The organism is Micromonospora sp. NPDC049203 (assembly GCF_043197215.1).
GTDB lineage: Bacteria > Actinomycetota > Actinomycetes > Mycobacteriales > Micromonosporaceae > Micromonospora.
Genome location: NZ_JBICSV010000004.1, coordinates 451,270 through 505,705 on the forward strand (window position 1 = coordinate 451,270; position 54,436 = coordinate 505,705).

Consider the following 54,436-nt stretch of genomic DNA (forward strand, 5'->3'; position numbering starts at 1 on the left):
GCCCTCGCGTACCCGGGTGTCCAGCGGGATCTGCCCCAGCACCGGCACCTGCGCGCCGATCGTACGGGTCAGCGACTCGGCCACCGCCGCGCCGCCGCCGGCCCCGAAGACCTCCATCCGGGAGCCGTCCGGCATCTCCAGCCAGGACATGTTCTCGATCACGCCGACCACCCGCTGGTGGGTCTGCAACGCGATCGCGCCGGCCCGCTCGGCCACCTCGGCGGCGGCCGCCTGCGGCGTGGTGACGACCAGGATCTCCGCGTTCGGCAGCAACTGGGCCACCGAGATCGCGATGTCGCCGGTGCCCGGCGGCAGGTCGAGCAGGAGGACGTCCAGGTCACCCCAGTAGACGTCGGCGAGGAACTGCTGGAGCGCCCGGTGCAGCATCGGCCCGCGCCAGACCACAGCGGCGTTGCCGGGGGTGAACATGCCGATCGAGATGACCTTCACGCCGTGCGACTGCGGCGGCATGATCATGTCCTCGACGCGGGTCGGCGCACCGTCGGCGCCGAGCATCCGGGGCACCGAGTGACCGTAGATGTCCGCGTCCACCACGCCCACCGACAGGCCCCGGGCGGCCAGCGCGGCGGCCAGGTTGACGGTGACGCTGGACTTGCCGACGCCGCCCTTGCCGCTGGCGACCGCGTAGACCCGGGTCCGCGAGCCCGGCTGGGCGAACGGGATCACCGGCTCGGCGGTGGCGCCGCCACCGCGCAGCTTCGACTGCAGCTCCTGGCGCTGCTCCGGGCTCATCACCCCGAAGGTGATCTCGACACCGCTCACGCCGGGTACCGCGCCCACGGCGGCGGTGATGTCGCTGCGCAGCTTGTCCTTCAGCGGGCAGCCGGCCACGGTGAGCAGCAGCTCCACCCGGACCACGCCGTCCTCGTCGCGCTCGGCGGACTTGACCATGCCGAGTTCGGTGATCGGCCGGCGGATCTCCGGGTCGTTGACGGTGGCCAGGGCGGCCTGGATCGCGTCGGAGACGGTGCTGACGGGTGCTGACATGCCCGCAATGCTACGTCGCGGGTCATCCGCCACCGCCGCTGGCGGGGGCGGTGTGAGCGATTCGATGACCGGTCAGCGGTCGCGCGCGTAGTCGCTGTCCAGCTCGTCCCGGGGCTCGTCCAGCGGCTCGCCGCCGCCCGCCCGCCGGCCCTCACGCTCCTGCTGCCGCCGCTCCAGCTTGCGCCGCCGCTCGGCCGCCTCGTCCAGCTCCTCACCCAGCCGGGTCAGCTCCGAGCGCAGGAAGTCCCGGGTCGCCACGTCACCCATCGCTATCCGCAGCGCGGCGATCTCCCGGGCCAGGTATTCCGTGTCGGCCTTCTGCAGCGTGGCCCGCCGCCGGTCCTCGTCCATCGCGATCCGGTCCCGGTCCGCCTGCCGGTTCTGCGCGAGCAGGATCAACGGCGCGGCGTACGACGCCTGGAGGGAGAGGATCAAGGTCAAGAACGTGAAGGTGTACGGGTCGAAGCGCAGATTCGCCGGCGCCAGCGTGTTCCACAGGAACCAGGCCACCAGGATCAGCGTCATGTAGACGAGGAAGTTCGCCGTACCCATGCCCCGGGCGATGCCCTCGGCCCAGCGGCCGAACGTCTCCGCGTCGACCCGCGGCAGGTGCAGGCTCCGCGGGGCGCGCGGCTGGTCGAGCCGGTCGCCGCGTCGCTGGTCACTCATCGTCGCCGTCCAGGGTGCCGTCGTCGGTGGCGGACGAGGTGGATGCCGCGTCCCGTTCCCGCCAGTCCCGCGGCAGGGAGTGGTCCAGCACGTCGTCCACTGTCACCGCGCCGACGAGCCGGTTGTTCCGGTCCACCACCGGCATGCCGACCATGTCGTACGTGGCCATCCGGCGGGTGATCTCGGGCAGCGGGGTCGACGTGCGCAGCGGGTCGATGTCGTTCACCACGATGCCGCCGAGCAGGTCGGCCGGCGGTTCGCGGAGCAACCGCTGGAAGTGCACCATACCCAGGTAGCGGCCGGTCGGTGTGGTGAGCGGGGCACGGGCTACGAAGACCTGGGCCGCCACGGCGGGGGACAGTTGCACCTCCCGGATCCGGGCCAGCGCCTCGGCCACCGTGGCGTCCGGCGGCAGGATCACCGGCTCCGAGGTCATCACGCTGCCGGCCGTTCCGGAGGCGTAGCGCAGCAGCTGGCGTACCGGGTCGGCCTCGTCCGGCTCCATCAGGTCCAGCAGCACGTCCTGCTCCGGCGGGGGCAGCTCGTTCAGCAGGTCGGCCGCGTCGTCCGGTTCCATCTCCTCCAGGACGTCGGCGGCGCGCTGGCGGTCCAGCGCGGCCAGGATCTCCACCTGGTCGCGCTCGGGCAGCTCGCTCAGCACGTCGGCCAGGCGTTCGTCGTCGAGCGCGGCGGCCACCTCGTTGCGCCGGGCGTCGGGCAGGTCCTGGAGGGCGTTCGCCAGGTCGGCCGGGCGCATGTCCTCCAGGACGGCGAGCAGGTTCGCCGTACCCCGGTTGTCGCCGACCGTGCCCAGGCCGCGGACCCGGTCCCAGTCGACCTGGTGGAGGTGGCCGCGGCGGGTGAGCCGGCCGGTGTGCTCGCGGACGGCGACCCGGCCTAGCGCCCACTCGCCGCCGCGGCTGCACTCCATGGCCACGTCCACCACGGAGCCGGCCCGGCCGCCCTCGACCTGGACCCGGCGGTCGAGCAGTTCCTGGAGCACCAGCAGCTCGTTCGGGCGCTTCTCGAAGCGGCGCAGGTTGAGCGTGCCGCTGCCGAGCACCACCCCGTCGGGATCGATGGAGGTGATCCGGTTGATGGACAGGAAGATGCGTCGTCGCATCGGCATCTCCGCGACCAGGCCGACCACCTCCGGCGGTCGCTGGGTCGCGCGCATCCGCGCCACCGCGTCCCGGACGCGGCCGACCTGATCGCCGTTCGGGTCGAAAACGGCGACTCCGGCGAGTCGAGCGAGGTAGACCCGGTTCGGCGTGCTCACGGGCACCAGCCTAAGGGCCTACTCTCTAACAGCATGTCGACCTTGGGCTACGAGATCGTGGACGTCTTCACCGACCGCCCCTTCGCCGGCAACCCGCTGGCCGTGGTGTTCGGCGCGGAAGGGCTGGCCACCGAGCAGATGCAGGCGCTCGCGCTGGAGTTCAACCTGTCCGAGACGGTCTTCGTGCTCCCGCCGACACAGGTCGGTGCCACCTACCGGGCGCGGATCTTCACCCCCGCCGACGAACTGCCCTTCGCCGGGCACCCGAGCGTCGGCGCCGCGGTGACCGCGAGCCGGCGTGGCGTCTTCGGCGCGGGCCGGGTCACCCAGGAGTGCGGCGCCGGCGTCCTGCCGATCGAGGTGACTGCCACCGGCGCGACGCTCACCGGCGGCACGCCCACGCTCGGCCCGGAACTCGACCCGGAACCGCTGCTGGAGATGGTCGGCCTCACCGGCCCCGACCACGTCGGCCCGCCGCCGCGCGTCGCCGGGTGCGGCCTGGAGTTCCCCTACCTTCCGGTACGCCCGGACGCGGTGGCCCGGGCACTGTTGAACACGGCGGCGGCGGAGCGGTACGGCGTTGAGCACGTCAGCCTCTTCTCCTGGGACGCCGATTCGCAAACCGCGCACGCCCGGGTCTTCGTGCCGGGGCTCGGCGTGCCCGAGGACCCGGCGACCGGCTCGGCCGCCCTGGGACTGGGCGTGTGGCTGGTCGCCAGCGGCCTGCTTCCCGGCGACGGCCGCGCGGAGTACACCGTCCGGCAGGGCATCGAGATCAACCGCCCGTCCACGCTCCACTGCACGGTGACCGCCTCCGGCGGGCTGGCGATGGGCGCGACGGTCTCCGGCCAGGTGATGCCGGTGGCCCGAGGCGAGATCACCGTCCCCCCCTTCATCGGCTGAGCCCACCCACCCCCCACCCCGGCCCTCCCTCCTCCGCCCCCCGGCCGGCCGCTCCGGTGATCAAGGAGTTTGTGCCGGCGAACGGGCCGGGGAAGGACACAAACTCCTTGATCACCGCGGGCGGGGGTGGGGGCGGCGGGGGCGGGCGGGGTGGCGGGGTGGGGCGAGTTGGGGTGGGGATGGGGGAGGATGGCGGGGTGAGCGACGAGGTGGACGAGCGGGTGACGCCGCCGCTCGTGGACGAGGCGGTGAAGAAGGCCGCGGTCTGCTGGGTGAGCACCGGCGGCGGCCCGGCGTACGCGCTGTGGTGCCTGCCGGTGGAGGGCACGCTGCTCGTGGTCACCGGCCCCGGCGAGCAGGCCGCACCAGGGCTGGCCGGCAGCGACACCGCCGACGTGACGCTGCGCGGCGATCACGGCGGGCGGATCGTCACCTGGCCGGCGCGGGTGACCCGGCTGCGACCGGGCACCGAGGAGTGGGAAACCGTCGCGCCGCTGGTCGCGGCGAAGCGGCTCAACGCCTCCGGCTCCGCCACGGAGCTGGTCGAGCGGTGGGCGGCGCAGGGCTGCGCGCTCAACCGGCTCGCGCCCGCCGGCACCGCAGTGACCGGCGCCGACCTGCCGGACGGCTCGCTCAGTGAGCAGCCCCGCCCGGCGCCTGTGGTGCGGGCCGCCCGCAAGCCGTTCCGCCTGCACCGCGTCCGCCGCCGCTGACCGTGTGAAGCCGTTGACGAGCCGGTCAGGCGACAGGGACCGGGTCGAGCAGGCCGAGCACCTCCGTCAGCGAGGTCATCGACGGCCCGTGGAAGCCGTGGTCGGCGTTGAGCACCACGTGGTCGGCGAGGTCCGGCGCGGCCAACCGGACCGCGCTCAGCCCGGCCCGCTCCGCCCCGGTGAGTTCCTGACTGTCGCCGTCGCCGACGTAGAGGCAGTCGGCCGGCTCCTGGCCGAGCCGGTAACACGCGGCCAGGTAGAGCGCCGGATCGGGCTTGCAGCGTCCGACCCGTATCGAGAAGACCTGGGCGTCGAGCAGTGGCGCGACGGCGAGCTGCGGCAGGAACGCCGGCAGCTCGTGCGTGCAGTCGCTCACCAGCCCGGTGCGTACGCCCCGGTGGCGCAACGCGGCCAGCACCGGCACCGCTTCGGCGCGTAGCCGGGCGCCGGCCCGCACGGCCCGGTGGCGGGTGGCGACGGCGGCGCGTACCGCCGCGTCGGACGGGTGGACGCCGAGCCGGCCGCACACCCACCGCATCGTCGACTCGGCGTCGCCGAAGGATCCGCTGGCCCGTTCGTAGTAGCTGCTGTCCAGCACCTCCACCAGGGACTCGGTGGAGCAGCCGAGCGCCTCGGCGGTGGCGCGGTGGGCGGCTCCGCGCCGCGCGCCGTGGGTCAGGGTGCCGAAGAAGTCGAACAGCACCGCCTGGAACCTGGGCATGAGGGACGCCTCCGGACGTCTGTCAGGGATCGCCGGGACGTGCATGATCGTAACGGTTCGTTGACGGTGCGTGTCTGTCGGGTGTCCGGGTGAGGATTACCGACCGTTCCGCACCCGCCACTCGACGCGTCGGCTGGCCGGCGATCCTCGCCTGGGGCGGCTCCGGCCGGCCCGACGCCGCCGGGCGGCTGAGCCGGTCGGGGCGAAGTCGCGCCGTTCCGGCCACCGGGCGGTCCGGTTTGCACGAAAGTGCTCAGGGTGGGGGCGGACCGGGACGACGCGGCGGAGGCGGGCACCGTCGTCACGCCCTCGGCCGAGTTCCCGCCGCTCGGCGACGAGGACCGGGCGGCGCTCGGCCGGATCGGCGAACGCTGGCGCGGCCCTCGCGACGCCGACGACCTGCCGGTGGACCCGGCGCTCGGGCGGCACGACCGTCACCCGGCGCCGACCCGGTTCGGCCGGCTGGCGCCGATCGACATGTTCACCGTGGCGCAGCCGGGCGAGCTGGTCGCCACCGGGGCGGCCGACCTGCCCGGTGGCCGGGCCGGGCGGGCCGCCACCCGGGTCCGCCGGGCCCTGTTCGGTCCGCCGTTGTCCAGCGCTTCGGTGCTGTACGAGCGGATGCGCAAACTGGTCGCGCTGCCGGTGCTCTCCTCGGACCTGCTCAGTTCCGTGGCGTACGGGCCGGAGGCGATGCTCGTGGTGCTGGTGCTGGCCGGGAGCGCCGCGCTCGGCCTGGCGTTGCCGCTCGCCGCCGTGCTCGTGGTGCTGATGGTCGCGGTCGGCCTGTCCTACCGGCAGACCATCCCGGCCTACCCGCACGGCGCCGGCTCCTACATCGTCGCGGGGGACAACCTCGGGCGTACGCCGGGACTGGCCGCCGCCGCCGGGCTGATGCTCGACTACGTGCTGACCGTGTCGGTGTCGGTGGCGGCCGGGGTGCACGCGGTCACGTCGGCGCTACCCGGGCTCGGCCGGTGGACCGTGCCGCTCGGGGTGCTGGTGATCGCCGTGCTGCTCGCCGGCAACCTGCGCGGCGTACGGACCGCCGGGAACATCTTCGTGCTGCCCACGTACGCGTTCGTGGTGGTGCTGGTCGCGGTGCTGGCGGTCGGGTACGCGAAGGCCGCCTCGCGGGGTTTCGCGCCGCTGCCGCCGCCCTCGGTGCCCGCCGCCGAGGGCCTTGGCGTGCTGCTGGTGCTGCGCGCGTTCTCCTCCGGCGCGGTGTCGATGACCGGCATCGAGGCGGTCTCGAACGCGGTTCCCGCGTTCCGGCCGACCGAGTGGCGCAACGCCCGCACCACGCTCGGCTGGATGGTCGCCATGCTGGTCACGCTGTTCGCCGGCCTGGTCGGGCTGATCCACCTCGACGGCCTGGCGCCCCGGGCGGACGAGACGCTGCTGTCCCAGCTCGGCCGGGTGACGTTCCCGAGCGGGCCCGGGTACGCCATCCTCCAGGCCACCACCGCGCTGATCCTGCTGCTCGCCGCGAACACCGCGTTCAACGACTTCCCCCGGCTGCTGTTCTTCATGGCCCGGGACGGCCACGCGCCGCGCCGGTTCCTGCACATGGGCGACCGGCTGGCCTTCAGCAACGGGCTGGTGGCGCTGGCGCTGACGGCCGCGCTGGTGTTCGTCGCGTTCGGCGGGCACACCGAGCGGCTGATCCCGCTCTACGCGGTCGGTGTGTTCCTCGCCTTCACGCTGTCCCAGACCGGGATGGTGGTGCACTGGCGGCGCCACCGGGGGCCGGGATGGCGTCGCCGGCTCGCCCTGAACGCGGCGGGTGCGGCGCTGTCCGGGCTGGTGCTGCTCACCGCGGCGGTCGCCAAGTTCACCGAGGGCGCCTGGGTGGTGGTGCTCGCCGTGCCGCTGCTGGTGCTGCTGTTCCGCCGGATCCACAGGCACTACGACCGGCTGCACCGCGCGCTGGCGCTGCACCCGCCGCCGTCGGCGCCGCCCGCCGAGGGCGACGAGCTGCCCCAGCAGGTACGCCATCTGGTGGTCGTGCCGGTGGCCCGGCTGAACCGGGCGTCGCTGCGCGCACTGGCGTACGCCACGTCGCTCGGGCGGCCGACGCTCGCCGTGCACCTCGCGCCGGAGGAGGCCGAGGCGGACCGGTTCCGGGACCAGTGGCGGGCCTGGGGCGACCACCTGCGGCTGGAGACGATCGTGTCGCCGTACCGGTCGGTGATCGGGCCGCTCGCGCACTACCTGGAGGCGCTGCACGCCGCGCACCCGGAGCTGACGCTCACCGTGATCGTGCCGGAGGTGGTGCTGCGCCGACGGCGGTACCGGTTGTTGCACAGCCGCGCCGAGCAGCGGCTGCGGGCGGCGTTGCGGGCGCTGCCCGGCGTGGTGGTCACCAGCGTCCCGGTGCACGTGTCGCGGTGACGCTCAGAGGTACCCGGCGAAGTGGTCGGCGACCAGCGCGGCGACCGCCTCGGCGTCCCGGCCCAGGTCCACCTCGATCACGCGTACCCCGAGCGTCCGGGCGCCGGCGACCGCGTCGGCGGCGACCAGCTCGTCGCGCGCGATCCGATGACGCCACGCCCGCTCCGGGTCGCTCACGCCGGGATGCCGGGCCGTCGCCCGCGGCAGCCGTTCCACCTGGTACGCGCGGAACTCCGGCGTCGGCACCAGCACCACCATCTGCCCTGTCGACTCGACGACCGGGGCGACCAGTTCGGGCCGCAGCCCCCAGCCCTCGGCGACCACCCGGCGGCCGCTCACCAGCGCGCTCAGGTCGTCGAGCACCCACTCGAAGCGGCGCGGAAACCCGGCGAGGGTCTCGGCTGCCATCCGCTCCGGGTCCGTCGTCACCCAGGTCGCCTCCGCGTCCGGGCCGTCCGGCGGCTCACCCCGTCGGATCCGGTCGGCGATCCGCCGGTCGTCGTGCCCTCGCGCGTCGTGGCGGTCGTAGAGGTACGCGGTCAGCCCGTACCGCAGTGCCAACGTGACCGCGAGTGTCGTCTTGCCGGCCCACTGCGCGCCGCCGATCCAGAGTGCGCGGCGGGCGGTGGCCAGGGGATCGAAGTCCACGCCCCGACACTGCGCCTCGCCAGCCTCAAGATCAAGTCTTGTTCTCGGCGTCCCCGCGTGATGAAGTGAGGGAGAAGGCGCAGCTCAGACGTCGCGTACCTCCAGCACCCGGGTGGCGGGCGCCGCGTCGCCCAGCTCGGCGCGCAGCGCGACGCGGTCCGGGTCGACCAGGAACGCGTCGAGCCCGGCGCGGGCGGCGAACCGGATGACGTGCACCTCGGTCTCCCCGTCGCCGGTGCGCAGCCGCCGTTCCAACTCGCCGCCGTGCCGGCCGAGCAGCGCCAGCACCCCGTCCTCGTAGCGCCGCCCGGCGTCCATGTCGGCGCTCAGGTCGACGAGCGCGACCAGCAGGACCTCTTGCTCTGTGGTCATATGTCCCCTCGGTGTCGTCAGGCGTCGAGCCCAACCGCCTGCGCGCTGGCGGTCCAGAGCCGCGCGGCGAGCGCCGGATCGGCCGCCTTGGGCCGGGGCCGGTGCGGCTTGCGGTCGGCGTAGTAGCCGCCGTCCGTCAGCCGGGACGGGTCCTGGCAGGCCAGCCACACGAGCGTCTCCGCGCCCTTCTCCGGGCTGCGGAACGGCAGCAGCCGCATGCCGAGCGCCACGATCCGGCTCTCGTTGCCGAAGCGGGTGCGCACCACGCCGGGGTGGAACGCGTGCGCCGGCACCTCCGGCCAGCGCCGCGCGGCCTCGGCGGTGAACAGGATGTTCGCCTGCTTGCTGGTGCCGTACGCCCGGAACGGCCGGTACGAGCGCAGCGCGGAATTGAGGTCGTCCGGGTCGAGCACGCCGCTGCGGTGCGCGTCCGAGGCGGTGACCACCATCCGCCCGATCCGGTCGGCCAGCAGGTTGCTGAGCAGGAACGGGGCGAGGTGGTTGGCCTGAATGCTCAGCTCGAAACCGTCGACCGTCGTGATCGGTTCCAGCACGATCGCGCCCGCGTTGTTGGCGAGCACGTCGATCCGGTCGTACCGCTCGCGCAGCCGTTCGGCGAGCCCGCGTACGTCGTCGAGCACGGCGAAGTCGGCGCGGAACAGCTCCGGCTGCTCACCGCAGCACTCGCGGACCCGCTCGCCCGCGGCGCGCAGCCGGGCCGGGTCGCGGCCGACCAGCACGACCTGGTCACCACGGCGAGCCAGCTCCTCCGCGGCGGCCAGGCCGATGCCGGAGCTCGCCCCGGTCAGCACCACGATCCGACGGTCAGTGAGATCTTCCACAGGTCCATTCACCCCGGTCACGGCACGAGGTTACCGTGGCGTCACCACGCCCTTTGGGATCGTTAAGTTCTCGAAATCCACCGCTGCGCCGGCACCGCGCCGGACGCTGGAAGGAGCGCATCCATGACCGCTGTCGGTCGTCCCCGCCGATCCTGCCTGGCGGTACCCGGCTCCAGCGTCAAAATGCTCGGCAAGGCCCAGGGCCTCCCCGCCGACCAGGTCTTCCTCGACCTGGAGGACGCGGTCGCCCCGCTGGCCAAGCCGGACGCGCGCAAGAACATCGTGGCCGCGCTGAACGAGGGCGACTGGACGGGCAAGACCCGCGTGGTCCGGGTGAACGACCTGACCACGCCGTGGACCTACCGGGACGTCATCGAGGTGGTCGAGGGCGCCGGGGCGAACCTGGACTGCATCATGCTGCCGAAGGTGCAGAACGCCGAGCAGGTGCACTGGCTGGACCTGCTGCTCACCCAGATCGAGAAGACGCTCGGCCTGGAGGTGGGCCGGATCGGCATCGAGGCGCAGATCGAGAACGCGGCCGGGCTGGTGAACGTGGACGCCATCGCCGGGGCCTCGCCCCGGGTCGAGACGATCATCTTCGGCCCGGCCGACTTCATGGCCTCGATCAACATGAAGTCGCTGGTGGTCGGCGCGCTGATCCCGGACTACCCGGGTGACCCGTACCACTACATCCTGATGCGCATCCTGATGGCCGCGCGGATGCACGACAAGCAGGCCATCGACGGCCCGTTCCTGCAGATCCGGGACGTGGACGCGTTCCGTGAGGTGGCGAAGCGCTCGGCGGCGCTGGGCTTCGACGGCAAGTGGGTGCTGCACCCCGGCCAGATCGACGCCGCCAACGAGGTCTACTCCCCGGCGCAGGCCGACTACGACCACGCCGAGCTGATCCTCGACGCGTACGACTACTACACCTCGGAGGCGGGCGGGAAGCTCGGCGCGGTGATGCTCGGCGACGAGATGATCGACGAGGCGTCCCGCAAGATGGCGCTGGTGATCGCCGCGAAGGGCCGTGCCGCGGGCATGTCCCGTACCTCCTCGTTCACCCCGCCCTCGGAGTGACCGGCCCGGGCCGCCCCGAGTTCGCGGGGCGGCCCGCCGGGTTCAGTAGGTCGTGCCGCTGTAGCCGGACGACTCCTGGTTGGCCGCCCAGACAATCAAGATCACGATGGCGGCGGTGGCCAGCACGGCCAGCGCGGTGGCGATCCAGCCGACGATGATGCCCGCGGTGGCGAAGCCCTCGCCGCCCTCACCGCGTTCCCTGATCTGCTTACGGGACACGTGACCGAGGATCGCGCCCACCACGCCGATGTAGCCACCGAGGCCGTAACCGCAGAGGCCGAGCGCGCCGATGATCGAAACGATCATCGCGGCGATGGCCAGGCCGTTCTGCTTCGGTCCGGCGGGGTACCCGTATCCGGGGTAACCCCCCGGGGGCGGGTACGCGCCCGGCTGCGGATAGGCGCCCGGCGGGTAACCGGCCGCCGCGTACGGGTCGGCGGACTTCATGCCGGCGTACGAGTCGGCGGGCGCGTACGGGTCCGCCGGGCTGGGCTGGGCCGGGATGGGGTTGCCGGCCATCGGCAGCAGCGGGTCGGCCGGTGGGCTCGACTGCGGCCCGGCCGCCGAGGGGTCCTGCCAGCCACCGGACGGTGGGGGATAGGTCATCTGATCATCTCCAGGTACGTGGTCGCGCTCAGGGTAGCCACCCGGCGCGCGACACGGGCGTCCCCTTTCGGCCACCGCGTTGCCCGTTCGGTCGGCACCGGGCAGGATCTTCGGCATGGCACTTGACGCGCGTGGGGGTCGGTCGCGACGGGACATGAGCCGGCCGGGGTCGGTGCGACGCCCGCGTGGCGGCGAGCCGGTCGGCGCCGCCGACTCCGAGCGGCCCGCGCCGCTGCCGGAACCGGCCACCATGCGCCTGGACGGCCGGGTCGCGCTGGTGACCGGCGCGGGCAGCCCCGACGGCATCGGGTACGCGACCGCGCGCCGGCTGTCCGACCTGGGCGCCCGGGTGGCGATCGTGTCCACCACGAGGCGCATCCACGATCGCGCGGGCGAGCTGGGTGTCACCGGTTTCGTCGCCGACCTCACCGACGAGTCGGAGGTGGGCGCGCTCGCCGACGCGGTCGCCGAGCAGCTCGGCGACGTCGAGGTGCTGGTGAACAACGCGGGGCTGGCCAGCCGGGCCAGCCCGGAGGTGCTGCGTCCGGTGGCCCAGTTGACGTACGACGAGTGGCGCGGCGAGATCGACCGCAACCTGACCACCGCGTTCCTGAGCAGCCGTGCGTTCATCGGCGGCATGGCCGAGCGGGGCTGGGGCCGGATCGTCAATCTGGCGGCCACCGCCGGGCCGGTGAACGCGCTGCCCACCGAGGCGGCCTACGCGGCGGCCAAGGCCGGCGTGGTCGGGCTGACCCGGGCGCTGGCGATGGAGATGATCGCCGACGGCGTGACGGTGAACGCGGTGGCGCCGGGCATCATCCACACCGCGGCATCCACCATGGCGGAGATCAAGCAGGGGCTCGGTACGCCGGTCGGGCGCCCCGGCACCCCGGACGAGGTGGCCGCGGCGATCGCGTTCCTCTGCTCACCGGCCGCCTCGTACATCACCGGGCAGATGCTCGTGGTCGACGGCGGCAACAGCGTCCGGGAGGCGCAGTTCCGCTGACCGTCAGTGGGTGCTGTTGTCGGAGTTGGCCCAGAACGCCAGGCCGATCCAGCCGCAGCAGATCAGCACGCCGAGCGCGGTGAAGATGTAACTGAGGACCAGCCCCCAGGTGGCGAGCTGGTCGCCGTCCTCGCCGGTCTGCCGGATCTGCCGCTTGGCCAGGTGGCCGCAGACGATGCCGGCGGGCGCGAAGACGAACGCGAAGACGAGCGACAGGATGGCGAGCACGTTCGTGCCACGGGGTCCTGGTCCCTGGCCGGGCGGGCCGTACTGGCCGTAGGGCGGCTGCGGCGCGTACGGCGGCTGCTGGCCGTACTGCTGGTGCTGCTGGCCGTACTGCGGCTGCCCGTACGGCTGGCCGTGCGACGGCGGCTCGTACGGCGAGGGTGGCTGCTCGTCACTCACGCGCGCCCCTTTCCCCAGGTCGACGGCCTTTTCTCTTGCGGACGCTACCCGCAGCGGTGAACCTTTTCACAGCGGTTGTGTGGACTGGTCACCTTGGCGCGGCCGGTCCCGGGGCCGATACTGACCGAGCGTTCAGTTACCCATGAGTAAGGCGCCGACCCCGGAGGCTGAGATGGCCCGACTCGCCCAGACACCCGGACTGACCGACGTGCAGCGGTCGATCCTGGAAACCGTCCGGGAGTTCGCCGACAAGGAGATCATCCCGCACGCGCAGCGGCTGGAGCACGCCGACGAGTACCCGAGCGACATCCTCGACGGCATGCGCGAGATGGGGCTGTTCGGCCTCACCATCGACGAGGAGTACGGCGGCCTGGGCGAGTCCCTGCTGACCTACGCGCTCGTGGTGGAGGAGCTGTCCCGGGGCTGGATGTCGATCTCCGGCATCGTCAACACCCACTTCATCGTGGCGTACCTGGTCTCGCAGCACGGCTCGGCCGACCAGAAGGCCCGGCTGCTGCCCCGGATGGCCACCGGCGAGGTGCGCGGCGCGTTCTCGATGTCCGAGCCCGAGTGCGGCTCGGACGTCTCGGCGATCAAGTCGAAGGCCGTCCGCGAGGGTGACAACTACGTCCTCAACGGCCAGAAGATGTGGCTGACGAACGGGGCGTACTCGTCGGTGGTGGCCACTCTGGTCAAGACCGACACCGGGGCCGACTCGGTCTACGGCAACATGAGCACCTTCCTGCTGGAGAAGGAGCCCGGCTTCGGCGAGACCGCGCCCGGCCTCACCATCCCCGGCAAGATCGACAAGATGGGCTACAAGGGCGTCGAGACCACCGAGATGGTGCTCGACGGCGTCACAGTGCCCGCCTCCGCCGTGCTCGGCGGCGAGGAGAAGGTCGGCCGGGGCTTCTACCAGATGATGGACGGCATCGAGGTCGGCCGGGTCAACGTGGCGGCCCGCGCCTGCGGCATCTCGATCCGGGCGTTCGAGCTGGCTGTCGCGTACGCCCAGCAGCGCCACACCTTCGGCCAGCCGCTCGCCAAGCACCAGGCCGTCGCGTTCAAGCTCGCCGAGATGGGCACGAAGATCGAGGCCGCGCACGCCCTCATGGTCAACGCGGCCCGGCTCAAGGACGCCGGCCAGCGCAACGACGTCGAGGCCGGCATGGCGAAGCTGCTCGCGTCCGAGTACTGCGCCGAGGTGGTCCAGGAGGCGTTCCGGATCCACGGCGGCTACGGCTACTCCAAGGAGTACGAGATCGAGCGCCTGATGCGCGAGGCGCCGTTCCTGCTGATCGGCGAGGGCACCTCGGAGATCCAGAAGACGATCATCTCGCGCGGCCTGCTCAAGCAGTACAAGCAGTAGGACTCATCGTTCCGCCACGCCGGGGGCCGGTTCCGGTGCGGTCACCGGCAACCCCACCGCCAGTGCCTCCGGCGTGGTCCGGAACCGCTCGATCGCGGCGATCAGCCGCTCGGCGCGAGCAGCCGGCGGGACCACAGCCCGTCGCGGTCGGGCACCGCCGCAGCCGCCATCGGGCCGGGATCGGACATGCCCGAAGGGTACGCGCCGTCAGCCGGCCGTTCCGCCTGGCGTACGGGTCAGTCCGGCGGCGGCCCGCTCGACGATGAGGCATCTGTCCTCGACGTAGTCGAGGCCGGCCTCCTCGGCGATCCGGCGTGCCTCGTCCGAGAAGATCCCGAGCTGCAACCACACCGCCGGGGCGCCGATCGCCACCGCCTGCCGGACCACGTCGACCGCGTCCCGGGCCGGGCGGAACACGTCGACCAGGTCGACCGGGTGCGGGATGTCGGCGAGCGTCGGGTACGCCTTCTCGCCGAACAACTCGTCCACCGTCGGGTTGACCGGGATGATCCGCCAGCCGTGCCGCTGCATCTCCAGCGGTACGCGGTGCGCGGCCTTGCCCGGGTCACGGGAGGCGCCCACGACGGCGATCACGGCGGAGTCGGCGAGGATCTGCTGAGCGGAACGCATCCCCCGACACTAGCCCCGCCGGTGCGGGTTCTCTCGGCGGCTAGAGCAGGGAGAGCTGTTCGGCGGCCGGGGCAGGCGGCGGAGTTTCGGGCAGTCGGCGGTTGTCGCCGGTCTCGCCCCGGTGCAGCCCGTGCCGGCGTGCCGCGATCCGCACCCGCGCGGTCACCTCCCGCTGGTACGCCTGCGGCGCGTACGAGCCGGCCTGGTAGAGCTGCCGGTAACGGGGCACCAGGTGCGGGAACTCCCGGGCCAGCCAGCGGGCGTACCACTCCCGGGCGCCGGGCCGCAGGTGCAGCGGCAGCGGCGTCACGCCGGCCGCGCCGGAGGCGGCGATCGCTGCGACAGTGGCGTCGATCGACTCCTCGTCGTCGCTGAGACCGGGCAGGATCGGCGCCATCAGCACACCCACCTCGAAGCCGGCGTCGGCGAGCTGACGGACCGCGTCCAGGCGGCGGCGCGGGCTCGGGGTGCCCGGCTCGGCCGCCCGCCAGAGCGCCTCGTCGACGAACCCCACGGAGTACGACAGCCCGACCCGGGTCACCTCGGCGGCCTGGCGCAGCAGTGGCAGGTCACGCAGCAGCAGCGTGCCCTTCGTCAGGATGGAGAACGGGTTCGCGAAGTCGCGCAGCGCCTCGATGATCTGTGGCATCAGGCGGTAGCGGCCCTCGGCCCGCTGGTAGCAGTCCACGTTGGTGCCCATGGCGACGTGCGCGCCGCGCCAGCGCGGAGCGGCCAGCTCCCGGCGTACCAGCTCGCCCGCGTTGACCTTGACGATGACCTTGCGGTCGAAGTCGGCACCGGCGTCCAGGTCGAGATAGGTGTGGGTGTTGCGGGCGAAGCAGTTGTGGCTGACCACACCGTTGGCGATGAAGTCGCCGGTGCCGGTGGTGATGTCCCACAGCGGAAGCTCCAGGCCCAGATCCTCGACGGCGGTCACCTGGAGCCGCGCCGCGCACTTGAGCGCCATGCCCTCGATCGAGCGCCGGGCGGTGACTGCCGGGTCGGTGAGGTGGAAGAAGCGCAGCCGCTCCGGCAGCCCGCCGGTCAGCCGGAGCTGACGCGCCGCACCCGGCGTACCCGGCACGTCGAGCGCCCAGCGGAAGTCGAACCGGTCCAGCGCGGCGGCCGTGCGGGCCCGGCTCTCGTCGTCCGCGACGCTGATCCGGAACACGCCCCGGTGGCATGTGCCGGCGGCGTCGAACATGCCGGCCAGGTAGCCGAGCGCCCAGTCACCGGTGGTGTCGTCGGGTGGCGCGAACAACCCGGTGACGACCTCGGCCGGGCCGGATGTGCGTACCACAGTGGTCGTCGCCCGCCGGCCGACCCGGCCGGCTGTGGCCCGCTCGACGGTGACCCCGGCGTCGGCCAGGTAGCGCTCGGCACGATCCAGCGCCTCCGTCTCGGCGGTGGCCAGCCGGAAGCGGGCACCGAAGCCGGGCCGGTCGTGGTCGCGGATCAGGGCGTGCAGGTAGCCCCTGTGGTAGTCGGCCGAGCGTTTCGGCGCGACCGCGAACCGGCCGGTGCCCAGCAGGCGGTTGCGGGTGGTCAGGTGAGGACGGCGCCCGCCGCCCCGCATGGTTCCGGTGACGTGCTTCCAGCCGCGTTCGGTGAGGAACCGGTGGTCGCCGCTGGCGACGAGCGTGGTGCCGTCGGCCAGGGTGACCCGGTAGGCCCGCTTCACAGTGGACCACTTGTCGAGCACCGAGGTGACGACGTAGTGGCGGTAGGCGCCGCGCCGGCGGGTGCCGTAGATCCGGTCGCCGGGCTCCAGCTCGCTGATCGCCCTGGTGCGGCCGTCGGCCATCAGGATCGGTGTGTCGCCGCCCAGGCAGTAGACGCACGCGTGCGAGCAACCACGGTAGGGGTTGATCGTCCACTCGAACGGCACCCGCGACTGGCCGGGCACCCGGTTGATGATCGACTTGGCGTGCACCTCGTAGAACGTCATGCCGGCGAAGCCCGGGGTGTCGAACGTGCGGGCGACGGCGCCGGGCAGCGCCAGCGGCAGGGGTGGAGCCGCCGGCGCCGCCCGATCGGGAGTCCCCTCGTCCGGGGGAGCGGAGAGGTTGTCCCAGCGCATGGCGTTCATTCGAACATGTGTACGAACAAAGCGCAAGTGATGCTCCGGACACCGCGCGCCGCCGGGGCCCGGGGCGGGTGCAGGATGGAGGCATGGAGACGTCGACCTTCGTCTACGACGGCGACTGCGCCTTCTGCACCAGTTGCGCGCAGTTCATCGAGCGCCGCATCCCGACCGGCGCCCGGGTGGTGCCGTGGCAGTTCGCCGACCTGGCGGCGCTGGGCCTGACGGAGGCCGAGTGCGAGGAGGCGGTCCAGTGGGTGGGCGCCGACGGCTCCCGCGCCGCCGGTCCGGACGCCATCGCCCGGCTGCTCGGCGACAGCGGGCCGCTCTGGCGGTTCGCCGGGGCCGGGCTGCGCCTCGTGCCGGTCCGCGCGGCGGCCTGGCCCGCGTACCGCTGGGTGGCGCGCAACCGGCACCGGATGCCGGGCGGTACCGCCGCCTGCGCGTTGCCGCAGGAGGCCCGGGAGCGGCTGTACGGCCCGACCGGCCGCCCGGGTCCGACCGCCTGACCGGCGTGCCCGCGCTCAGGCGGTCGCCGGCGCGGAGGGGCCGGGGGCCGGCGTCACATCGGCGGTCGCCGGCGCGGGGGATGTCGGGGCGGCCGGCGGCGGGCGGCCGAGCAGGCGCCTGACGAACACCACGGGGCGGACCTTCTCCAGCGCCAGGAAGCTGGTCATCGCCGCCAGGTGCGGCGCGAACGAGATGGTGATCGTCGCGATGGTCACCAGGTGGAACGAGTAGAAGAAGCCGACGGTCATCGTCCGCCACCGGGCCGGCAGCACGAACACCAGCGGGCTGAGCAGCTCGAACGCCAGGATGCCGAACTGCGCCACGATCAGCAGGTGCGGCACCTGCGCGATCAGGTCGGCGAGGTCGGTGCCGCGCCGGATGATCGCCTTCGCCAGCACGGAACCGGTCGCCCAGTCCCAGCCGCCGAAGCGGAACTTGGCCCAGGCGGCGAGGAAGTACGTGCAGATGACCGCGATCTGGGTGACCCGCAGCGCCCAGCCGCCCGCCTCGGTACGGGTCGGGTCGCCGTGCCGGGCGCGCCCCGCGGTGGGCAGCACGGCCAGTGCCACCAGGAGCGCGAACCGGTCGTGGTCGACCTTGCCGTAGCTCATCGCCACGATCATCCACTCGAAGTACAGCGCGAAGACCGTCCAGCCGAGCAGCCGGTGCGCCCGGCCGGTGGCGGCCAGCAGCGCGGTGACCAGCAGTGCCCAGAACACCACGCCGACCAGGGCCGGGGTGGGGGTGGGCAGCGGGAGCAGCCGGCCGACGAGCAGCGGCTGGTAGAGGTCGCCGGGAACGTCGACCCGGGTGCGTACCCAGGGGGTGAAGACGACCAGGTCGGCGGCGACGAAGAGGTAGACCAGGGTGCGGAAGGCGGCGATCCGGCCGCGCGGGACCGCCTCGGTCAGCCAGCCGGTCATCGGCCGATCTCCCAGCGCACCGCTGTCTCGTCGGTCCACCTGCCGGTCGGGCGGCCACCCTGGATGTCGAACCAGCGGACGACGATCCGCACCTCGACCAGCTCGGGTGCGCCGGGGTGGCGTTCGGCGTACGCGTCGGCGACGGTGCGCAGCAGGCTCGGGTCCGTGGCGTACCGGCCCTGCTGACCCTCGATCTCGGCCCGGCGGATGCCGGTGGCCTCCTGGCCGAGCGCGACCACCGTCCCGGTGGTGTCGACGCCCTCGACCCGGGTGTCCGGGGCGGGCGCGTTCGGCGGGTCGGAGGTGGAGTACATCCGGAACGGCCCGAACGGGAAGTCGTCGTCGGTGCCGCGCACGGTGCCCAGGAGCAGCAGCGCCAGGCCGAGCAGGGTGGCGCCCACTCGGACCGCGCGCCCGTGGGCGGTCAAGGTCTCCATCGTGTGGTGACGTTACGGGAGTGAAGTGGCCGAAAGTGTCCCTCACTCGGCCATTCCTCACTACCCGTCCCGCCGGTCCGGCGGGCGCGAGGACGCCGCCGGCCGGCACCCCGGAGGGCGCCGGCCGGTGGCGTACGGAACGTCAGTGGTTGTGCTCGGCCAGCTTCTTGCGGACGTCGTCCATGTCCAGCGCCTGGACCTGCTCGATGAGGTTCTCCAGCGCCGACTCCGGCAGCGCGCCCGGCTGGGCGAAGACGATCACGCCGTCACGGATCGCCATGATCGTCGGGATGGAGCTGATGTTGAACTTCACCGCCAGCTCCTGCTGCGCCTCGGTGTCGACCTTGCCGAAGGCGATGTCCGGGTGCTTCTCCGAGGAGCGCTCGTAGACCGGGGCGAAGCGCTTGCACGGGCCGCACCAGTCCGCCCAGAAGTCGAGCAGGACGATCCCGTCGCGCCCGGTCACCTCGTCAAAGTTGGCCGTGGTCAGCTCAACCGTTGCCATTTGCTCTCTCCGATCACCGCGGATTGTCGTACGTCCGGTGGAACCAGGGTCAGTCCGTCCGAATTCCCGGCGCGCGGGTGACGAAACGCTGAGCGCCGGGACGGTGACCCTGAGCACATCGAACCCCATCTGTTCGCCCCGGCCGTGCGGAACGCAAATGCATGCCGCACTTGCGTGACGGGCGGTGATGGGAGCGTTTCCAAGGAGATCACGCTATGTGTCCGCTACGCGCCGGTAACTTCGGCCTTGACAAGCGTCTATGCAGCCTGCGGTGATCGCTTACCGACTGAGTGTCGGTTACTTTCAGTAGTGTTACGAAAAGATAAATGTGACCTCCGTCTCTGTCGGCGGAGGGTGGTCGTACGGCAGAATTCTTCGCATCAGAGCGTGGGCGGCGGGTGCCGGGGAGGGCCCCGCCGCTCATTGCGTCCGGACCTCGGTGACCCCCGGTGTGACATTTCCGCCGGGCGAGCGCCCCGCCCCTCGCCTTAACAAGCGATAAGGCATGCTGTGCCGAACTCCATCGCCGCCCGTGAAGGGGACAAGGATGCAGTTCGGCCGCTACTACGAGGAGTTCGAGGTCGGCGCGGTCTACCGGCACTGGCCGGGCAAGACGGTCACCGAGTACGACGACCACCTCTTCTGCCTGCTCACCATGAACCACCACCCGCTGCACATGGACGCGCACTACGCCGAGTCCGCCTCGCAGTTCAAGCGCAACGTGGTGGTCGGCAACTACATCTACTCGCTGCTGCTGGGCATGTCCGTGCCGGACGTCAGCGGCAAGGCGATCGCCAACCTGGAGATCGAGTCGCTGCGGCACGTCGCGCCCACGTTCCACGGCGACACCATCTACGGCGAGACGACGGTGCTGGACAAGCGGGAGTCGGCGTCGAAGCCCGACCGCGGCGTGGTGGCGGTCGAGACCCGCGGCTACAACCAGGACGGCACCCTCGTCTGCGTGTTCCGCCGCAAGGTCATGGTGCCGAAGAAGGAGTACGCGGCCGCCGCCGTCCCGGACGGCGTCGACCCGGAGCGTCCCAGCTTCCCCGAGCCGCGCTGACCTCACGTCCGTCCGGTCACCGGGCCTCGTTCCCCGTTCGGCGGGGACGGGGCCCGGACCTCGTCCGGGGGCATATGCTCGGGCTGGAGGTTCCCATGAGCCACTCCGTAGCCGGCGAACCGCCCTCCGCCGGTCGCCGCGCCGCACCGCTCACCACCGCCGCCTACTCCGCGGCGGAGTGGGACCTGCTGACCGACCTGCCGGGCCGCGTCCTCGTCGCCGCCGCCTCTCCCGGACCCGGACGCCCGCCGCGCGGTGTGGCCGCCGGTCTGGCCGGCCTGGACGCGGTCGCCGCCGGCCGGGCGTTCGACAGTGATCTCGTCCGCGCCGTGGTGGCCGCGATCTACGCCCGCCACGACGGGGCCACCGAGCGGGACGAGCGCCTGACCGACCTGGTCGACCTGCTGGCCGCAGCCCGGGCCGCGGTACGTGTGCTGCGCCGCCGGGCCGATCCGGCCGACTCGGCGGCGTACCGGCAGTGGGTGGAGTCCGTGGCGGCCCGGGTGTGCCGGGCCGGGGAGGGCGCCCCGAGTCCCGCCGACACGCGTTTCCTCGACCGGCTGGGCGGCGCGCTCGACCTGCGCTGACAGTGACGCCGCCGGGCCGTACCCTCGGCAACCGTGACCGACGACCAGCTCGACGTGGGTGTGGGGCCGTGGCCCGGTGACCCGCCGGACGACCCGCGCTACGACCCGGAGCTGCTCGCCGGCGGGGACCGGCGCAACGTGGTGGACCGCTACCGCTACTGGCGGCGCGAGGCGGTGGTGGCCGACCTGGACCGGCGCCGGCACGACTTCCACGTCGCGATCGAGAACTGGCAGCACGACTTCAACATCGGCACCGTGGTCCGCAACGCCAACGCCTTCCTCGCCGCCGAGGTGCACATCGTCGGGCGGCGGCGGTGGAACCGGCGGGGCGCCATGGTGACCGACCGCTACCAGCACGTCCGGCACCACGCCACGATCGAGGAGTTCGTCGCGTGGGCGCGCGGCGAGCGGCTGCCGGTGGTCGGGATCGACAACCTGCCCGGCTCCCGGCCGATGGAGACGGCGGTGCTGCCGCGCCGCTGCGTGCTCCTGTTCGGCCAGGAGGGGCCGGGGCTGTCGCCGGTGGCCCGGTCGGCCTGCGACGCGCTGTTCTCCATCGCCCAGTACGGTTCGACCCGGTCCATAAACGCGGGTGTGGCCAGCGGCATCGCCATGCACGCCTGGATCCGGTCGTACGCCGGGCCGCCGCCGGACTGAAACCCCGTGGGTCCACCACCGGACGGAAATCCCACGCGCCCCGCTTGACGCCTCGCGGGTCCGGGGCGACGGTGAGGGTGTGACTGTCGCGGTGAGTTGTCCGAAGTGCGCGGGGCCGGTGCGCGAGCCGGACCTGATGCACGCCGAGCACCGGTGCGTGCGCTGCGGCCCGGTCGCGCCGCTGCACGTGCCGGAGCACATCAGCGCCGAGATCATGGCCAGCGTGGTGGAGCGGGTGGCAGCCGATCCCGATCCGGCCGACCGGCTCCGGATGCCGCTGTGGTGTCCGTGGCCGCTCCCGCCGGGCTGGACGCTCACCGGCGTCGCCTGGGCGGGCGACGAGCGGGCGGGCGTACGGGCCACTCTGGTCGCCTGCGCCGGTCCGGCCCCCCTGGACGGTGGGCCGGCCGATCTCATCTTCGTCGCCGAGGAGCCCGGCGTCGGTCTCGGTTCCCGCTTCGCGGGACTGCCCGGACCCGATCCCGGTCCCCAGGTGGAGGAGGCGCTGACCGACCCCGGCCCTGGTCATCCCGAGCGTCTGCCGCACGCGAAGATCCGGGCGGGCGGTCATCCGACTCCACTGTGGCTCGTCCGTTCCGTAACGGATCGAAGCGCGTACGCCGGCGAGGCTCGGGGAATGTGGCTCCATGCGATAGCCTGGCCGGCGAGCGCGGGTCACCTCCTCGCGGAAGAGGTCGTGTTGCACGACCTCACCGAGTGGACACCGCCCGAACTCGTGTATGGCGCACCGTCTCCGTACCTGCACGGGCGGGCCTGACCGGCTCGCCACGGCGAGTCGGAGAGAGCGGACGCAGATATTCACGGTAAGACACCATGCTGATACTCTGGGTGCCGCTGCGGTAAACGGACCCGGCGCCGCGCGAGAGGATGGCCCGCTATGGTCAAGAAGGTCCTCACCTGGGCCGGCATCGCATTCTTGATCTTCTTCGTTGCGTACCGGCCCAACTCCGCCGCCGACGTCTTCAAGTCTCTCGGTGGCGGCATCATGGACATCGCGCAGGGGTTCGGCGACTTCTTCACCAACCTCGTCGCCTAGCCGCCGATGGGAAGCCCTTCCGGTCCACCCTTCGACCCGGACGACCCCGACCGGGCGCGACGGGAGCGTGACACCGAGCCGATCCCCCGGATCGACCCGGACGACCCGGCCGGTTACGGCCCCGGCCCGTACGCGGACGCGGACGACGTCGGTTACGGCAGCGCCTACGCCGCCGAGGGGCGGTCCGGCCGGGCCTGGGCGCGGGATCCGGACGGCTTCCCGGACCAGCCGATCTCCGAGGAGGAGCTGGCCGGGCTGCGGTCCGACGCCACCGGCATGGCACCCCGTCGGGTGCTGCCGCTGGAGGACGAGCCCAGTTCGCTCGTGGCGCGCTACCTCTTCCCCACCGAGCGCTACCGGGGCGAGTGGAAGCGGCACTGGATCCACCTCACCACCCCGATCATCGTCGGCGTCGCGGCCACGTTCGTGCTCGGCTACCTCTCCGGCTTCCTCGCCGGGCGGGACGTCGGCGCGTTGACCACCGTCGCGGTGCTGCTCTGGTTCGCCGTGATGGGCTGGGTCGCGTGGAAGGTCGCCGACTGGTGGTACGACCGGTTCATCCTGACCAACAAACGGGTGATGGTGGTCAACGGCATCATCACCCGGCAGGTCGCGATGATGCCGCTCACCCGGGTCACCGACATGAAGTACGAGCAGAGCCCGACCGGCCGCGCCCTCAACTACGGCACGTTCGTGCTGGAGTCCGCCGGCCAGGAACAGGCACTCCGGGTGATCAAGAATCTGCCCAACCCGAACGAGCTCTACCTGCGTGTGGTCGAGGAGATGTACGAGCCGCAGGCGGTCGAAGCGCGGTTGGGCAAGGAGGCCGACGAGGCCAAGGCCGACGACGGAGCCTGAAACTTTTCGTCCGAACATCGGATGAACTGCACACCTTCCGCCATCGACCCGACCGGCGTGGCCGTGGCATTCTGCCAGGCAGGACGGGGGGAGATGACTGTGGTGAGCAGAGACCCGCTGGAGGAGGAGTTCCGCGAATTCGTCGCGGCCCGGTCCGGCGCGCTGCTGCGCACCGCGTATCTGCTCGCCGGTGACTGGGCCACCGCCGAGGACCTGCTCCAGACCGCGCTCACGAAGACCTACCTGGCGTGGAAACGGCTCGGCGGGATCGACGCCATCGAGCCGTACGCCCGCCGGGTCATGGTCAACACGTCCACGAGCTGGTGGCGGCGCCGCTGGCACGGCGAGCGTCCCACCGAGGTGCTGCCGGAGCGCGCCGGCGTCGACGAGATCGAGCAGCAACTCGACCGGGACGCGCTCTGGCGGCACCTCCAGGCGCTGCCGGCCCGGCAACGGGCCGTGCTGGTGCTGCGCTTCTACGAGGACATGTCCGAGGCGCAGACCGCCGCGCTGCTGGAGATCTCCCCGGGCACCGTCAAGAGTCAGACCTCCAGGGCGCTCAACACGCTGCGCCGCCGGCTGGGCTCCGAGGCGGCCCTGAGCCTCCCCACGCCGGCCGACGCGCCCGCCGGGACTCCGTCCGCCCCGGCTCCGGCCGGCCGGTCCGGCCGCGCCGTCCATCCGACCACGGGTGCCGAGCCGGCCCGAGCACCGGCGCCCCGGTCCGCCGCCCGGGTGCCCCGGCCGGTCCAGTCCCCGGCCCCGGTCCGTCCCGCGCCGGTCCGCCCCGCCGTCCCGATCGCGGCGGAGAGCCGATGAGCGGCCCCCGGCACGACTGTGACAACCGGACGGGCAGCCCGGAGCGTCCATTCCCCGTGAGCGACGACGAGCTGGAGCGGGCGCTGCGGGAGACGCTGACCCGCCGCGTCGCCACGTCCCGCCCGCTGACCGCCGACCCGGCGGGGGAGGTCCTGCGCCGGGCGCGGCGCGTGGGCCGGCGGCGTACGCTCAGCGGCCTGGCGCTGGCCGGGGTCGCCACCGTGTCCATCACCTTCGGGGTGGTCCAGTTCACCGCGCCGGGCGGCGACGGCGGCACCCCCACCGTGGTGCTCGGCGATCCGCCCGTCCTCGCGCCCTCCCCGCTGTCCACCGAGCCGCCCTCGGTCACCCGCTACGGGCCGATCCGCGCCGAGCTCGACCTGCTCGTCGGTGACCGGCTGGACACCAGCGGCGGCGAACGGCGTCAACTGACCGGCGTGAGCGGCGTCGAACGGGCGCAGCGGATCCACGACGAGGAGGGCTGGCTGCTCACCTCGGCGGCCACCGCCGCCGGCCGTACCCTCTGGTGGGCTCCGGTCGACGGCACCGCGCCGCAGGTCATGCTGGCCGCCGCGGACGCGGTGGCCGTCTCGCCGGACGGACGCCAGGTCGCCTGGCGGGACGGCCCGGACGTGATCGCCGCCGGTGTGGTCGCCGGTCAGCTCATCGCGCCGGTCCGGACCGCCGCGCCGGAGGGCGCCGTGCCGGTCGGCTTCGCCGGCGACGCCGTGCTCATCCAGCAACCCGGTGGCGGGGGGATGAGCGTCTGGAACCGCGCGCTCGGCGGGCAGCCGGGGCCGGTGAACCAGGACGTACGCGTCGTCTACGGCACCCGCCCCGACGGCCGGGCGGTCGGCCTGGTCGCCGCCGGCCCGGACGGCCAGCCGTGCCTGGGTCTACTCGACCCGGCCCGGGACCTCGCCCCGGTGCGTGTCGCGTGCGGCCCGAGACTGGCCACCGACGGCCGTGGCGCCCTCTCCTTCGACGGCCGGTGGCTGCTCGCCAACGGCACGGCGCGCACCGCCCTCCTGATCGACCTGGCCGATCCGGCCAGCCCGGCTCTCCACCCGGCCGGCCCGGTGCTGGCCGGCGGGGTGGCGTGGACCCGGGCCGGTGTGGCGCTGCACGTGGACGCGAACGGCGGGTTGGTCCGGGTCAAGCCCGATCGGGTGCTGGCCGGTGACCGGCCCACGGGTTCACCTGTCGAAGGACTGGCGCCGCACGAGCGTCCGGTGGTGGTGGCCGGCGTCCCCACGGCGCCGGACGGGGCGTAGCGTCGGGCGGGTGAGCGTCCCCGCCCGCATCGACCTGCACACCCACTCCACCGCCAGCGACGGCACCCTGACCCCCGCCGAGCTGGTCCGGGCCGCCGCCGACGCGGGGCTGGACGTGGTGGCACTCACCGACCACGACACCACCGCCGGCTGGGCGCCCGCCGTCGCCGCCCTGCCGCCGGGCCTCACCCTGATCCGCGGCGCGGAGATCTCCTGCCGCTGGTTCGGCGCCGAACCGGCGGTCCCGCTGCACCTGCTCGCGTACCTGTTCGACCCGGCCGAGCCGGAACTGGCCGCCGAGCTGGCCCGGGTCCGCCGGGCCCGGGAGGAGCGCGGCGAGCGCATCGTCCGGCTGCTCCAGGCCGACGGGATCCGGGTGAGCTGGACGGAGATCCTGGCCGGAGCGGGCGGCGGCACCGTCGGCCGTCCGCACATCGCGCAGGCGCTGATCCGGGCCGGTCTGGTCGCCACCACCACCGAGGCGTTCGGGCCGGACTGGCTCGGCGAGCGGTACCGGCTGCCGAAGGACGACATCGAGGTGTTCCGGGCGGTGGCGCTGGTGCGGGCGGCCGGCGGCGTGCCTGTCTTCGCCCACCCGAGGGCCAGCCGGCGCGGCCGGATCGTGCCGGACGAGCTGATCGCGGACCTGGCGGCGGCCGGCCTGGCCGGGCTGGAGGCCGACCACGAGGACCACGACCCGGCCGAGCGGGCGCACGTCCGAGGGCTCGCCGCCGACCTGGGACTGCTGGTCACCGGCTCGTCCGACTTCCACGGCACGCACAAGACGGTACGGCTCGGCGCGTACACCACCGGCCCCGAGGCGTACGAGCGGATCGTCGCGCTGGCCCGCGGGGTGACCCCTGTCGCTTCAGGCTGAAGCGCTCCGACGGCACGGCTACCGTGTCCGCGTGGATCTCAAGCTCTTCGGCGAGGTCTTCGTGACCCTGCTGGTGATCGTCGACCCGCCCGGAATGATGCCCATCTTCCTCGCGCTGACCGGGCCGCTGCCCGCGCGCGACCGGAACCGGGCCGCCTGGCAGGCCGTGGCGCTGGCGCTCGGAGTCATCGTGATCTTCGCGGTGGCGGGGCAGACGATCCTGGCGTACCTGCACGTCGACCTGCCCGCGCTCCAGGCGGCGGGCGGCCTGCTGCTGATCCTGGTCGCGCTGGAGCTGCTGACCGGCAAGGCGGACGACCCGAGCAACCAGGTCACCTCCAACATCGCGTTGGTGCCGCTCGGCACGCCGCTGCTGGCCGGGCCGGGTGCCATCGTGGCGACCATGCTGTTCGTGCAGCAGGCCGGCGGCGCCGTCGACTACCTCGCCATCGGGCTCGCCATCGTCGCGGTGATGGTGACCGTCTGGGTGGTGCTGCGCTTCTCCGGCGGGATCGTCAAGGTGCTCCGACCCGGCGGCATCGAGGTGCTGACCCGGATCGCCGGCCTGCTGCTGGCCGCCATCGCCGTGCAGCTCATCGCCGACGCGATCGCCGCGTTCGTGACCCAGTACCTCAACAACGCCTGAGCGGGTCCGCCCGGTGTCGTACCCGGATGGCAGGATTCAAGCGTGCGACGACAGGCAGCAGCCAGCGGTTCCCGGGCTCCCCGGCCCCGAGCAGAGCAGTCCGAGCAGCTCGGCTTCGAGGGCATGCCGGAGCGCCTGTTCGTCTGCACGCCCAGCAAGCTCGGCGCCTACGCGGACTGTCCCCGCCGCTACCGCTACGCCTACGTGGACCGCCCCGCCCCGCCCAAGGGCCCGCCGTGGGCGCACAACTCGCTCGGCGCCAGCGTCCACACCGCGCTGAAGAACTGGTACGCGCTGGCCCCCGACCGCCGCCGCCCCGAGGTGCTCGGCACGCTGCTCAAGGGCACCTGGGTCCGCGAGGGCTACCGCGACGACGAGCAGGAGCGCGACGCCTTCCGGCGGGCGCTGACCTGGCTGGAGAGCTACGTGGCGGGCCTCGACCCGGCCGACGAGCCGGTCGGCGTGGAACGCGTTGTCGCGGTCAAGACCGCTGTGCTCGCGTTCAACGGCCGCACCGACCGAATCGACTCGCGCCCCGGCCCGGACGGGCGGCCCGAGCTGGTCATCGTCGACTACAAGACCGGCCGCACCGGGCTCGACGCCGACGACGCGCGCGGCTCGCAGGCGCTCGCGCTCTACGCGTATGCGGCCGAGCGGGTGTTCCGCAAGCCATGCCGCCGGGTCGAGCTGCACCACCTGCCCACCGGCACCGTGGCCGCGCACGAGCACACGCCGGAGTCCCTGCACCGGCAGCTCACCCGCGCCGAGGACACCGCCCGCGACATCATGACTGCCGAGCGCGCGGTGGCCGACGGCGCCGACCCCGACGAGTCGTTCCCCACCGAGCCGGGTCCGAGGTGCGGCTGGTGCGACTACCGGCGCACGTGCCCGGTCGGCGCGCAGACCCCGGGCAAGGAGCCCTGGTCGGCGGTCGAGCGGTTCGCCGACCCGGACTGACCGGGGCTCACCGTCAGGCCGCGGCCAGGCGGGCGGCGCGTTCCTTGGCGGCCTGCTGCAACGGCCCCTCCCGGTAGCGCCGCGGCACCGCGGCCAGCGCCAGGCGCAGCGCCCGCGCGCTCAGGTCCGCCGACAGGGCGGTGGTGGGCAGGCCCAGCCCGCCGTAGAGCCGCAACGCCCAGGGCGGCAGCATCCCCAGCGCGGTGGCGGCGATCCCGAAGTACGCCCAGCGCGGCGGGCCGAGGTTCAGGCCGACCCGCGCCGGCAGGCTGAGCTTCCACGGGATCGGCGGCGCGGTCAGGAACAGCGCGGTCTCGGCCGCCTCCCGGGTCATCCGCAACTGCGGGCGTACGTCCCGGTAGTAGTCGGCCACCTCGGCGGCGGTGCCCGGTACGTCGTCCGGGTCCAGCCCGACCAGGGCCGCCGACCGTCGCTGCTCGGTGTAGTAGCCGTCCACCTCGTCGTCGGTGAGCGCCAGACCGGCCCGCCGGGCGGTGCTCACGAACGACTCGACCTCGGTGACGTGCACCCAGCGCAGCAGCTCCGGATCGTCGACGCGGAACTCCGCACCGGTGAACGGGTCGGTGGCGCGCATCCGGGCGTGCCGCGTACGCAGCCGCCGCCCGGCCGCCTCCGCCTCGGCGGTGGTGCCGTAGATCGTCGTGCCCACGTACGTCGCCGTACGGACCAGCCGGCCCCACGCGTCGGTGCGGTAGTTGCTGTTCTGCGCCACGCCGGCCATCGCGCGGGGGTGCAGCGCCTGGAGGTAGAGGGAGCGCAGGCCGGCGACGATCAGGATCGGTTCCTCGTGCACCTTCCACGTGACCGATCCCGGACCGAAGAGGCCGAGGTCTTCGGTGTCCACCGATCAAGAGTGCCACGCCGGGCGTGGCACTCCGGTCAGTCGTCGGCCGAGCGGCGGGACTGGCAGGCCGGGCAGAGACCCCAGAAGGTCACTTCCGCCTCGTCCAGCACGAAGCCGTGCGCCACGTTCGGGTCCAGACAGGGGGCGCTGCCGACCGCGCAGTCCACGTCGGCGATCTCACCGCAGCCCCGGCACACCACGTGGTGGTGGTTGTCGCCGACCCGGGCCTCGTACCGCGCGGGGCTGCCGGCCGGCTCGATCCGGCGGGACAGGCCGGCCCGGGACAGGGCGCCCAGCACGTCGTAGACGGCCTGGGTGGAGACCGAGTCGATCCGCTGGCGGACCCGCCGGGTGATCTCGTCGACCTCCAGGTGACCGCCGGCGGAGAGCACGTCCAGCACGGCGAGACGCGGCCGGGTGACGCGTAGGCCCCTCGACCGGAGCAGCTCCTCACCTGTGGACACGCATCCATGACAGCACGGGCCGGGCGGGCCGACAAGCGAGCGTCGTTCACCCGTGGCCGGGGCCACAGGTGAACCGTTGCCGCCGCGCCCGCGTGTATCGAAACAGGCGGTGTCACGCCGTACGCTGGGCCCGCTAACCACCCACTCGCCGGAGGTGTCGCGGTGTTCAGGGAAATCAACGGTCTACCGCTCCACGTACTCGTCATCCACGCGGCGGTGGTGCTGGTGCCGCTGCTGGCACTGCTCGCCGTCGGGTACGGCGTGCTGCCCCGCTGGCGGCCCCGCCTCGGCTGGGCGGTCGCCGCGCTCGCCGTGGTCACCCCGATCGTGGCCTGGGTGGCGACCGAGTCCGGCGAGGCACTGGAGGAGGCCCTGCGCGCGAAGGGCTACCCGCCGGACCGGCTCCAGCAGATCCACGAGCACGCCGAGTACGGCGACACGCTGTTCTGGTTCGCGCTCGGGCTCGGCGTCGCGGCGCTGCTGCTCGTGCTGTCGACGAGCCGTTTCGTCGCGGACCGGAAGCTGCCCCGCTGGCTGCCGGTGGCGCTCACCGTCGTGGTGGCGGTGCTCGCGGTCTTCGCGATCGTGTACGTCTACCTGACCGGGGACAGTGGCGCCAAGATGGTCTGGGACGGCGTCGTCTGACCGCCGCGGGTCAGAACAGCACCCGCGAGCAGAGCAGGCAGGTGAGCAGCACCAGCACCACCGCGACGGCCGCCCCGATGCCGTAGGTGAGCCGCTGCGCCCGCTGCTCCGCCTGGTCCATCGCGGCCATGTCCTGCGGCGGCAGCCGGCGGGGCGGTGACGGCTGCACGTGTACCGGTGGCCGCCAGCCGGGCGGCGGAGGCGTACTCGGCGGCGGTCCCGCGTATCCCGAGGGCGGCTTGCCGCCGGGCGACCCCGGCCACGCTCCGCCGGCCACCGTCCAACCGCCTGCCGCCTCCGCTCGTGCCCATGGGCTCTCGGTGGCCGCCTCGCGTGACCACGGGCTGGCGCTGCCGGCCGCCTCCGGCTCGGGCGGCCCGAAGGCCCCGGCCGGCTCGGTGGTGCGGTCCGGGTCGCCGGCGCCGGAGGGGCGGGCTTCGGGGCCGGCCGAGTGGGCGTCCGGGCCGCTGCCGGGAACCGCCCGGGAGGCGTCCTCCCCGGCCGGTGCCGGTTGCTCCGGGCGTCGCCAGGTCTCGTCGTCGGGGCTGCCACCGCTCGGCGTCGTCACGCCGTCCGACGCTACCAACGCCCCGGCGGGTCGGCCGCCCGACGCGTCGATCACCGGCACCCTCGGTCGCGCCCGACGTTCCGAAGCCGTCCGGGGGCCACGGGTGGGCGCGGGCGTCACCGCCGGGCTCGGCCGTCCGGCCCGCCACGTTCCCGGGGATCGGGCCGGCGGCCGATTCGGCGGTATCGTTGCTGCTCGTGACCGACCCCGCCATCCGGGCACCGCGCGATGACGACGACCGCGTGGTCGACCTCAGCGACGACTTCGTGGTGCTGCCCGAACAGACGAGCGACGACACCGACCGCGGTTGGGGTGAGCGCCCCGGCGGCAACGACGACTGGCTGCTCGCCGAGCGCCCCCCGCACTGGGGCTGACCGCGTCGTGCCGGGCTGATCGCCGGGGCTCGGGTCAGCCGCGTACCACCACTGCGAAGCGGCTGCCCTCCGGCAACCCGACCGCCCGCCGCGCCTGTGCCGGCGGCAGCGCCAGGTAGAGCGCCGACGAGCCGTCGACCGCCCCGGCGGCGCCCACCACGTCGAGCACCAACGCGCGCGGGGCCAGCAGCGCCGGGTCGGGCGCACCGCCCGCCGGCACGACGAGCAGGTCGACCCGGGCACCCGGGCGCAGCACCGCGAGTGCGGCCGGCTCGGCCAGCCGGATCGGCACGCCCACCGTGCCGGCCGGCAGGGCGCGGATGCCGCCGGAGGGCGGCGCCGACGCCGGGGCGGCCGGTGGGATTCGGGGCGGTGGGCAGGACTGCGGCGTCTGGAGCACCGCCGCCGCCAACCCGAGCAGCACCGCGACGAGCGTCACCCGCAGCAGGGTCCGGCGCCGGGGCAGCCCGCGCCAGCGGACCGGACGCAACGTCGCCTCGCCACCAGTCACCGCTGCCTCCCGCCGCCGGCCGACCATCCGATCCGCAGGCTAGGACCGGATCAGGTCGCTCGCCGTCCCACGGCCCGTCGCTGTGGATAACCCGCCGGCCTGTGGAAAACCGTTCCCCGTGCGGGCCTGCCGTCACCAGGGACGGTGGCCGCTGCCGGACGGGCTGATGCGGCAACCTCGCCGAGCGGGCGAGCGTCTGCCGCGAACGGGAGACGGCCACACGGAACGTGGCCGCCCCTGAGAAGGGGACGGCCACGTGCCGGTACGAAGCAGGTCAGGAGGAGCTGGACGCCGCCGGCGCCTTGCCGGCCGTCGAGCCCGACCCGGAGCCGGACGACGAAGAAGACCCGGACGACGAGGACGACGAACCGGACGACGAGGACGAGGAGTCCGACGACGAGGAGGACGACTCGGTCTTGGCCGGCTTGCCCGACGAGGTCGAGGAGGCGTTGTCGGAACCGGACGAACGGGAGTCCGTGCGGTAGAAGCCGGAGCCCTTGAACACGATGCCCACCGAGTTGAAGAGCTTTCGCAGCCGCCCCTCACACGCCGGGCACTCGGTCAGCGGGTCGTCCGAGAAGGACTGCACCGCCTCGAGCTGGTGGCCGCACGCGGTGCAGGCGTACTGGTACGTGGGCACGTTCTCCTCCGGATCTTGGCACGGCCGGTTTGGCACTCGTGGTCTTCGAGTGCCAATGGTGCGTCATCACCCCCGGGTTCGTCCAGCGGAAGCGCCCGGGCCCACACCCGGTACCGCCACCAACCCGTCCGCCGGGGTGATCACGCAGTGCACCGGGCGGTCGTGCGGCAGGGCGGGCACCGCCTCGACCAGCTCGCCGTCGTGCAGCAGCGCCACTGTCGGCACGGTGGCGGGCACCCGGGCCAGCGCGCGGTCGTACGAGCCGCCGCCCCTGCCCAGCCGGATGCCCCGGCGGTCCACCGCGACGGCGGGCACCACCACCAGGCCGGCTCCGGCCACGGCGGAACGTCCCCGGGGTGGCGCGGTCGGCTCGCGCAGGCCCCGACCGGCGGCGCGCAGTGACTCCGGGCCGGTGTACGGGGCCCAGTCCAGGTCCAGGTCGTCGCGGAGCACCGGCAGCAGCAACTCGGCCTCGGGCGGCAGCGCGGCGCGCAGCACGTCCGGCAGGTCGTCCCCGCCGGGCTCGGAGGAGACCGGCACGTACGCGCTCATCCTGGCCGGCCGCAGCCGGCGTACCAGTGTCACCAGCTCGGCCTGGACGGCCGCCGCCGCCACCGCGCGCTGGACCGCGGACATCGACCGGCGGGCGGCGAGTAGCGCGACGCGCATCTCCCGCTTCGCATCGTGCGCTTCATCCGAAAATTCCGGCACGCAACACTCCTGACGCAACGCTTGCCTAATGGTCGCTCTGTGTCAGCATCGCACCAAGAGGGCGGACCTTCCGGGGGGAAGATTGACGCTACGCGGGCGGTTGACGGCGGCTTTCCTCGCGGTGGTCCTCGGCCCCGTCCTGCTCGGCGCGTTCTTCGTCGGGGCCACGCTCAGCGCCGTCGACCGCAGCCGCGCCACCGAGCGGCTGGGCCTGGCGGCGGCCGGTGTGCGTACCTCGGTCGACGCGCTCTGCCAGCAACTACGCGCGGCGGCAGACGCGGTCGCCCTGGTCAGCGACCCCGCTCTCCGGCCCCGATCGGCCGACCAGGTGGTCGCGCGGGGCCTGGCCGCCGCCGTGCTGATCGCCGACGCCGCCGGCCGCACCACCTACGCCACACCGGGCGGGACGGCCGGGCGCTGGCAGGACTGCGCCGGCCCGCCGGCCACCCCCGTCGCCGCGCTGTCCGCCCAGGTCCGGCTCCGCGACCAGGCCGGCACCGACCTGGGCGCGGTCGCCGCCGCCCAGCCCGTCGACCGGGCGTTCGTGGCGCGGCTCGCCGCGGTGACCGGCGTCGGGGTCACCCTCCTCGACGACCCCGGCGGCATCACCCAGACGACCGAGGACCAGGGGGTACGCGCAGCGGTGCTGGCCGCCGCCGGAAAGGCCGACGGGAATCGGGTGACCGGGACCGGCGACGGCCGGTACGTGCGCCGGGTCGGGCCGTCTCCCGGTCAGCCGCTGCCACTGGTGCTGTCGGTGCCCGGCGAGCGCACGGCCGGTCTGTACGGGGCGCTGATCGCGGCCGGCGCGCTCGCCGCCCTGCTCGCCGTGCTCGCCGCCTGGCGGCTGGCCCGGGTCACCACCCGGCCGCTCGGCGAGCTGGCCGGTGCGGTCGACCGGGTGGCGCGCGGCGACCTGAGCGCCCGGGTGCCGGTGCGCAGCCGCGACGAGATCGGGCGGCTGGCCAGCGCGTTCAACCGGATGACCCGGGAGACCGGCAGCTACGTGGCGGCGTTGACAAGCAGCCGCGACCAGCTCCGCAACCACCTCGCGGTGCTCGGCGACACGCTCGCCAGCACGCACGACCTGCAACGCATCCTGCGGGTGATCCTGGACAGCGCGATCGGCGCCACCGGCGCCCGGGCCGGTGCGGTGCTGCTGGTCGACGGCGACGGCGTACTCGTCGGCCGGTGCGTGGAGGGACTGACCGGGCGCTGGCCCACTGCCGACCCGGCCGACCCGGCGACGCTACGGGTGCCGGTCGGCGCCGGGGTGCTCGGCGCGGTGGCCGCCACCGGCGAACCGCTGCGCGGACGGTGGACGCCACCTGACACACCGACCGGGGAGCCGTCCTGCGAGACGTACGTGGCCGTGCCGTTCGCCACCCCCGGCGCCACCGAGCCGCGCGGCCCGGACCGGCCCGGCCACCCGCCCGCCGACGGCGACCCGCCCGGCTCGCCCTGCGCGGCGCTCGGCGTGCTGGTGCTCTACGACCGGCTCGGCGGGCACGAGTTCCACGACGACGACGTGGTGACGCTGCGGACGTTCGCCGGGCACGCGGCGGTCGCCGTGGAGAACGTCCGGGTGCACGAGGAGGCGCAGCGGCTCTCCCTCACCGACCCGCTGACCGGGCTGTGGAACTACCGCTACCTGCGCGAGTCGATCCGCCGCGAGGTGGAACGGGCGAACCGCTTCGGCCGGATGCTCAGCGTGCTCGCGCTCGACCTGGACCGGTTCAAGAACGTCAACGACACCTGGGGGCACGCCGCCGGGGACGCCGTGCTGGTCGAGTTCGCCCGCCGCGTACGCGGCGTGATCCGCGAGGTGGACCTGGCGTTCCGGCAGGGCGGCGAGGAGTTCGTGGTGCTGCTGCCGGAGACCGACGCCCGGGGCGCGGCGATCGTCGCCGAGCGGCTCGGCGCGGTGGTACGCGACCAGCCGGTGGCGGTCGAGGGCAGTGGCGACGAGCCGGTGCGGGTGCCGGTGACCGTCTCCATCGGCATCGCCGTCTACCCGGACCACGCCGCCGACGGCCAGCAGGTGCTCGACGCCGCCGACGACGCGTTGTACGCGGCGAAGGCCGCCGGACGCGACGGCTACCGGCTCGCCCCGGCGCCCGATCCGGTGCCCACCCAGGAGATCCCGGTGGTGGCCGCCGGCCTCAGCCCGCCGGACGGGCTGCCCCGGGCCGGCTCGGCGGACCCGGCGGGCACCGTCAAGGGCGGCGCGTCTTCCGGTCCTCACCCGCCGCGGCAGAGCCGTGGCCGATAGTCTCGCGGCATGTCGGAGCACTCAGCGAACCCCTCAGCGGCCCCCGGTCGCTCCCGTGCGGTCAAGGCCGTGATCCCGGCCGCCGGCCTGGCCACCCGGTTCCTGCCGGCCACCAAGGCGGTTCCCAAGGAACTGCTGCCGGTCGTCGACCGGCCGGTGTTGCAGTACATCGTCGAGGAGGCCGCCCAGGCCGGCATCGACGACATCCTGCTGATCACCGGTCGCGGCAAGACCTCGATGGTGGACCACTTCGACCGCCGGCCCGACCTGGAGGAACGGCTCGCCAAGAAGCCCGAGCTGCTGGCCGAGGTCAAGCGCACCGAGGAGCTGGCCGCGATCTACACCGTCCGCCAGCCGGAACAGCTCGGTCTCGGCCACGCCGTCGGGTACGCCGAGTCGCACGTCGGTGACGCGCCCTTCGCGGTGCTGCTCGGCGACGAGTTCGTCAAGCCCTCCGAGCCGCTGCTGCCGGCCATGCTGGAACTCCAGGCCCGCACCGGCGGTGTGGTGCTCGCGTTCTTCGAGGTCGACCCGGCCGAGACCAGCCGCTACGGCATCGCGTCGGTCGAGCCCGCCGAGTCGGAATACTCCGACATCGCCGAGGTCGTCAAGGTCACCGGCATGGTGGAGAAGCCCAGCCCGGAGGAGGCCCCCAGCAACCTGGCGGTCCTCGGCCGGTACGTGCTCCCCGGGAAGATCTTCGACGCGATCCGGCGTACCGACCCGGGCAGCGGCGGCGAGATCCAGCTCACCGACGCGATGGAGCTGCTGCGTACCGAGGGGGTGCCGGTGCACGCGATCGTCTACCGGGGCACCCGCTACGACACCGGCATGCCGCTGGGCTACCTCCAGACCGTGGTGCAGATCGCCGCCGAGCGGGACGACCTGGGCGCCGAGTTCCGCAAGTGGCTCGTCGAGTTCGTCAACAACGGCGACGAGACGGTCACCGCCGCCGTCCTCAACGGCATCCGCGACGCGTCCGGCGGTGCCGATACATGACCGCGACGGCCGACGCCGAGGCGGCCGCGAACGAGTTGACGCCGCTCGCCGACTACCTGGGCAGTGTGCTGCGCAGGTTACGCGCGCTGCCTCCACTCGACCTCGACCTGACCCAGGCGTACGGCAACGTGCTCGCCGAGGACGTGGTCGCCCCGCACTCGTACCCCGCCTTCGACCAGGCGGCGGTGGACGGATACGCCGCGCGCTGGGAGGACATCTCCGGTGGGAGTCGGGGGCCGGGCTACGTCCCGGCCCCCTCCGGTATGCCCGGCGGCCGCAGCATCCGCCTCAACGTGGTGGGCGACCTGGGCGCGGCGAGCTGGCGGCCGGTGCGGCTCACCCCCGGCTCGTGCTTCTCGGTGGCGGCGGGCGCGCCGCTGCCGATCGGCGCGGACGTGGTCGTCCCGGTGGAGTGGACCGACCAGGGCATGGCCGCCGTGGAGATCTTCCGCGCCCCCAAGCGGGGGTACGGCCTGCGCCGCGCCGGGGAGGAACTGGTCGCCGGCACGCTGCTCGCCCGCGCCGGGGCGTACGTGTCCCCGGCTCTGGTCGCGGTGTTCGCCGCCACCGGCATCGGGCACGTCGTGGTGCGGCCCAGCCCGCGCGTGGTGATCGTGGCCACCGGCGACGAACTGGTGGACGTGGGCCGGGGCAGCCAGCCCGGTCAGGTGGTGGACACCAACTCGCACGCGCTGACCGCCGCGGCGGCGGAGGCGGGCGCGCTCGCGTACCGGGTGGGGATCTGCGACGACGACCCGGAGGCGCTGCGTGGCCTGCTGGAGGACCAGACACTGCGGGCCGACCTGATCATCACCACCGGCGGCACCGGCACCGGCCCCGGTGACATGGTGCGCCGCATCCTGTCCCGCCGCGACGGCGGCCGGGCCGGGCCGGTCGCCTTCACAGAGGTGGCCCTCTATCCCGGAACGGCCCTCGGGTTCGGTACGGTCGGCGCCGAGGAGGTGCCGGTGGTGTGTCTTCCCGGTGAGCCCGGTGCGGCGCTGATCGGCTTCGAGGTGCTGGCCCGCCCGGCCATCCAGCTGCTGGCCGGGGCCGAGCCGGTGTTCCGGCCGAGCGTCCGCGCGCACCTGCTGGAGACGGTCTCGTCCCCGGTGGGGCTGCGCGAGTTCCGGCCCGCGCACGTGGCCGAGCGGCGCGGCGGCGGGTACACCGTGCAGCCGCTCGCCGGTGGTCCGTACACGCTCTCCGGCCTGTCCGACGCCAACGGCCTGCTGGTGCTCGGCGAGCGGGTCACCACCGCCGCCGCCGGGTCCACGGTGGATGTGCTCCTGCTGGACCGGCGCCGGTGAGGTTCCGGCGGGCGCCGGGGTGGCCGGCGGTGCTGGTGGACGGTCCGGTGGTGCTGCGGCCGTATCGGCGTTCGGACGCCGCCGCCTGGTCGGAGATCCGGCGCGCGAACCAGGACTGGTTGGCACCGTGGGAGTCCCATGTGCCTGGTGGCTGGTACGAGACGAACTCACCCGCCGCGTTTCGCCTGGTGCACGCCGACCAGCGCAGGTCCGCGCGTACCGGTGAGGGCATGCCGTTCGCCGTCTGCCTGCGTGAGGACGGCCGGGAGCGGCTGGTCGGTCACGTGAACGTGGGCAGCATCGTGCGGCGGGCGTTCTGCTCCGGCTACGTGGGCTACTGGGTGGACTCCCGGGTGGCCGGTCGGGGTGTGATCCCGACCGCTGTGGCGCTCGCCGTCGACCACGCGTTCGGGCCGGGCGGCCTGCACCGGATCGAGGTGAACATCCGGCCGGAGAACATGCCGTCCCGGCGGGTGGTGGAGAAGCTCGGCTTCCGCGAGGAGGCCTATCACGTGCGCTACATGCACATCGATGGTGCATGGCGCGACCACATCGGATACGCGATGACCGGTGAGGAAGTGGCTGCCGAGGGCGGCTTGCTGGCGCGGTGGCACCGCGTACGTGACAACCGCCGCTGAGGCGTACGCCCGGCGCGGCGCACTGTGAACCGGGTCGGCGGCCCGTAACCTCAAGTAACTGCAAGCTGTGGCAAGCGCTGCCAGCCCGCACGAAGTGCGCCGTAAACGAGGGTCTACGGAACAAGTTGCGGCAGTGTGGCGCTCGTCGCGAACATTGGTGACGGGAGGGGTGAGGGTGCCCACGTCGGTGCTCCTCGCCGTCCTCGCCGCCGCCGGTCTGCTCGCCCTCGCTCCGGCGCTGGTCCGCCGGTACGACGCCACCGAGCGGCAGGTGGCGGAGCGGGCGCAGTCGACGGCGCGGGTGCTCCAGCGCCAGCGTCGACGGCGCACCGTGCCCGGGCGTCGACCGCTGCACCCGCCGCGCTCCCTGGTAGTGACCCTTAGTGAAGACTCCGACACGGGAAGTCTTGCCCGCCCGGTTTCCGCGCCACCGCTGCGCCGCCGTTCCGGGCGGCTCCGGCCCGTCTCCGCCATCCCGGCCCAGTCCCGCCGACGGAACCCACCCCGGCGGCGGCACACCCCGGCGATCTACCGGCGGCGCCGGGTGCTCGCCGCGCTGCTGCTGCTCAACCTGGTGGAACTGGGCGGCGTGGTGCTCGTCGGACCCGGGTTCTGGATCAGCGTCTCGGTCACCGGCACACTGCTCGTCGCGTACGTCGTACACCTGCGGCAGCGCGCCCTGGCCGAGCGCCGGCGGCGGCGCGCGGACGCCCGCGAGGCGGCCTGGCTGGCCGCCCGCCAGGCCGAGGTGCGCCGCGAACAGGCCCGGCGCGCGGCGGCCCGGCGAGAGGCGCAGCGCCGGCTGGCCGCCCAGCGCGAGGCGGTCCGGCGTACGGCGATGGGGCTGGACCGCCCGGCGGACCTGCCGCCGGCGGCGAGCGGCGGCTCGGTGTCCTACCGGCGGGCAGGTGGCCTGCGCGGACGCCCCTACCAGTCCGGCCGAGGCGCCTGACCGCCTCGTTCGCGGCTTTGCTGGTGGCGATCTTGGAAGGTTTCGGCCCCTCCGGGGGCCTTTTCCTTCCAAGATCTACGGGGCGGCGGGGCGGTTCGCGTCGTGGGGGCGCGACCTGTTAGCCTTGTCGTCGGCCCGCCCGGTGAAAGCCGGGTGGGACCGACGCCGGTTCGCCGGCGGAGGGGCTGTGGCGCAGACCGGTAGCGCACCTCGTTCGCATCGAGGGGGTCAGGGGTTCAAATCCCCTCAGCTCCACCCAGTTCAAAGGCCGTTTCCCGTGATGGGAAGCGGCCTTTTTCGATCTTGTACAGCAGCGCAGTGCGGCAGTCATGCGAGCTGGGCCGTCAGGACGCGGCGCGATGGTCGAGCTTGACGGGTTCTGGATATATGATGTTTCCGTTCGGAACGGAACTAACCAATTACCCGAACCCAGTGATGGGGGGTGAGGCGTGCGAACCTCACGCAAAGCTTCGCTTGGTGCGCCGCCGGAGCGCGAGGTCGATGTCCTCCGCCGCGCCGTGGCCCTCGTGGAGGATCGCCTGCCGCCTGGGTGGTCGATCCGCATTGATGGTCAGGGGGTGGACCGGCGGATCGACGGTGTGGCCGAGTTAACCGCTCCTGATGGGACGCAAGCGGTCTTCTTCATTGAGGCAAAGCGCTCAGTCGTCACGAGCGATCTTCCTGCGGCCCTTGACCAGCTTCGCTCCTACAGCCTGCCTCACATCGATCGTCCGGTGCCTATGCTCGCCGCGCGGTACATCGGAGCTTCCGCTCGCGCATGGCTAGAAGAACGCAGGATTTCCTACGTTGACGCCACTGGGAACATGCACGTCCTGCTTGAACGTCCAGCGTTGTACCTGCGTGACAGGGGCGCTGATCGAGATCCCTGGCGTGGGCCAGGCAGGCCGCGCGGAACTTTGCAGGGGCCTCCAGCCGCCCGTGTTGTGCGTGCCTTGGTCGATATCGCTCAGCCCATGACCGTTCCGGACTTGATACGACTGTCTGGGGCGTCGACAGGTGCGACGTACCGAGTGGTTGAGTTCCTTGAGCGCGAAGCGCTTGTTGGACGTGATGGCCGCGGCCCGATAGTGGACGTCGAGTGGCGTCGAATCCTGGAGCGATGGAGCGATGATTACGGTTTTCAGCGCAGCAACACTGTCAACTCTTACTTGAGTCCGCGAGGGCTGCCGGCGTTGCAGGAAGGCCTGCGGAGAGCCCAAGGGTTGCGCTACGCATTGACTGGTTCTCTGGCGGCCCATCGCTTAGCACCGTATGCTCCCGCCAAGCTGGCGATGGTTTATGTAGACGATATGGACCAAGCCGCTGAAAGACTCAATCTGCGCGCCGTTGATACCGGCGCAAACGTACTTGTCGCTCAAGGCAAATATGACGTCGTGTTCGATCGACTGGTGCAGGATGATGGTCTACTTTATGTGGCTCCGAGCCAAGCTGCTGTCGATCTACTAACAGGTCCTGGGCGGACTCCTGCTGAGGGGCAAGAACTCCTAGATTGGATGGAGAAGCATGAGCGGGCTTGGCGACGCTGACCTGCTGGTAGCCGCACGTGGCGCGTTACTGGATGCACTGGAAGCCCTTCGCGAGCATGCCGACGCTGTGGTCGTAGTGGGAGCGCAAGCCGTATATCTGCACACGGGGGCCGCGCCGATCGCCTTAGCTGAGGCGACCAAGGATTGTGATCTTGCGCTCGACGCACGTGCGCTCCCGCAGGAGCCGTTGCTAGAGGAGGCCATGCGCGCAGCCGGCTTTCATCTCGATGTTCAAGCGCGCCAGCCTGGAGCATGGCTGAACCCCAAAGGCATTCCCGTTGACCTGATGGTTCCGGAAGCGCTTGCTGGTGGATCAAGTCGCCGCGCAGCGAAAATCCCACCTCACTCCAAAAGTGCCGCCAGGCGAGCGGTCGGATTGGAGGCTGCGGTCGTCGACAATGATGCGGTTGAAATACATGCACTCGCCCCGGGCGACAGTCGGGCCTATGCGGCAAATGTTGCAGGCCCTGCCGCTTTGCTCGTGGCCAAGTTGCACAAGATCGGCGAGCGACAGGAAACGCCTAAGCGCCTGGTGGACAAGGATGCGCACGATATCTACCGTCTGCTCGTAGCCGTGCCAACTGGGCAGCTTGCTGCCAAGCTACGGGAGTTGCGGGCTGATGATCTAGCTGGACAAGTTACTGACCAAGCCCTGGGATTTGCTGCGGACCTATTCGCGGCAGGCCCCGAGGCGCTCGGATCGGTAATGGCGGGAAGAGCTGAGGAAGGTATCGGAGATCCTCCCGTCGTTTCGGCTGCTGCTTCTGCTTTGGTTGAGGATTTGCTGGCTTCGGTCGGCTGACTACGGACAGGGATCGAGCCGCCCACCAAGTCGCTTCAAGGCGGCATGGGCTGCCTCCGAGGTGGCAGCTCGTTGGTGGCCAGCTCGATGTCCTCACAGCGCAGGCCCAACACCTCACTTCGACGCAGTCCGAGCACGAGGATCATCACGTACGCGGCGTAGGGCGGGTCGCCGTCGGCGCGTGCCGACTCCAGGAACTGGCGGACTTCTCGACGGACCACGGCTTGCTTCTTATACAGGGGGCTTGGCTACCCGGAGCAGCGCTGCCGGGTTGCGGGTCAGCAGCTCGTCCCGCACGGCATTGTTCAAGGCGGCGCGCAGAGTCGTCCAAGCGTCTCGGGCGGTCCGTTCGGAGACGGCCCGTTGGCAGCAGTGGCTGGCGGCGCAGCGCTTCCGCTTGCCCGCCACCCCGTGCCGGTCGTCGCCGTTGACCCGTCCGCGTCAGTCGAACAGTCGGTCGAGCGCTTCCTGTTCGAGGTCGCGCCAGCGCTTGGCGTCCTTCAGCGCCTTGGCGACCTCCTTCTCGTCGAGGTGGTGGGCGCCCTCCTCCCTGATGCACGCGATGCTGAACGGCCCGCCGACCGACGGCGAGGTCCGCTCCAGCGCCTCCAGCACCCGTGCCACGCCCACCACGCCGTACTCGACGGTGCGCCTGGTCATCTGGAAGTGGGCAAGCAGCGCGCCGGCCTGCTGGGCCATCGGCGCGCCGGAGCCGATGGCGTGGAAGCCCACGTCCTCGTAGCGGCCGATGAGCCCGTTGGGGTTGATCTCCACGATCCACGGCCCGCCCTGGCTGTAGCCGGCCGCGAGCAGGTACGCCGACACCCCGCCGCCGCTGCCCTCGCCGGGTACGTCCGGGATGTAGTTCGCGTAGTGCTTCTTGAAGACGGGCAGGACGCGCTCCTGCAACTCGTCGCCGATGTCGGGCGCTTCGAGGATGGCGGTGGCCGAGTCCTGGAGGAGGGGGCGCAGGTCGTTGAGTACTCCCCGCGCGCCGCTGCCGCCCCAGGCGGCGCAGTCGCCCAGCGGGTGCAGCTTCTGGGCGGGGAAGCTCAGACCGCGGTCGCTCTCGGTGATCTGGGAGTCCGCGCCGATCACCACTCCGTCTTTGCAGACAACGGCGAGTACGACGGTCATAGGGTCCTCCTGAGCAGGGGTAAGGGGTAGGGCGCGAGGTACCCGGCAGGCCGCCTGCCTACACCCCGACGAGTGCTGGCCCACTCGGCACGAGCGAGCCCCCCGCGTCGACGGCGATCACCAACCCGCAGCAATTCCGCCCATAAAGCTGATGAGTGAGAGGCCCCAGCCAAGCCGAAAGCTGGGCTCGCCGAGCGAGTCGGTAGTGGTGACGGAGGTTAAGTGCAAGTGGCCGGATTTGCTGGCTTCTGCACGCGGGCGAGGGCGGGGGCACCGACGGAGCGGCCCCGACCAGCCCTCCAGGCCCCACGATTTCAAGATGTGGTCGGCAGGGAATCTGTAGACGGCGTCGCCGCTTTCGACGTCGGCAGGGCATTGCCTGTGCTCTCTACCCTTGACGAGGATCAGCTCGGTTACAGCGCCAGCAGCGACCGACCTTGATCGATGTCAGGTGCGTGTGTTGACTTTGAGTGAGGGTGGTTCCGGCATCTGATCAACGCCGGGCTTTCTCGGTGAGGGGCGGCAGGGTGGGGAACTCGCGCAAGATCCTTCTACTGGCCATCGCGGTCTCGACATGCCTGATAGGTTTTCTGATGTTGCTGCCCCTCCTGCTGGCCTTCCGCGCTGAGGCTTGGGGGATTCGGCCCGACACGGTAGATGCGATCTCGAAGTGGTACGGAGCCATCGCTGTCGCCCTCTCCGCCCTTGCTCTCGTCGGCGTAGCTGCCTCGCTCTACTACCAAGCCGTTCAGGCGCGAGTTAATCAGGCCTTGGCTCTTCGGACGATGCAGAAGGACTTGATGGAAATTGCATTGGCCGACCCCGAAACATACTCGATATGTTTTGGTGCGGTCCAGACTGTAGAGGGTAACCTTGTGTTTCAGCGAATGGCCTACTTTACTCTCCGCCTGAGGCATGCGGCCGACTTGCTGTCGATGGGCGAGATTACGGAGTGCGAGTTGCGCGGCGAGATTGTGCCATCCATTCTTTCCACGGAAATGGGCAGGCGCTACTGGGAGACGGCTAGACCTTACTGGGTGCGCAGTGGGCGAAAGGGACAAGAGCGCGTTCATCGGATCATGGATGAGGAGTACTTCCGCGTGGCGCGGAACGAAAAGGGGAGCGGAGATGCCCAAAGACCCATCCCGCCTGCCACTGCAGCTATGCACGCCTTTACCAGCAACGGTGACAGTAGCCCGCCGGGCAGCGGACATTCCCTGAGTTGATCTGCGGAAGTCAGACAACAGCCCGGGCCTGAGGGCTGCCGAACCACCTGGCCAGCGCATCCTCCAGCGTCTGCTGATCGTGGCCCACCCAGACCACGTGCCCGTCCGGCCGCGACAACACCGCCGGCACGTCCAGCTCGTCGCCGGTGCCGGCGACGAGCCCGACCCGGTCGGCCCAGCCGTCCACCGACAGCTTCCCGGTCCCGTCCAGCAACAACCCACGGCCGGTACGCATCAGCTCGTACAGGCGTGCGTCCCGCAGCGGTACGTCGCGCAGCCGCCGCCCGAGCAGCGGGTGACCCTCGCCGACGTCGTACCGGACGCCGATCGCCGTGACCTTCTCGATCAGGAAGCGGTTGACCTCGTCGAAGTCCATGAGCTGCGCCAGCATCTGCCGTACCGCCCGCGCTCCGGGCTCGTTCGTGGTCAGCAGCATCTGCGCGCGGGTGTTCGTCAGCACGTCGGCGGCGACCGGGCGCCGCTCGGACTCGTACGTGTCCAGCAGGCCCGCCGGCGCCCAGCCGTTCACCGTCGCCGCCAGCTTCCAGCCCAGGTTGAACGCGTCCTGGATGCCCAGGTTGAGCCCCTGCCCGCCCAGCGGCGGGTGGACGTGCGCGGCGTCGCCGGCCAGGAACACCCGTCCGACCCGGTAACGCTCGGCCAGGCGGGTCGCGTCGCCGAACCTCGACAACCAGCGGGGGGAGTGCACGCCGAAGTCGGTGCCCGCGTACGCGATGAGTTGCCGCTTGACGTCGTCGAGCGTCGGCGGTGTCGAGGCCACCTCGGCCGCCGGTACGACCACCCGGTATACGCCCGGCTTGCCGGACGGTCCGAGCCCGAACCGCTTCTCGGTGCGGCGTACCTCCGTCATGATCCTGGTGATCTCGTCCGGCGGCGCTGTCACCTCCATCTCGCCGAGCAGCGTGTCGATCGTCGACGGCTCGCCGGGAAAGCCGACGCCGAGCAGCTTGCGGACGGTGCTGCGCCCGCCGTCGCAGCCGACGACGAACCGCGCCCGCAGCGGTGGCTCGCCCTCGTCGTCGAGGTGGACCGTCACGCCGTCGTCGTCCTGCTCCAGCCCGGTCACCGCACGACCGCGCCGGATCTCGGCTCCGACCTCGGCGGCGTGGTCGGCGAGCAGCCGGTCGGTGAGCGTCTGCGGGATGCCGAGGACGTACGCGTGGGCGGTGTCCAGATCGGCTGGCGCGGGCTTGTCGATGCCGGCGAAGAACCCCCGGATGGGGTGCGTGCCACCGTGTTCCAGGAACCGTTCCAGCAGCCCGCGCTGGTCCATCACCTCGATGCTGCGGACGTGCAGGCCGAGCGAGCGCACGTACGGCGGTGGTGCGGCGTCCCGCTCCAGCACCAGCACGCCGGTGCCCTGGAGGCGCAGTTCGCTCGCCAGCATCATGCCGGTCGGCCCACCGCCGACCACGATCACGTCGAACACGAGCCGACCATAGCCTCCGCGCCGGAACGCCAGGGCCCGAAGAAGGGGTAGGCGCCCAACTCGTTCGGACCGCCCGGCGAGCTTCGACAGCAGCCGGACCTGGGCAGCCCGGTCAGCCGCGACGGAACGTCCGGCGGTAGGTGTCCGGCGGCACGCCGACGGTGCGCTGGAAGTGGCGGCGCAGCGTCGTCGCCGTACCCATGCCTGATGCCTCGGCGACGGCGTCGATGCCGCCGTCGGTGTTCTCCAGCAGCTCCTGTGCCCGCCGGATGCGCTGCGTGGCCAGCCACTGCGACGGCGTGGCGCCGGTCGCGGCGGTGAAGTGGCGGACCAGGTTCCGGGTGCTCATGCCGGCCTGGCGGGCGAGTGCGGCGACTGTCAGCGGGCGGTCCAGCCGCGCCATCGCCCAGGGCAGCAGCGTGGCGATCGGGTGGTCCGCGCGGGCCGGGACCGGGTTCGTGACGTACTGGGCCTGGCCGCCCGCGCGGTGCGGCGGCACCACCAGGCGGCGGGCGACGGCGTTGGCGACCGCCGAGCCGTGGTCGCGGCGGATCAGGTGCAGGCACAGGTCGATGGCGGCGGCCTTACCGGCGGAGGCGAGCACATTGCCGTTGTCCACGTAGAGCACGTCCGGGTCGACCTGGACGCGCGGGTAGCGGGCGGCGAGCGCGTCGGTGTGCGCCCAGTGGGTGGTGGCGCGCAGCCCGTCGAGGATGCCGGCGGCGGCGAGCACGAACGCGCCAGTGCAGAGCGAGACCATCCGGGCGCCCGCCTCGTGCGCGGCGCGGACGGCGTCGACCAGGTCGGACGGCGGCTCGGCGTCGGTGTCCTCGATCGCCGGGACGATCACCGTGTGGGCGCGGGTGAGGTGGTCCAGCCCGTGGTCGGGCGTGACCGCGAACCGGCCGACGCCGACCGGGCCGGGACCGCAGACCACCAGGTCGTACCAGGGGTCGGCCAGGCCGGTCGGGTCGCGCACGAAGATCTCGCAGGCCGCCGCCAGCTCGAAGTGCAGCATCCCGTCGGTGGCGGCGAGCGCGATCAGGGCCATGTCCGAAACTGTACGGGCATTGGCGTTTACGACACTGGCCCGGCCCTCCGAACCCGGCGAGGATCATCCCAGTCGATCTTCGAGGGGGAACGTCATGCGGGTGGCGGTTTTCGGGGCGTACGGGCACACCGGGCGGTTCGTGATGGCGGAGCTGCGACGGCGGGGCTGCGAGCCGCTGCCGGTGGGACGCGACGCCGGGAGGCTGTCGGCAACGTTCCCGGAGGCGGAGCACCGGGTGGCGTCGGTGGACGACCCGGCCTCGCTGGACCGGGCGCTGGCCGGGGCGGCGGCGGTGGTCAACTGCGCCGGGCCGTTCGCCTCGACCGCCGGCCCGTTGATCGAGGCCGCGCTGCGGGCCGGGATCCCCTACGTCGACGTGGCGGCCGAGATCGAGGCGAACCGGGACACGTTCGCGCACCACGCCGAGCGCGCCGGGGCCGCCGGAGTCGCTGTGGTGCCCGCGATGGCGTTCTTCGGCGGGCTCGGTGACCTGCTGGTCACCACCGCGATGGGGGACTGGGCGGCGGCCGACGAGGCGCACGTCGCGTACGCGCTGAGCAGCTGGCACCCGACGGCCGGGACCGTCGCCTCCGGCGTCGTCTCGCGCGAGCGCCGCGACGGCCGGCGGGTCCGTTTCGCCGACGGGCGCCTGGTGTACGCCGACGGCGACCTGCCCCGCCTGGACTGGGAGTTCCCGGCGCCGCTCGGTGTGCGGCCGGTGCTCGGCGAGTTCACCATGGCCGACGTGGTGACGGTGCCGAGTCACCTGGACATTCCGGAGGTCTGCACGTACATGACCGTGAACGCGGCACTGGACCTGGCTGCCGGGGATGCCCCGGCGGCGGTGGACGAGCGCGGCCGGTCGGCGCAGACGTTCACCGTCGACGTGGTGGTGCGTGCGGGCGACGTCCGGCGGCGGGTGGTGGCCCACGGGCGGGACATCTACGCGATCAGCGCGCCGCTGGCGGTCGAGGCGGTCCACCGGATCCTGACCGGGCGGACCCGGGCGACCGGCGTCGCCTCGGCCGGCCGGATCTTCGACGCGCCGGACTTCCTGCACGGGCTGTCGGCGCACCTCACCGTCGAGACGCCGCCGTCCGCCTGACGCGCCGCGAGCCGACTGTATTCACGTCTGCCGATTGACAATGTTTGGAATCCAAACTTACTCTCGCGCTGGGCGGGGTCGCGCCCCGCCCGCTCCGTCCACGCGCCCACCCCACCGCGAAGGAACCACCATGTTCCGCTCTCCCCGTACCGCCCGATTGCGGGTCGGCCTCGTCGCGGCGACCGCCGCCACGCTGGTGACCGGCACCGCCGTGATGGCGACGAACGCCCAGGCGGCGGCCGGCTGCCGCGTCACCTACACGACCGCGAGCCAGTGGCCCGGCGGCTTCACCGCGAACGTCGACGTGACAAACCTCGGTGACCCGATAAACGGCTGGAACCTGCGCTGGACGTTCCCGTCCGGCCAGCGGGTCACCCAGGCGTGGAGCGCCACCGTCACCTCCTCCGGCGCCGACGTCACCGCCACGAACGTCGGCTACAACGGCTCCATCGCCACGAACGGCACCGTCTCGTTCGGCTTCAACGGCTCCTGGTCCGGCGCGAACACCGCGCCCACCGCGTTCTCGCTCAACGGTGTGGCATGCACCGGCGGCGTCGGCGGGACCACCCCGCCGCCGACCACCACGCCACCGCCGACCACGCCGCCCCCGACCACCCCGCCGCCCACCACGCCACCGCCCACGACCCCGCCGCCGGCCGGCAACGCCATGGCCGCTGTCGCCGCCATGCAGCCCGGCTGGAACCTCGGCAACTCCTTCGACGCGGTCGGCGCGGACGAGACCGCCTGGGGCAACCCGCGGGTCACCGAGGCGCTGCTCGACAACGTCCGGGCGCAGGGCTTCAACAGCATCCGCATCCCGGTGACCTGGAGCAACCACCACGGCGCCGCGCCGAACTACACGATCGACGCGGCCTGGCTGAGCCGGGTACGCGAGGTGGTCGGCTGGGCGCTCGCCGACGGCTTCTACGTGGTGCTGAACATCCACCACGACTCGTGGCAGTGGATCAACACGATGCCCACCGACCGCACGAACGTGCTGAACCGCTACAACGCGCTCTGGACGCAGATCGCCGCCGCGTTCAAGGACTCCTCGCCGAAGCTGACCTTCGAGAGCGTCAACGAGCCGCAGTTCACCGGCAGCTCCGGCGACGCGCAGAACGCCACGCTGCTGAACGAGCTGAACACCTCGTTCCACCGCATCGTGCGCCAGTCCGGCGGCGGCAACGCCACCCGGCTGCTCGTCCTGCCGACCCTGCACACCTCGGCCGAGCAGGCCCGGGTGGACGAGCTGGTCAGCACGTTCAACACGCTCAACGACCCGAACCTGATCGCCACCGTGCACTTCTACGGGTACTGGCCGTTCAGCGTGAACATCGCCGGTGGCACCCGGTTCGACGCCACCGTCCAGCAGGACCTGACCGGCCAGTTCGACCGCGTCTACAACGCCTTCGTCAGCCGCAACATCCCGGTGATCATCGGTGAGTACGGGCTGCTCGGCTTCGACCGGCACACCGGCACCATCGAGCAGGGCGAGAAGCTGAAGTTCTTCGAGTTCCTCGGCCACTACGCGCGCAGCCGCAAGCTGACCACCCAGCTCTGGGACAACGGCCAGCACTTCGACCGGACGTCCTTCGTGTGGAAGGACCCCGAGCTGTTCGCCCAGATCAAGTCGAGCTGGACCACCCGCTCCGGCACCGCGTCCAGCGACCAGGTGTACGTGCCGCGTACCGGCTCGATCACCGCCAAGAGCCTGACGCTCAACCTGAACGGCACCACGTTCCAGGGGCTGCGCCAGGGCACCACCGATCTCGTCAACGGCACCGACTACACGGTCTCCGGCACCACCCTGACGCTCACCGCGTCGGCGCTGACCCGGCTGGTCGGCTCCCGCGCGTACGGGGTGAACGCCAACCTCCAGGCCCGGTTCTCCGCGGGCGTGCCGTGGCGGATCAGCATCATCACGTACGACCCGCCGGTGCTGTCGAACGCGACCGGCACGACAGCCGCGTTCACGCTCCCGGCACAGTTCCGCGGCGACCAGCTGGCCACCATGGAGGCCAAGTACGCCGACGGCAGCAACGCCGGGCCGCAGAACTGGACCTCGTACAAGGAGTTCGATGTCACGTTCGCGCCGGACTACACAGGCAACACGATCGTGCTGAAGCCGGAGTTCTTCGCCGAGGTGAACGACGGCCGGCGGGTCACGCTGACCTTCCACTTCTGGAGCGGCACGAAGCTGACCTACTACGTCACCAAGTCCGGCAGCACCGTCACCGGCACGGTGAGCTGACCGCGACGGCACGGCTCGCGGCGGTGGGCGTCGACACCGCCGCGAGCCGCGCCGGCAACGCGTATCCGCCGGACCGATGATTTCCGGGGCCGGCGCCGGTCGACAGAGGCATGAAGACGCTCACTCTCCAGACGCCCGAGGTCGACCTGGTCTACGACGTCCACGCTCCGACCGCGGCCGGGGCCGGGCACCGTCCCCTTTTCATGATCGGCCAGCCGATGTGCGCCGACGGCTTCACCACGCTCGCGTCGTACTTCCCGGACCGCACGGTCATCACGTACGACCCGCGCGGGCTCGGCCGCAGCGTCCGCAAGGACGGCCGGACCGACTCGCTGCCCGAGGTGCAGGCCCGGGACGTCCGCGACATCGTCGACGCCCTCGGCGCGGGCCCGGTCGACATGTTCGCCAGCAGCGGCGGCGCGGTGACGGCGCTCGCCCTGGTGGCCGCGTACCCGAACGTGGTGGCCACGCTCGTGGCGCACGAGCCGCCGCTGGTCGCCCTGCTCCCGGACGCCGAGGCGGCCGGACGGGCCATGGCCGCCTGCCAGGAGGCGTACCGGAGGAACGGCTGGGGCGCCGGCATGGCGGCGTTCATCGTCATGACGTCGTGGCGGGGCGAGTTCACAGACGACTACTTCGCCCAGCCCGCGCCGGACCCCGCCGCGTTCGGGATGCCGGCCGAGGACGACGGCAGCCGGGACGACCCGCTGCTGTCCGACCGGTCCGCGGCGGTCACCGTCTTCCGGCCGGACGCCGACGCGCTGCGCGCCGCGCCGACCCGAGTGGTGATCGCGGTGGGCGAGGAGTCGGCGGAGACGATCACCGCGCGGACATCGGTGGCCACCGCCGAGCTGCTCGGCGGGCAGCCCGCCGTCTTCCCGAGCCACCACGGCGGGTTCCTCGGCGAGGGGATGGGCCACGCCGGGCAGCCGGAGGCGTTCGCACGCCGGCTGCGGGAGATCCTCGACGCCTGACCGGGCTCAGGCCCGGCGTGCCTCGGTGACCATCACCGGGTAGGGCCCGGCCGGTGTGCCGGGCCCGGCCTGGTCGGCGGGGACCACGTTCTCCATCCGCAGCCGCAGCGTGGCCGGGTCGGCGGAGTCGAGGACGATTCGCCACTCCCAGCCGTCGGCGTACCCGGCGGTCAACTCGACAGCAGGCGCCCCGGCCGCCGTGCCGGTGAGCGTCATCGGGGACGGCTGCTGGTGCCAGGAGTCGCCCCACCAGGCGACGAGCGCGCCCGGCCGGTCGCCGGCCGCGATCACCAGCAGGCCGTCCTGCGGCCCGTCGTCGGGGTGGGCCCACGAGTACGCCACAGTGGTCAGGTGACCACCGGCGGCGGTCGCGACGGAGACGGTGGCCGGCGACTCGGCGAGCGGGTCGGCGGGCATCAGCCGGAAGCCGTTGGTGCCGGCCCAGGAGCCGGCGACATCGGTGAGAACCATCGCCCCAGGATAGGAACCACCCCCGACACCGCCCGGCTCGCCGGTCGTCGACCCGGCCCGGCGGCTACCCGTGCGGCAGGGCCGTGAGCAGGTCCTCGGCGTGCCGCAGCGTGCCGGCCAGCCGGGCACGCGACTCGTCGTCCAGCGGGACCGACCGGGCCTTCCCTACCAGTTCCCGGGCGGCCTCCGGCTCCCCGAGTTGCAGCGCCAGCTCGGCGCGGTAGACAAGCGCCTCCACGTGGACGGCCGGGTCGTCGGCGGCGTCCGGGCGGGCGAGCGCGCCGTCGAGGATCCGCGCGGCCTGCCCGGGGTTCCCGCGCGAGTCGCCCTGCACCACGGCGTTGCCCAGCGTGCGGGCGAGCCCGCCCCGATCGCCGGTCTCCGCCTGGGTGGCCCGGCCGACGAACCGGATCCAGTTGCCGCCCGGGTCGACGATGCTGAACCCGGAATGCCCCTCCTGGTTGCGGCGGGGCCGGGGCCGGGTCATCCGGGGTACGCCTGCGACGAGCATCTTGCCGTACGCGGCGCGCAGGCCGTCGGCGAAGGCGCCGTGGATGGCGACCAGGTCGTCCACCACCACCAGGCAGGAACCGTACGAGTCGGCCGGATCGAACCCGACCATCCCGAAGAAGTGCAGGTGGAGATCCTCCCGGCGCAGTGTCAGGTACGGGTTCGGGCGCTCCTGCCGGTACGTCACCTCGAAGCCGAGGGCCTGGTAGAAGGGCGCCACGTCGTCCAGGGAGCGGCAGGGCAACAGCGGGATCGTCGTCTCGTTCGCCATGCACCGAGCCTGGCGACCGCGAGCCGTCATGCGCACATGGAAATGCCCGAACGGCTACTGTCGCCGCCCGAACGGGCACGAGGGCCGGTCCGCTGTGGACCGGCCCTCGTGGGGGGTTCCGCCCCGGGTCAGGGCTTCCAGGACCCGGCGGTACGGAAGCGGTGCTTGTACTCGACGACGCCGTCGCGGTCCTTCACGTCGAAGATGAGCTGCCCGCTGCGCTTGGAACCCGCGGGCAGGTTGACGCCCGCGGGCATCAGCTTGCCGCAGCCGGAGAAGGCGCCGGCGACGCCGTTCTCCTCGGTGCCGTCCGCGGCGACCCAGGTGAAGTAGAACGGGTTGATCGAGCCGGTGCCCTTGGTGATCTCGGCGGTCACGTCGGCGATCAGGAACATGCCGTTCTTCGGGCCGGGCATGACCTCGCTGCACGCGGCGTCCCGGGTCCGGAAGTTGCCGACGGTGATCGCGATGCTGCCCTCGGCGTCGTTGACGGTCAGCCTGGCGCCGGCCGGCATGTTGGACGCGACGCCGCCGGTGGTGCCCGGTTGCGGCGTGCCGGTGGGAGCGTCCGTCGGGGTGCCACCGGTCGGAGGGCTTGCCGTCGGCTGTCCGTAGGTGATGTCTGGCGTGGGCGGCGGGGCGGCGGCCTCCCGGTCGTTCTTCGCCCCACTGTAGATGGCGAAGAGGCCGCCGCCGCAGCACAGCAGCACGAGGATCACCGCGATGACGCCGACCGTGATCCAGACGTTCCTGTTCGACTTCTTCGCCGGCGGCCCGAACGGCTGCCCGGGCGGATACGCCCCGCCGCCCGGCGGCGGGTAACCGCCCGGGGGCGGATACCCGCCCGGCTGCTGGTACGCCCCACCCGGAGCCTGGTACTCGCCGCCCGAGGGCTGGTACTCGAACCCCGGCGGCTGGTACGCCCCGCCCGGCGGCGGGTAGGGCGCGCCCGATGTCGGCGGTGCCGGTGGGTACGCCTCGCCGGGGGCGGGCGCGGGCGGGTACTGCGCGCCCGGACCCGGCTGCGGCGGATGGGGCGCCCCGGAGACGGGCGGCTGCGGGGGACCCGACATGGGCGGCTGCGGCGCGTCCGAGGGCGGCGGGGGATAGGCCGGAGCGGGCGGCGGCGCGTACGGGCTGTCCGGCGCCGGCGCCGGCGGCATCGGGGCGGGAGGGAACGCCTGCGTCGGCGGTTCCGGCGGCTGCTGGTTCGGGTCCGGTGACCCGGACGGAGGCTCAGGGTGGCTCACCGTGCTCCTTGGGGCGCCTTCGGGGTGTCCAGTCGGGTCGACGGTATAGGCCGGACGCAAACCGGCCGACAGGGCGTCATCGATGTGGCAGGACGGCCGCGGTACGGACCAGGTCGTCGTCCACGGTGAACCGGCCGGTCACCGCTGACGGCGGATCGGGCACCGGTGCGGCGGCGAGCCGGGCCGGCGCGATCTCGGCGTGGAACGTGCCGGTCGCCGGATCGAGGACGACCCGTGCGTCGGCGAAGCCCAGCCACGTCCCGACGAGCGGGTGCCAGACCTTGTAGACGGTCTCCTTCGCGCTGAAGACCACCGTCGGCCAGGGCGTGCCGGCCGGCAGCCGGGCCAGCTCCACCTCCTCGTCGGGGCGGCACACCTTCCGGCGTACCCCCGGGGGCAGGGGCCGGTGCCGTTCCGCGTCGATGCCGACGGCGCGCACGTCGGCGGCCCGGGCGACGGCGGCCGCGCAGTAGTCGCGGGTGTGGGTGATCGCGCCGACGACGCCGGACGGCCAGACCGGGGCCCGGTCGGCGCCGGCGGGCACCGGCGTGGCGGTCAGGCCGAGCGCGGCGAGCGCCCGCCGGGCGCAGACCCGCCCGGCGGTGAAGTCGCGGCGGCGGCCCGGCACCACACGCTCGCCCAGCGTGGCAAGTTCGGCCGGGAGCAGGTCACCGGACCAGTCGGCGGGGCCGGCCACCGCCACGGCGACCTCGGCCGGAAGCAGATCACGCACGGGAGGTGGATGACGGGGACACGCGGTGAACGTACCGTAACGCTTGGGCGTGCCTCGGCGCTGAAGGAACGTTGCGGGGAGGTAAGCGGTCCATCACCACCATTCCTGACTCGGAAGGAGCGGCCGATGACGCCTGGCGCGGAGACTTCGGGGAGTGCCGACGGCGAGCACGTGCCGGTGACCCCCGGCTGGACCTGCGGCTCGTGCGGTGACGACTGGCCCTGCGCCACGAAACGTCACCACCTGCTGCGCGAGTACCAGGTGGACCGGGCGTCGCTGAGCGTCTATCTCGGATCCTGCCTGGCCGCGGCGACGCAGGATCTGCGCTCCGTTCCGGTCACCGCGCTCCAGCACCGGTTCATCGGCTGGGTGCCGCGCGGCCCGCGTACCGCTGAGGCGTGAGCGCGGCCGGTGGCCGCCGCGTCGGGTTCGCGGCGGCCACCGGCCGCGGTCTCAGGGGTCGCGGTCCTGAGGGGTCGCGGTCCTCACGGGCGGCGGGGCCGCCGGGTGAGGCCGAAGCCGACCACGCCGGCCACGGCGGCGAGGACGCCGCCCACGCTCGTCCACACCCAGCGCGATCCCGCGTCCGGGAGCCAGCCGGTCAGGTCGAGGTCCTCGTCGTCGGCCACCGCCTCGGGCGTCGGTTCGGCGGCCAGCACCGTGCCGGCCCTGGTGTTCGGCACCAGCGGCGCGGCCAGCTCGCCGTCGTCGCCCGACGCGCCGCCCTCGTCGGTCGCGCCGACGAGCATCTCCACCTCGATCGGCAGACCGAGGTCGGGTTCGGGCAGCTCGGTGACGGAGAGCCGGACGT

General features: G+C 72.6%; 61 protein-coding genes, 1 tRNA gene and 1 pseudogene (2 of these 63 running past the window's edge). 34 read left to right on the forward strand and 29 right to left on the reverse strand.

The window, feature by feature from the left end:
• From ACGFIA_RS14570 to ACGFIA_RS14580, 3 genes are all read right to left on the reverse strand, one after another.
• Positions 1-1,008, reverse strand: partial view of a P-loop NTPase gene (locus ACGFIA_RS14570; RefSeq protein ID WP_357381268.1) — the 5' portion only. Its footprint begins 141 nt before the window's first position; only the first 1,008 of its 1,149 coding nucleotides appear in the window; the start codon lies at positions 1,006-1,008; its stop codon lies beyond the left edge, outside the window.
• Between the two features lie 72 nt (positions 1,009-1,080).
• Entirely contained in the window at positions 1,081-1,677 is a 597-nt protein-coding gene (locus tag ACGFIA_RS14575) for a DUF1003 domain-containing protein (protein ID WP_357381270.1), read from the reverse strand.
• Positions 1,670-2,956 carry a magnesium transporter MgtE N-terminal domain-containing protein gene (locus ACGFIA_RS14580; protein WP_393260259.1) on the reverse strand — a complete coding sequence of 429 codons (1,287 nt, stop codon included), beginning with the start codon at positions 2,954-2,956 and terminating at the stop codon, positions 1,670-1,672. The genes ACGFIA_RS14575 and ACGFIA_RS14580 overlap by 8 nt, the downstream gene beginning before the upstream one ends.
• Positions 2,957-2,989: 33 nt before the next feature.
• Here ACGFIA_RS14580 and ACGFIA_RS14585 point away from each other — a divergent pair, with 33 nt between their 5' ends.
• Positions 2,990-3,859, forward strand: a complete 870-nt coding sequence (locus ACGFIA_RS14585; RefSeq protein WP_393260262.1) for a PhzF family phenazine biosynthesis protein — start codon at positions 2,990-2,992, stop codon at positions 3,857-3,859.
• Between the two features lie 179 nt (positions 3,860-4,038).
• Positions 4,039-4,572, forward strand: a complete 534-nt coding sequence (locus ACGFIA_RS14590; RefSeq protein WP_393260265.1) for a hypothetical protein — start codon at positions 4,039-4,041, stop codon at positions 4,570-4,572.
• 25 nt (positions 4,573-4,597) lie between these two features.
• Here ACGFIA_RS14590 and ACGFIA_RS14595 read toward each other — a convergent pair whose 3' ends face one another.
• Positions 4,598-5,293: an HAD family hydrolase gene (locus ACGFIA_RS14595; protein ID WP_357381278.1), complete on the reverse strand. Its 696-nt coding sequence runs from the start codon at positions 5,291-5,293 to the stop codon at positions 4,598-4,600.
• 258 nt (positions 5,294-5,551) lie between these two features.
• On the opposite strand from ACGFIA_RS14595, the gene ACGFIA_RS14600 reads away from it, so the two are divergent.
• Positions 5,552-7,687, forward strand: a complete 2,136-nt coding sequence (locus ACGFIA_RS14600; RefSeq protein WP_393260268.1) for an APC family permease — start codon at positions 5,552-5,554, stop codon at positions 7,685-7,687.
• A 3-nt stretch (positions 7,688-7,690) separates the two neighbouring features.
• On the opposite strand, the gene ACGFIA_RS14605 is transcribed toward ACGFIA_RS14600, so the two are convergent.
• From ACGFIA_RS14605 to ACGFIA_RS14615, 3 genes are all read right to left on the reverse strand, one after another.
• Positions 7,691-8,335 carry a hypothetical protein gene (locus ACGFIA_RS14605; RefSeq protein WP_357381282.1) on the reverse strand — a complete coding sequence of 215 codons (645 nt, stop codon included), beginning with the start codon at positions 8,333-8,335 and terminating at the stop codon, positions 7,691-7,693.
• An 84-nt stretch (positions 8,336-8,419) separates the two neighbouring features.
• Positions 8,420-8,707, reverse strand: coding sequence for a hypothetical protein (locus tag ACGFIA_RS14610; protein WP_357381284.1), 288 nt, complete (start codon positions 8,705-8,707; stop codon positions 8,420-8,422).
• Positions 8,708-8,724: 17 nt separating this feature from the next.
• Positions 8,725-9,549 (reverse strand): SDR family NAD(P)-dependent oxidoreductase, encoded by an 825-nt coding sequence (locus tag ACGFIA_RS14615; RefSeq protein ID WP_357381286.1) that lies wholly within the window; start codon positions 9,547-9,549, stop codon positions 8,725-8,727.
• 123 nt (positions 9,550-9,672) lie between these two features.
• Between ACGFIA_RS14615 and ACGFIA_RS14620 the strand changes: the two genes are divergently transcribed.
• Positions 9,673-10,629, forward strand: a complete 957-nt coding sequence (locus ACGFIA_RS14620; RefSeq protein WP_357381288.1) for a CoA ester lyase — start codon at positions 9,673-9,675, stop codon at positions 10,627-10,629.
• A 42-nt stretch (positions 10,630-10,671) separates the two neighbouring features.
• Here ACGFIA_RS14620 and ACGFIA_RS14625 read toward each other — a convergent pair whose 3' ends face one another.
• Positions 10,672-11,235 (reverse strand): DUF4190 domain-containing protein, encoded by a 564-nt coding sequence (locus ACGFIA_RS14625; protein ID WP_357381290.1) that lies wholly within the window; start codon positions 11,233-11,235, stop codon positions 10,672-10,674.
• Between the two features lie 115 nt (positions 11,236-11,350).
• On the opposite strand from ACGFIA_RS14625, the gene ACGFIA_RS14630 reads away from it, so the two are divergent.
• On the forward strand, positions 11,351-12,241 hold the full coding sequence (locus tag ACGFIA_RS14630) for an SDR family NAD(P)-dependent oxidoreductase (RefSeq protein ID WP_393260274.1): 891 nt from the start codon (positions 11,351-11,353) through the stop codon (positions 12,239-12,241).
• Between the two features lie 3 nt (positions 12,242-12,244).
• Here the strand turns inward: ACGFIA_RS14630 and ACGFIA_RS14635 are convergent, their stop codons facing one another.
• Positions 12,245-12,646 (reverse strand): DUF4190 domain-containing protein, encoded by a 402-nt coding sequence (locus ACGFIA_RS14635; protein ID WP_357381294.1) that lies wholly within the window; start codon positions 12,644-12,646, stop codon positions 12,245-12,247.
• Between the two features lie 172 nt (positions 12,647-12,818).
• Between ACGFIA_RS14635 and ACGFIA_RS14640 the strand changes: the two genes are divergently transcribed.
• Positions 12,819-14,015 carry an acyl-CoA dehydrogenase family protein gene (locus ACGFIA_RS14640; RefSeq protein WP_357381296.1) on the forward strand — a complete coding sequence of 399 codons (1,197 nt, stop codon included), beginning with the start codon at positions 12,819-12,821 and terminating at the stop codon, positions 14,013-14,015.
• A gap of 207 nt (positions 14,016-14,222) precedes the next feature.
• Here ACGFIA_RS14640 and ACGFIA_RS14645 read toward each other — a convergent pair whose 3' ends face one another.
• On the reverse strand, positions 14,223-14,645 hold the full coding sequence (locus tag ACGFIA_RS14645) for a CoA-binding protein (protein WP_357381298.1): 423 nt from the start codon (positions 14,643-14,645) through the stop codon (positions 14,223-14,225).
• 40 nt (positions 14,646-14,685) lie between these two features.
• Complete coding sequence (locus tag ACGFIA_RS14650; protein WP_393260278.1) at positions 14,686-16,734, reverse strand: intein-containing Rv2578c family radical SAM protein; 2,049 nt, start codon at positions 16,732-16,734, stop codon at positions 14,686-14,688.
• Positions 16,735-16,817: 83 nt separating this feature from the next.
• On the opposite strand from ACGFIA_RS14650, the gene ACGFIA_RS14655 reads away from it, so the two are divergent.
• Positions 16,818-17,237 carry a DUF393 domain-containing protein gene (locus ACGFIA_RS14655; protein ID WP_357381302.1) on the forward strand — a complete coding sequence of 140 codons (420 nt, stop codon included), beginning with the start codon at positions 16,818-16,820 and terminating at the stop codon, positions 17,235-17,237.
• Between the two features lie 15 nt (positions 17,238-17,252).
• Here ACGFIA_RS14655 and ACGFIA_RS14660 read toward each other — a convergent pair whose 3' ends face one another.
• The 3 genes from ACGFIA_RS14660 to trxA all read right to left on the reverse strand — a co-directional run bounded on the left by ACGFIA_RS14660 (position 17,253) and on the right by trxA (position 19,103).
• Positions 17,253-18,161 carry an MFS transporter permease gene (locus tag ACGFIA_RS14660; RefSeq protein WP_357381304.1) on the reverse strand — a complete coding sequence of 303 codons (909 nt, stop codon included), beginning with the start codon at positions 18,159-18,161 and terminating at the stop codon, positions 17,253-17,255.
• Positions 18,158-18,598, reverse strand: a complete 441-nt coding sequence (locus ACGFIA_RS14665; RefSeq protein ID WP_357381306.1) for a hypothetical protein — start codon at positions 18,596-18,598, stop codon at positions 18,158-18,160. Before ACGFIA_RS14665 ends, ACGFIA_RS14660 begins: the two co-directional genes overlap by 4 nt.
• 142 nt (positions 18,599-18,740) lie before the next feature.
• A complete protein-coding gene (gene trxA / locus ACGFIA_RS14670; protein WP_269702434.1) occupies positions 18,741-19,103 on the reverse strand; it encodes a thioredoxin in 363 nt (120 codons plus the stop codon).
• A 547-nt stretch (positions 19,104-19,650) separates the two neighbouring features.
• Between trxA and ACGFIA_RS14675 the strand changes: the two genes are divergently transcribed.
• The 11 genes from ACGFIA_RS14675 to ACGFIA_RS14725 all read left to right on the forward strand — a co-directional run bounded on the left by ACGFIA_RS14675 (position 19,651) and on the right by ACGFIA_RS14725 (position 27,898).
• Entirely contained in the window at positions 19,651-20,166 is a 516-nt protein-coding gene (locus tag ACGFIA_RS14675) for a MaoC family dehydratase (protein ID WP_013283894.1), read from the forward strand.
• Between the two features lie 95 nt (positions 20,167-20,261).
• Positions 20,262-20,753: a hypothetical protein gene (locus ACGFIA_RS14680; RefSeq protein ID WP_357480647.1), complete on the forward strand. Its 492-nt coding sequence runs from the start codon at positions 20,262-20,264 to the stop codon at positions 20,751-20,753.
• A gap of 33 nt (positions 20,754-20,786) precedes the next feature.
• Positions 20,787-21,410, forward strand: coding sequence for an RNA methyltransferase (locus ACGFIA_RS14685; protein ID WP_357381310.1), 624 nt, complete (start codon positions 20,787-20,789; stop codon positions 21,408-21,410).
• 79 nt (positions 21,411-21,489) lie between these two features.
• Entirely contained in the window at positions 21,490-22,188 is a 699-nt protein-coding gene (locus ACGFIA_RS14690; RefSeq protein WP_357471862.1) for a DUF6758 family protein, read from the forward strand.
• A gap of 120 nt (positions 22,189-22,308) precedes the next feature.
• Positions 22,309-22,467 carry a hypothetical protein gene (locus tag ACGFIA_RS14695; RefSeq protein WP_013283898.1) on the forward strand — a complete coding sequence of 53 codons (159 nt, stop codon included), beginning with the start codon at positions 22,309-22,311 and terminating at the stop codon, positions 22,465-22,467.
• A gap of 6 nt (positions 22,468-22,473) precedes the next feature.
• Positions 22,474-23,325 (forward strand): PH domain-containing protein, encoded by an 852-nt coding sequence (locus ACGFIA_RS14700; RefSeq protein ID WP_357381314.1) that lies wholly within the window; start codon positions 22,474-22,476, stop codon positions 23,323-23,325.
• Positions 23,326-23,418: 93 nt separating this feature from the next.
• Positions 23,419-24,144, forward strand: a complete 726-nt coding sequence (locus ACGFIA_RS14705) for a SigE family RNA polymerase sigma factor (protein ID WP_357381316.1) — start codon at positions 23,419-23,421, stop codon at positions 24,142-24,144.
• Between the two features lie 56 nt (positions 24,145-24,200).
• Complete coding sequence (locus ACGFIA_RS14710; protein ID WP_357381318.1) at positions 24,201-25,418, forward strand: hypothetical protein; 1,218 nt, start codon at positions 24,201-24,203, stop codon at positions 25,416-25,418.
• Between the two features lie 10 nt (positions 25,419-25,428).
• Positions 25,429-26,295, forward strand: coding sequence for a PHP domain-containing protein (locus ACGFIA_RS14715; RefSeq protein WP_357381320.1), 867 nt, complete (start codon positions 25,429-25,431; stop codon positions 26,293-26,295).
• Positions 26,296-26,326: 31 nt separating this feature from the next.
• Positions 26,327-26,941, forward strand: coding sequence for a MarC family protein (locus ACGFIA_RS14720; protein WP_013283903.1), 615 nt, complete (start codon positions 26,327-26,329; stop codon positions 26,939-26,941).
• A 123-nt stretch (positions 26,942-27,064) separates the two neighbouring features.
• On the forward strand, positions 27,065-27,898 hold the full coding sequence (locus tag ACGFIA_RS14725) for a RecB family exonuclease (protein ID WP_393260462.1): 834 nt from the start codon (positions 27,065-27,067) through the stop codon (positions 27,896-27,898).
• A 13-nt stretch (positions 27,899-27,911) separates the two neighbouring features.
• On the opposite strand, the gene ACGFIA_RS14730 is transcribed toward ACGFIA_RS14725, so the two are convergent.
• The gene (locus ACGFIA_RS14730) at positions 27,912-28,763 is read right to left on the reverse strand and encodes an oxygenase MpaB family protein (protein WP_357381325.1); all 852 of its coding nucleotides are present in this window, start codon (positions 28,761-28,763) and stop codon (positions 27,912-27,914) included.
• A gap of 35 nt (positions 28,764-28,798) precedes the next feature.
• Entirely contained in the window at positions 28,799-29,227 is a 429-nt protein-coding gene (locus tag ACGFIA_RS14735; protein WP_357381327.1) for a Fur family transcriptional regulator, read from the reverse strand.
• Between the two features lie 162 nt (positions 29,228-29,389).
• Between ACGFIA_RS14735 and ACGFIA_RS14740 the strand changes: the two genes are divergently transcribed.
• Entirely contained in the window at positions 29,390-29,872 is a 483-nt protein-coding gene (locus ACGFIA_RS14740; RefSeq protein ID WP_357381329.1) for a DUF2231 domain-containing protein, read from the forward strand.
• A 10-nt stretch (positions 29,873-29,882) separates the two neighbouring features.
• Here the strand turns inward: ACGFIA_RS14740 and ACGFIA_RS14745 are convergent, their stop codons facing one another.
• Complete coding sequence (locus ACGFIA_RS14745) at positions 29,883-30,440, reverse strand: hypothetical protein (protein WP_357381331.1); 558 nt, start codon at positions 30,438-30,440, stop codon at positions 29,883-29,885.
• A gap of 197 nt (positions 30,441-30,637) precedes the next feature.
• Between ACGFIA_RS14745 and ACGFIA_RS14750 the strand changes: the two genes are divergently transcribed.
• Entirely contained in the window at positions 30,638-30,814 is a 177-nt protein-coding gene (locus ACGFIA_RS14750) for a hypothetical protein (protein WP_192580693.1), read from the forward strand.
• Positions 30,815-30,848: 34 nt separating this feature from the next.
• Here the strand turns inward: ACGFIA_RS14750 and ACGFIA_RS14755 are convergent, their stop codons facing one another.
• Entirely contained in the window at positions 30,849-31,325 is a 477-nt protein-coding gene (locus tag ACGFIA_RS14755; RefSeq protein ID WP_357381334.1) for a flagellar biosynthesis protein FlgA, read from the reverse strand.
• Between the two features lie 227 nt (positions 31,326-31,552).
• On the opposite strand from ACGFIA_RS14755, the gene ACGFIA_RS14760 reads away from it, so the two are divergent.
• Entirely contained in the window at positions 31,553-31,810 is a 258-nt protein-coding gene (locus ACGFIA_RS14760) for a hypothetical protein (protein ID WP_357381815.1), read from the forward strand.
• A gap of 62 nt (positions 31,811-31,872) precedes the next feature.
• On the opposite strand, the pseudogene ACGFIA_RS14765 reads toward ACGFIA_RS14760, so the two are convergent.
• Positions 31,873-32,001: pseudogene (locus ACGFIA_RS14765) on the reverse strand (FmdB family zinc ribbon protein); the annotation flags it as partial.
• Between the two features lie 30 nt (positions 32,002-32,031).
• The gene (locus tag ACGFIA_RS14770; RefSeq protein WP_393260289.1) at positions 32,032-32,676 is read right to left on the reverse strand and encodes a 5-formyltetrahydrofolate cyclo-ligase; all 645 of its coding nucleotides are present in this window, start codon (positions 32,674-32,676) and stop codon (positions 32,032-32,034) included.
• Positions 32,677-32,758: 82 nt separating this feature from the next.
• On the opposite strand from ACGFIA_RS14770, the gene ACGFIA_RS14775 reads away from it, so the two are divergent.
• The 8 genes from ACGFIA_RS14775 (at position 32,759) to ACGFIA_RS14810 (ending at position 41,196) form a co-directional block, all read left to right on the forward strand.
• Entirely contained in the window at positions 32,759-34,948 is a 2,190-nt protein-coding gene (locus ACGFIA_RS14775; RefSeq protein WP_357381338.1) for a diguanylate cyclase, read from the forward strand.
• A 9-nt stretch (positions 34,949-34,957) separates the two neighbouring features.
• Positions 34,958-35,947: a UTP--glucose-1-phosphate uridylyltransferase gene (locus ACGFIA_RS14780; protein ID WP_357381340.1), complete on the forward strand. Its 990-nt coding sequence runs from the start codon at positions 34,958-34,960 to the stop codon at positions 35,945-35,947.
• Complete coding sequence (glp, locus tag ACGFIA_RS14785; RefSeq protein ID WP_357381342.1) at positions 35,944-37,257, forward strand: gephyrin-like molybdotransferase Glp; 1,314 nt, start codon at positions 35,944-35,946, stop codon at positions 37,255-37,257. The genes ACGFIA_RS14780 and glp overlap by 4 nt, the downstream gene beginning before the upstream one ends.
• Entirely contained in the window at positions 37,254-37,895 is a 642-nt protein-coding gene (locus ACGFIA_RS14790; protein WP_393260294.1) for a GNAT family N-acetyltransferase, read from the forward strand. Before glp ends, ACGFIA_RS14790 begins: the two co-directional genes overlap by 4 nt.
• A 169-nt stretch (positions 37,896-38,064) precedes the next feature.
• Positions 38,065-38,847: a hypothetical protein gene (locus tag ACGFIA_RS14795; RefSeq protein WP_357381347.1), complete on the forward strand. Its 783-nt coding sequence runs from the start codon at positions 38,065-38,067 to the stop codon at positions 38,845-38,847.
• Between the two features lie 181 nt (positions 38,848-39,028).
• Positions 39,029-39,102: transfer RNA gene (locus ACGFIA_RS14800), tRNA-Ala, on the forward strand.
• A gap of 719 nt (positions 39,103-39,821) precedes the next feature.
• A complete protein-coding gene (locus ACGFIA_RS14805) occupies positions 39,822-40,394 on the forward strand; it encodes a hypothetical protein (protein WP_393260297.1) in 573 nt (190 codons plus the stop codon).
• A complete protein-coding gene (locus ACGFIA_RS14810; RefSeq protein WP_393260300.1) occupies positions 40,372-41,196 on the forward strand; it encodes a hypothetical protein in 825 nt (274 codons plus the stop codon). Before ACGFIA_RS14805 ends, ACGFIA_RS14810 begins: the two co-directional genes overlap by 23 nt.
• 35 nt (positions 41,197-41,231) lie before the next feature.
• Here ACGFIA_RS14810 and ACGFIA_RS14815 read toward each other — a convergent pair whose 3' ends face one another.
• Positions 41,232-41,417: a hypothetical protein gene (locus tag ACGFIA_RS14815; RefSeq protein ID WP_357381353.1), complete on the reverse strand. Its 186-nt coding sequence runs from the start codon at positions 41,415-41,417 to the stop codon at positions 41,232-41,234.
• Between the two features lie 220 nt (positions 41,418-41,637).
• A complete protein-coding gene (locus ACGFIA_RS14820; RefSeq protein ID WP_357381357.1) occupies positions 41,638-42,333 on the reverse strand; it encodes a proteasome protein in 696 nt (231 codons plus the stop codon).
• 593 nt (positions 42,334-42,926) lie between these two features.
• Here ACGFIA_RS14820 and ACGFIA_RS14825 point away from each other — a divergent pair.
• Complete coding sequence (locus tag ACGFIA_RS14825; protein ID WP_357381359.1) at positions 42,927-43,559, forward strand: DUF6082 family protein; 633 nt, start codon at positions 42,927-42,929, stop codon at positions 43,557-43,559.
• Positions 43,560-43,569: 10 nt separating this feature from the next.
• Here ACGFIA_RS14825 and rox read toward each other — a convergent pair whose 3' ends face one another.
• Together rox and ACGFIA_RS14835 are read right to left on the reverse strand one after the other, a co-directional pair.
• Positions 43,570-45,009 carry a rifampin monooxygenase gene (gene rox, locus ACGFIA_RS14830; protein WP_393260304.1) on the reverse strand — a complete coding sequence of 480 codons (1,440 nt, stop codon included), beginning with the start codon at positions 45,007-45,009 and terminating at the stop codon, positions 43,570-43,572.
• A 112-nt stretch (positions 45,010-45,121) separates the two neighbouring features.
• Positions 45,122-46,060: a helix-turn-helix domain-containing protein gene (locus ACGFIA_RS14835; RefSeq protein ID WP_393260307.1), complete on the reverse strand. Its 939-nt coding sequence runs from the start codon at positions 46,058-46,060 to the stop codon at positions 45,122-45,124.
• A gap of 94 nt (positions 46,061-46,154) precedes the next feature.
• On the opposite strand from ACGFIA_RS14835, the gene ACGFIA_RS14840 reads away from it, so the two are divergent.
• The 3 genes from ACGFIA_RS14840 to ACGFIA_RS14850 all read left to right on the forward strand — a co-directional run bounded on the left by ACGFIA_RS14840 (position 46,155) and on the right by ACGFIA_RS14850 (position 50,390).
• A complete protein-coding gene (locus tag ACGFIA_RS14840; protein ID WP_357381365.1) occupies positions 46,155-47,165 on the forward strand; it encodes a saccharopine dehydrogenase NADP-binding domain-containing protein in 1,011 nt (336 codons plus the stop codon).
• A gap of 130 nt (positions 47,166-47,295) precedes the next feature.
• Positions 47,296-49,416, forward strand: a complete 2,121-nt coding sequence (locus ACGFIA_RS14845) for a cellulase family glycosylhydrolase (RefSeq protein WP_393260310.1) — start codon at positions 47,296-47,298, stop codon at positions 49,414-49,416.
• A 110-nt stretch (positions 49,417-49,526) separates the two neighbouring features.
• A complete protein-coding gene (locus tag ACGFIA_RS14850) occupies positions 49,527-50,390 on the forward strand; it encodes an alpha/beta fold hydrolase (protein ID WP_393260313.1) in 864 nt (287 codons plus the stop codon).
• Between the two features lie 6 nt (positions 50,391-50,396).
• Here the strand turns inward: ACGFIA_RS14850 and ACGFIA_RS14855 are convergent, their stop codons facing one another.
• From ACGFIA_RS14855 to ACGFIA_RS14870, 4 genes are all read right to left on the reverse strand, one after another.
• Entirely contained in the window at positions 50,397-50,861 is a 465-nt protein-coding gene (locus ACGFIA_RS14855) for a hypothetical protein (protein ID WP_393260316.1), read from the reverse strand.
• A gap of 64 nt (positions 50,862-50,925) precedes the next feature.
• Positions 50,926-51,642 carry a VOC family protein gene (locus ACGFIA_RS14860; RefSeq protein WP_357381373.1) on the reverse strand — a complete coding sequence of 239 codons (717 nt, stop codon included), beginning with the start codon at positions 51,640-51,642 and terminating at the stop codon, positions 50,926-50,928.
• 128 nt (positions 51,643-51,770) lie between these two features.
• Complete coding sequence (locus tag ACGFIA_RS14865) at positions 51,771-52,892, reverse strand: hypothetical protein (protein ID WP_357381375.1); 1,122 nt, start codon at positions 52,890-52,892, stop codon at positions 51,771-51,773.
• A 76-nt stretch (positions 52,893-52,968) separates the two neighbouring features.
• The gene (locus tag ACGFIA_RS14870) at positions 52,969-53,625 is read right to left on the reverse strand and encodes a 4'-phosphopantetheinyl transferase superfamily protein (RefSeq protein ID WP_357381377.1); all 657 of its coding nucleotides are present in this window, start codon (positions 53,623-53,625) and stop codon (positions 52,969-52,971) included.
• 126 nt (positions 53,626-53,751) lie between these two features.
• Here ACGFIA_RS14870 and ACGFIA_RS14875 point away from each other — a divergent pair, with 126 nt between their 5' ends.
• The gene (locus tag ACGFIA_RS14875; protein WP_357381379.1) at positions 53,752-54,027 is read left to right on the forward strand and encodes a hypothetical protein; all 276 of its coding nucleotides are present in this window, start codon (positions 53,752-53,754) and stop codon (positions 54,025-54,027) included.
• Positions 54,028-54,110: 83 nt separating this feature from the next.
• On the opposite strand, the gene ACGFIA_RS14880 is transcribed toward ACGFIA_RS14875, so the two are convergent.
• Positions 54,111-54,436, reverse strand: the 3' portion of a protein-coding gene (locus ACGFIA_RS14880) for a peptidase (RefSeq protein WP_357381790.1). It continues 451 nt past the right edge of the window; only the last 326 of its 777 coding nucleotides appear in the window; the start codon falls outside the window, past its right edge — the gene reads right to left on this strand; the stop codon is at positions 54,111-54,113.

What these genes read in the sequence shown, in the direction of transcription:
- ACGFIA_RS14575 (WP_357381270.1), bottom strand. Translation starts at nt 1,677, where the DNA reads ATGAGTGACCAGCGACGCGGCGACCGGCTCGACCAGCCGCGCGCCCCG.
- ACGFIA_RS14585 (WP_393260262.1), top strand. Translation starts at nt 2,990, where the DNA reads ATGTCGACCTTGGGCTACGAGATCGTGGACGTCTTCACCGACCGCCCC.
- ACGFIA_RS14590 (WP_393260265.1), top strand. Translation starts at nt 4,039, where the DNA reads ATGGGGGAGGATGGCGGGGTGAGCGACGAGGTGGACGAGCGGGTGACG.
- ACGFIA_RS14595 (WP_357381278.1), bottom strand. Translation starts at nt 5,293, where the DNA reads ATGCCCAGGTTCCAGGCGGTGCTGTTCGACTTCTTCGGCACCCTGACC.
- ACGFIA_RS14610 (WP_357381284.1), bottom strand. Translation starts at nt 8,707, where the DNA reads ATGACCACAGAGCAAGAGGTCCTGCTGGTCGCGCTCGTCGACCTGAGC.
- ACGFIA_RS14620 (WP_357381288.1), top strand. Translation starts at nt 9,673, where the DNA reads ATGACCGCTGTCGGTCGTCCCCGCCGATCCTGCCTGGCGGTACCCGGC.
- ACGFIA_RS14625 (WP_357381290.1), bottom strand. Translation starts at nt 11,235, where the DNA reads ATGACCTATCCCCCACCGTCCGGTGGCTGGCAGGACCCCTCGGCGGCC.
- ACGFIA_RS14630 (WP_393260274.1), top strand. Translation starts at nt 11,351, where the DNA reads ATGGCACTTGACGCGCGTGGGGGTCGGTCGCGACGGGACATGAGCCGG.
- ACGFIA_RS14640 (WP_357381296.1), top strand. Translation starts at nt 12,819, where the DNA reads ATGGCCCGACTCGCCCAGACACCCGGACTGACCGACGTGCAGCGGTCG.
- ACGFIA_RS14645 (WP_357381298.1), bottom strand. Translation starts at nt 14,645, where the DNA reads ATGCGTTCCGCTCAGCAGATCCTCGCCGACTCCGCCGTGATCGCCGTC.
- ACGFIA_RS14650 (WP_393260278.1), bottom strand. Translation starts at nt 16,734, where the DNA reads ATGAACGCCATGCGCTGGGACAACCTCTCCGCTCCCCCGGACGAGGGG.
- ACGFIA_RS14655 (WP_357381302.1), top strand. Translation starts at nt 16,818, where the DNA reads ATGGAGACGTCGACCTTCGTCTACGACGGCGACTGCGCCTTCTGCACC.
- ACGFIA_RS14660 (WP_357381304.1), bottom strand. Translation starts at nt 18,161, where the DNA reads ATGACCGGCTGGCTGACCGAGGCGGTCCCGCGCGGCCGGATCGCCGCC.
- ACGFIA_RS14665 (WP_357381306.1), bottom strand. Translation starts at nt 18,598, where the DNA reads ATGGAGACCTTGACCGCCCACGGGCGCGCGGTCCGAGTGGGCGCCACC.
- trxA (WP_269702434.1), bottom strand. Translation starts at nt 19,103, where the DNA reads ATGGCAACGGTTGAGCTGACCACGGCCAACTTTGACGAGGTGACCGGG.
- ACGFIA_RS14675 (WP_013283894.1), top strand. Translation starts at nt 19,651, where the DNA reads ATGCAGTTCGGCCGCTACTACGAGGAGTTCGAGGTCGGCGCGGTCTAC.
- ACGFIA_RS14680 (WP_357480647.1), top strand. Translation starts at nt 20,262, where the DNA reads ATGAGCCACTCCGTAGCCGGCGAACCGCCCTCCGCCGGTCGCCGCGCC.
- ACGFIA_RS14695 (WP_013283898.1), top strand. Translation starts at nt 22,309, where the DNA reads ATGGTCAAGAAGGTCCTCACCTGGGCCGGCATCGCATTCTTGATCTTC.
- ACGFIA_RS14700 (WP_357381314.1), top strand. Translation starts at nt 22,474, where the DNA reads ATGGGAAGCCCTTCCGGTCCACCCTTCGACCCGGACGACCCCGACCGG.
- ACGFIA_RS14705 (WP_357381316.1), top strand. Translation starts at nt 23,419, where the DNA reads ATGACTGTGGTGAGCAGAGACCCGCTGGAGGAGGAGTTCCGCGAATTC.
- ACGFIA_RS14725 (WP_393260462.1), top strand. Translation starts at nt 27,065, where the DNA reads ATGCCGGAGCGCCTGTTCGTCTGCACGCCCAGCAAGCTCGGCGCCTAC.
- ACGFIA_RS14780 (WP_357381340.1), top strand. Translation starts at nt 34,958, where the DNA reads ATGTCGGAGCACTCAGCGAACCCCTCAGCGGCCCCCGGTCGCTCCCGT.
- glp (WP_357381342.1), top strand. Translation starts at nt 35,944, where the DNA reads ATGACCGCGACGGCCGACGCCGAGGCGGCCGCGAACGAGTTGACGCCG.
- ACGFIA_RS14805 (WP_393260297.1), top strand. Translation starts at nt 39,822, where the DNA reads ATGACCGTTCCGGACTTGATACGACTGTCTGGGGCGTCGACAGGTGCG.
- ACGFIA_RS14810 (WP_393260300.1), top strand. Translation starts at nt 40,372, where the DNA reads ATGAGCGGGCTTGGCGACGCTGACCTGCTGGTAGCCGCACGTGGCGCG.
- ACGFIA_RS14820 (WP_357381357.1), bottom strand. Translation starts at nt 42,333, where the DNA reads ATGACCGTCGTACTCGCCGTTGTCTGCAAAGACGGAGTGGTGATCGGC.
- ACGFIA_RS14825 (WP_357381359.1), top strand. Translation starts at nt 42,927, where the DNA reads ATGTTGCTGCCCCTCCTGCTGGCCTTCCGCGCTGAGGCTTGGGGGATT.
- ACGFIA_RS14835 (WP_393260307.1), bottom strand. Translation starts at nt 46,060, where the DNA reads ATGGCCCTGATCGCGCTCGCCGCCACCGACGGGATGCTGCACTTCGAG.
- ACGFIA_RS14840 (WP_357381365.1), top strand. Translation starts at nt 46,155, where the DNA reads ATGCGGGTGGCGGTTTTCGGGGCGTACGGGCACACCGGGCGGTTCGTG.
- ACGFIA_RS14845 (WP_393260310.1), top strand. Translation starts at nt 47,296, where the DNA reads ATGTTCCGCTCTCCCCGTACCGCCCGATTGCGGGTCGGCCTCGTCGCG.
- ACGFIA_RS14850 (WP_393260313.1), top strand. Translation starts at nt 49,527, where the DNA reads ATGAAGACGCTCACTCTCCAGACGCCCGAGGTCGACCTGGTCTACGAC.
- ACGFIA_RS14855 (WP_393260316.1), bottom strand. Translation starts at nt 50,861, where the DNA reads ATGGTTCTCACCGATGTCGCCGGCTCCTGGGCCGGCACCAACGGCTTC.
- ACGFIA_RS14860 (WP_357381373.1), bottom strand. Translation starts at nt 51,642, where the DNA reads ATGGCGAACGAGACGACGATCCCGCTGTTGCCCTGCCGCTCCCTGGAC.
- ACGFIA_RS14875 (WP_357381379.1), top strand. Translation starts at nt 53,752, where the DNA reads ATGACGCCTGGCGCGGAGACTTCGGGGAGTGCCGACGGCGAGCACGTG.